Source organism: Streptomyces sp. NPDC004609, assembly GCF_042873655.1.
In the GTDB taxonomy this organism is placed as follows: Bacteria; Actinomycetota; Actinomycetes; order Streptomycetales; family Streptomycetaceae; genus Streptomyces.
On sequence record NZ_JBIALS010000004.1, the window covers coordinates 230,687 to 286,670 of the forward strand.

Here is a 55,984-nt window from a genome sequence, read left to right on the forward strand (position 1 = left end):
ACAAGCGGACAAGCGGAATGAGGAGCAGCAGGAATGACGGAGTTCACGATGCCGGCGACCCGCGGTAAGGCGGTGCTGGAGCAGTTGCGCCAGGAGATCATCAGCGGTGAGCTGGAGCCGGGCGCACCGGTCAGGGACGCGGAGATCGCCGGCCGCCTCGGGGTGAGCATCACCCCCGTACGGGAGGCGATCGCCCAGCTCGGTCTCGAACGCCTGGTCGATATCCAGCCCAACCGCAAGCGGACCGTCATCGTCCTGACCCGCAAGTCCGCGCTGGAACTGATGGATGTGGTGGAGCTGCTGAACTGCACGGGCTTCGCCTGGGGTGTCGGACACCTGGAGGACGGCGATCTGCTACGGCTGCGCGCCCGTCTGGGCGAGTTCGAAGCCGCCCTCGCGGCAGGCGACCTGGCGGCGGCGAGCCGGGCGGGCCTGGCCTTCGGGAACGTCGTCATCGGCGCCTGCGGCAACCGCGAACTCCTGCACCAGATCGACCTCGTCCTCGCCCGCACCCGCAGACTCTTCGCCCTCGTCACCGACCAGCCACCCGTATGGGACATCTGGCTCCAGGGCTGCCGCCAAGTCCTCACCCACCTCGAAAACCAGGAGAAGGACGCGGCCGTGAACCGCTACCGCGAGATATACACCGACTTGCGCGCCCGGGTCTCGGAGCTTCCCCTGCCAGGGAACCCGGCGGAATGATCAGACGGCGGGCTGCCGCCGTCCGTCGCAAGCCCTGCCCTGCCCTGCCCTGCCCTGCCCCGAAGAGAGATACACGTCATGTCCGCTTCTCCCCAGAACACCTCCCGTTCCCCCGAGGACCGCGAGTTCGAAGGCCGTACGGCCTTCGTCACCGGCGGTGCGTCCGGCATCGGCTACGCGGCCTGCCGGCTCCTGTCCGCACGGGGCGCCGCCGTGGCCGTCGCCGACCCCGACCAACAGGCCGCTGAGGCGCTCGCCGAGCAGCTGACGGCCGACGGCGGCACCGCCATCGGACTCGCCGTCGACGTCGCCGACCCCGAGTCCGTACGGGTGGCGGTCGACACCACCGTCCAGCGGCTGGGCGCCCTCCGTCTCGCCGTGAACAACGCCGGGACCTCCGGCACCGTCGCCCCCCTCGCCGACTACCCCCTCGCGGACTGGCGCCGCGTGATGTCCGTCAACCTCGACGGAATCTTCCACTCCCTGCGATACGAACTGCCCGCGATGAGCGAGGCCGGCGGCGGCGCGGTGGTCAACGTCGCCTCCGTCATGGGAACCGTCGCCACCCCCGGAGGCAGCGCCTACGTCGCCTCCAAGCACGGAGTGATCGGCCTGACGAAGACCGCGGCCCTCGAATACGCGGCCCACGGCATCCGCGTGAACGCCGTCGGGCCGGGCTTCATCGACACCCCGCTGCTGCACATGGTGAACGACGAACGGCGGGCGGCCCTGATCGACCTCCACCCGGTGGGACGCCTCGGCACCTCGGAGGAGGTCGCCGAGATCATCTGCTTCCTGCTCTCCGACCGAGCCTCGTTCATCCAGGGCAGCCACCACCTCGTCGACGGCGGCTACACCGCCCGCTGACACGGAACACCCGCACACGGCAGATCCAGGGGTGCCCGATCGCCCGGGACACCGTCCCGGGCGCCCCGGCGAGTGCCGGAACGCCGTGAGCTGTCCGGCGGCGGGTCAGGTGAGGCTCGCGGCCTGATCCCTGGTGCTCGGGGGCGCGTTCTCGCGGCGCGGGAGCAGCAGCGGCGTGGCCAGGAGGACCACTCCGGCGGCCGCGATCGCGGTGCGGGGGCCGGTGATGACGGCCAGCAGCCCCCACCCGGCGGTCAGGGCCGCGATGGCGGCGCTGACGCTGACCGACCACGCGGTCAGGGTGCGGGCGACCCGGTCGGGGCCGGTGTGGTGGAGCCGGTAGGTGGCCAGCACCGGGTTGAACAGGCCGCAGCAGGTCACCAGGCCGAGCTGGACGGTGATGACCAGTACCATCCCGGGGACGCCGGGCTGGACGAACGCCAGTCCGAGGGGCCAGCACGCGCGCAGTGTCCCGGCGGTGAGGAGCACCCTGTGCTGCCCGAACCGCGCCACGAGTCGGTGCGCGAGGCGTGAGCCGATGAGGCCACCGACGCAAGGGGCCGCGAACACGAGACCGTACTGCCAGGGTGCGAATCCGAGATCGCGCAGCAGGAGCAGGGCGAGCAGCGGCTCGGAGGCCATGATCAGGCCGTTGACCGCGATCGTGTTGAGGAACAGCGGGCGCAGCACGGGGTGGTCGAGGATGTGGCGCCATCCTTCGAGCAGATCGCGTGCGCGCAGCCGCCGCGGTGCACCGGTCCGCGCGGGGCGCGGTTCCGTCCCGCCGATGGCGCGGATGCCCAGCGCCGAGAGCAGGTAGCTGACCGCATCGGCGACCACGGTCGTCACCGGGCCGAACAGCCCGATCGCGGCCCCTCCGAGCGGTGGTCCGACCATGATCGCGGTCCATGTCGTGGACTCGAACCGGCCGTTCGCGACGAGCAGGTCCTCCGGCGGCACGAGCGTCTTCAGATACGCACCGCCGGCCGCCTTGAAGGCGATGTCGGCCGCGGCGACGACGACGGAGACGACGAGGAGCTGGGCGAAGCCGAGCCACCCGAGCGCGAAGGCGGCGGGGACGCTCACCAGCGCCGTGAACCGGGTCAGGTCCATCGCCACCATGACCGGCCGTTTACGGCGGAACTCCACCCACGGGCCGAGCGGCACCGCCACCAGGGCCCCCACTGCCCGCCCCGCGGCGGACAGCGCCGCCACCTGGGCCGGCCCGGAGTCCAGCACGAGGAGAGCGATCAGGGGAAACGCACCGAACCCGATCGAGGTGCCGTACGCGCTGACGGCATACGCGGCCCACAGCCGCCCGAAGCGCCGCCCCAGCGCCCGCCGAGCTGCCATACCTGACGCGCCTCTCGCCGATCCGGACGACCACACGCTGGCCAACGGCATTGAAGCGAGTGGCGGACTGCGAGATCAAACAACCGATCAGCCGTGAAAGCACAACCATTCGTTGTGCCGCCTCCCCTGGCCGGTGTGGATCTCGGTGCGCGGTCCACCCGCGCACCGAGCCACCCGCCCCGCGACCGCGCTACGCGCGAAACGTCCCCGCCCGCTCCCGCGCCCACTGCGTGAACCGCCTCGGAGCGCGGCCCGTCACACGCTCCACCGTGTCCGCGACCGTCCGCCCCACCTCCGGCGTGTCCCGGTACACGAGCAGCAGGAACTCGATCACGTCATCCGGCTGCCCCGCCGCGCGCCACTGCGCCACCGCCTCCTCCTCGGTCAGGGTGACGAGCCGGATCTCCCTCCCCCGCGCCGCCGCGAGCGCCTCCGTCTTGTCCTTGACGGTGAGGATTTCCGGGCCGGTGACCACGTACTCCTGTCCGCCGTGCCCCTCCTCCGTCATCGCGACCGCCGCCACCGCGCCGATGTCCGCCTCGTGGACCATCGCGCTGAGCCGGTCCGTGAAGGGCTCCCGCACCTCGTCGTGGTCGCGGACCCCCTCCGCCCACTCCAGCGCGTTGGACATGAACTCGACCGGCATGACCACGGTCCACGCGATGTCACCGGCCCGGACCGCGTCCTCCAGCGGGGTCGGCCCGCCGCCGTGCAGCACGGTGATCCGCCGTACACCGGCCTCCTCCGCCAGCTCCAGGATGCGGGGGCCCGTCTCCAGCGGGGTGAAGTACGGGCCGCCGAAGGTGATCAGATGGAGCCCGGTCACGCCCTCCAGGGCCGCGGCCAGCGACTCGGGCTCGGTGAGGTCGCCCCGTACGACCTCGACGCCCTCCGGGAGATCCGCCGTCGCGGGATCCCGGGTCAGCGCACGCACGGCGTGCCCCCGGTCGAGCAGTTCTCGGACCACCTGGCGGCCCACGGTTCCGGTTGCCCCGGTTACGAGATTCGTCATGGAGCCACCGTAGGAACACTTGCGGACAGCTACGGTCCTCAATCACCCGCGAACGGGTTCAACCGCCCCTGTGTCACCCCCACAGACCGACACCCTCGGCCGTCACCACACCATCACCACACCCGGCCCCCGCCGTCACCACGCCAGCTGCGCGATCTCCTCCGCCACCACCGCGCACGCGTCCGCCGCCGGATCGATCAGCGGGAAGTGCCCGACGCCCTCCAGGAGCGTGAACCCCACGGTCTCCCCCGCCTTCGCCGCCGCCTCGGCGTACGACTCGGCGACGGTGTACGGAACGGTGATGTCGTCCCGCCCCTGGACGAGGGCCGTGGCGATCCCGGTCGGCAGCAGCGCGGCGGGGTCGGTGTGCGCCCTGCGCTCCTCGAACTCCTCGTCGCCGCCCAGGAGCTGGCGTACCGCTCCACCGCACACGTCCAGTTCCACGGCGCGGGTGAAGTCCGCGATCGGCGCGAGCGCGACCACTCCCCGCAGCGACGGCGGCGCGGGCAGCCGCCACGGCGAGCCCGGGGGCAGTACGTGCCGGGCCGCGGCCCACAGCGCGAGCTGCCCGCCCGCGGAGTGCCCGGTCAGCACCGTGCGCCTGCTGTCCGCCCCGGGCAGCGCCTCCCTGGCGAGCCCGGGCAGCGCGTCCAGCGCGGCGGCCACGTCGTCGAACGTGTCCGGCCACCGCCCCGCGACCGGCTCCTGCGAACCGTCCCCGCCCTCCGCGCGCTGCTGCGGAATCCCCGGCCCGCGCCGGTATTCGACGTTGGCGACGGCGAGCCCGCGCCGGGCCAGGAAGTCGGCGAACGGCGTCACGTGCGCGCGGTCGTACGGCGCCCGCCACGCCCCGCCGTGCAGCAGAACGACGAGCGGCGCGTCCGCCCGCCCGTCGCGGGGCGCGTAGAAGCCGACGACCTGATCGGGATGATCGCCGTACGGAAGGGACACATCCGGTTCGACGGCGGGATGCGAGAACGCCGACTCGGTCTCGGCGGCGTCACGGGCCACGGGGTCCGGCATGCGGTTCCAGCCTTCCGAAGGAGTCGCGCAGTTGACCGCGGACCTCGGCAACCGGTGGACGGGCCCGCGGAAACGACCTGATCAGCGGGGACGGTACCAGTCCCCCCGCCGGTCGGGCCGCCCGTCGTATCAAGCCACCGGAACCTCGTCCAGCACCCGGGCCAGCTCGGCCGCCGCCCGCTCCGTGTCACCGAACCCCGTGTACAGGGGCGTGAAACCGAATCGCAGCACGTCCGGCCTGCGGAGATCCCCGACGACACCCCGTGCGACGAGCCGTTCCATCACGGCGGGCGCCTCGGCGCACCGCAGCGCGACCTGGCTGCCGCGCTCGCTGTGCGCGGCCGGTGTCAGCGGCCGGACCCGGCTCCCCGGCCCGCCCGCGTACGCCTCGACGCACTCCAGGAAGAAGTCGGTCAGGGCCAGGCTCTTCTTCCGTACCGACTCCATCGTGATCCCGTCCCAGACGTCCAGCGCCGCGTCCAGGGCCAGCATCGAGAGGATGTCGGGCGTCCCGACCCGCCCGCGCGTCGCGCCGTCCGCCGCCGTGAAGCCGGGGGCCATGGCGAACGGGTCCCGGTGGGAGGTCCAGCCGGGCAGCGGGGAGTCGAAGGCGGCCTGGTGGCGGTGGGCGATGTACAGATACGCCGGTGAACCGGGGCCGCCGTTCAGATACTTGTAGGTGCAGCCGACCGCGAGGTCCACCCCGTGTGTGTCCAGGCCGACCGGAAGCGCGCCCGCGCTGTGGCAGAGGTCCCAGACGGCGACGGCGCCCGCGCCGTGGATCGCGGCCGTCAGCCCGGGCAGATCGTGGAGCCGGCCGCTGCGGTAGTCGACGTGGTTGAGCAGCACGGCCGCGGTGCCGGGCCCCAGGGCGGAGCGCACCTCGTCGGGCCGCACCGGCACGATCCGCCGCCCGGTCATCCGCGCGGCGGACTCGGCCATATAGCCGTCGCTGGGGAAGGTCGCCGCGTCCACGATCACGTCCGTCCGGCCGGGATCCGCGAGCCGTACGGCCCCCACCACGGCCTTGAAGACATTGACGCTGGTGGAGTCGCCCACCACGATCTGCCCCGGCGCGGCCCCCACGAGGGGAGCGATCCGGTCGCCGATCCGCTCGGGCGCGGTCCACCATCCGCTCTCGTCCCAGGAGCGAATGCGCAGCTCACCCCACTGACGGGCGACCACATCGGCGACTCGTGCGGGCACATGCGCGGGCAGCGCGCCCAGCGAGTTGCCGTCCAGATAGACGACCTCGTCGAGGCTGAAGAGTGTGCGCGCGGGCGCCAGCTCATCGGTGGCGTCGAGCGCCGCGGCCCGCTCCCGCAAGGGCATCGCCGGATCCAGGGGCTTCGCCGGCGACGGCGGCCGCCGGTCGTCCGCCCGTTGCTCGTCCGGCCGTTGGCCGTCCTGCCGTTGTCCGTTCCGCGGCCGGTCGTCCTGCCGCCGGTCGTTCCGCGGCCTGGGCTGCTTCGCCTGCTGCGGCTGCTTCGGCTCAGACATGGCTGCGCGCCGTCCACAGCTCGGGGAACACGTTCTTGCGCGCCCGCTTCTCCAGCCAGGCCACCCCCGCCGAGCCGCCCGTGCCGGCCTTGGAGCCCATGGCCCGCCGGGTCGCCACGAGATGGTCGTTGCGCCAGCGCCACACCAGCTCGCCGACATCGGTCAGCGCCTCGCCGAGCCGCACCAGTTCGGTGTCCTGGTCCGGGTCGGCGTACACCTCGGCCCACACCGCCTCGACGGCGTCGCTCGGCTCGTACCGCTGCGAGAGATCGCGCTCCAGCACGGCCTCGGGCACGGCCTTGCCGCGCCGGGCGAGCAGCCTCAGCACCTCGTCGTACAGACTCGGTTCGTGCAGCGCCTTCTCCAGCTCGGTGTGCACCCTCGGGGCGCCCCGGTGCGGGACCAGCATGGACGCGGACTTCTCGCCGAGCAGGAACTCCATGCGCCGGTACATCGCCGACTGGAACCCGGATCCCTCACCCAGCGCGCTGCGGTACGAGTTGAACTGCGCGGGCGTCAGCTGTCCCAGCGGCCTCCAGGACGCGTTGAGCGCCTCCAGTTCCCGTACGGACCGCTTGAGCGCGTCTATCGCCACGGGTACGCGGTCCTCGCGCAGCGCGCGGGTCGCGGTCTCCCACTCGTGGACGACGACGGTGAACCACAACTCCATGACCTGCGTGGTGACCAGGAAGACCATCTCTCCCGGATCGTCCGAGAGGGGGTGCTGGAGATGGGTCAGGACGTCCGCCTGGACGTAGTCCTCATACGGCGTGGTGCCCGCGAAATCCAGATGCGGGGCAGCGTCATGTGACATCGCTGTCTCCTCGACGTCTTCGGGTAGCGGTCCGCCCCTTCCTGCTGGTGAGGGAACCCCGGTCCCCACGCGCACCCTAACTCAAGGTCCGCGCCCTCTCCAGGCTGTGTTTCCGAGGGGCGCGGACCTTTTTTCTCTTGTTTCGACCTGGTGTCCGCCCCGGTCGGTGCTCCAGGAGTCCGGAGGGCGGCCTCCCGGCGGCCGAGTCGGCGGCCGGCGGTCGGCGCCGGCCGTCTCGTCGGCCCTCGCGGCCGCCCGGTGGGCCCTGAGCCGTTCGGGTCGCCACCCGGCCGTTGCCGGTGACCCGCACCCCCGCGGGCGGCCGGCGGCCCGGTGACCCCGCACCTGCCGGGGTGCCCCCGGGGCCGTCGGCTCAGGAGGTCCCGGGGCCGTCAGCCCAGGGTGTCCGCAGCGGTCGGCGACGAGTCCCGCAGGAAGGACGAGCAGCGCTCGTACTCCTCCTGCTCACCGATCGCCTGCGCGGCCCGGGCGAGCGCGTGCAGCGCCCGCAGGAATCCCCGGTTCGGCTCGTGCTCGAAGGGCACGGGACCGTGGCCCTTCCAGCCGCTCCGCCGCAGCGCGTCCAGCCCCCGGTGGTAGCCGGTCCGGGCATACGCGTACGACTCCACGACCCGTCCGTTCTCGAACGCGTCGTCCGCGAGCCGTGCCCAGGCGAGCGAGGACGTCGGATACTTCGCGGCCACATCGGCGGGGTCGCCCCCGGAGGCGAGCAGCTCGCGCGGCTCGGGATCGTCGGGAAGGTGCGTCGGGGGCGGTCCCCCGAGGAGATTTTCATGGATGCCCATGGGTTCCAGTCTCCCTCACCCGGCCGGGCCGCTGCCATGCGGATCCGCACCGGAGCCACCGGCGCGGGCCATCGGCCGCAGCCGCCGCGAGCCGTACGGAACCGCGCGCCGTACGAACCGCGCGCCGGATGCCGCCGGAAGGGATAGTGAACGGTTGGCGGCGGTCGGGCGTCCAAGGACCATGACCGACAAGGGTGCACGGATACTTCTCGCTCTGGCGCTGGCCACAGCGGTACTGACGGGCTGCGACCAGGCCTCGCCCGAGACCCCCCGGGGTGCGGTGGCCACGCCCGCCGCGGGCGGCGGGACGAAGGACGGTCCGGCGTCGCCGGCCGCCCGGAAGATGCCCTTCGAGCTCTACACGCACTGCGGTATCGAGGGAGCGCAGATCGGTCCGACGTACTTCGTGGCGAAGACCCCGCTCTCCGACGGCTCCGGGAACCCGCCCGACGGATGGGGCAATCCCTTCCAGAAGGGCACCATGACGGTGCTCTCACCCACGGAGGCGGTCTTCACGGACGAGGCCGGGCACCGGGTGGAGTTCCATGTCCAGCCGGGCGTGAAGGGGCCGAAGGACATCTGCCGTTGACTCCCCCGGGGCGCGCCCCCGCTCGCTTGCTACTCGCTTGCTAGGTGTCCGCCGCCTGCGGGCTCGCCGACGCGGGTCCCGGGTGCTGCGCGGCCCGCCCGGGCTCCAGCGGCGGCGCGCCCACGCCGCAGTTGATCCTGCACTCGGGTTGCGCCGCCGCCGCTTCCTCCACGGCGGGCCTCCGTACCCACACCGCCGCCACGATCGCTCCGACGACGAGGATTCCCGCGCACATCGGCATCGCGCGCCGGAACGTGTCCCCGAACTCGGTGGCCGAGCGGTACGCCTCCGGGCCCATCCCCGCGAGCAGCGGCAGGGCGGCCACGGCGAGCAACCCGGCCGCGCGGGCGGCGGCGTTGTTGATGCCGCTGGCGATACCGGCGCGGGCGGTCTCGACGGAGGCCAGCACGGTCGCGGTGAGCGGCGCGACCAGGGTCACCATGCCCAGCCCCATGACCAGCAGCGCGGGCAGCACATCGACGAGATACGAGGTGTGCTGCCCGACCCTCAGCATCAGCAGCATCCCGGCGGCGCACAGGAGCGGGCCCACGGTCAGCGGGATACGCGGCCCGATGCGCTGGGCCAGCTCACCGGAGCGCGCGGAGAACAGGAGCATCAGCACGGTGGTCGGCAGCAGCGCCAGCCCTGCTTGGAGCGCGGAGTAGCCGGAGACGACCTGGAGCTGGAGCGCGACCAGGAAGAAGAACCCGCCGAACGCGGCGTACACACAGAGCGTGACCACATTGACCACGGTGAACAGCCGGGACCGGAAGACCGACAGCGGCAGCATGGGCTCGGGCCGGCGCCGCTCCAGCAGGACGAACGCCACCCCGACGACCACCCCGGCGATCCCCGCCCACCAGCGGGCGGCGATGAGCGCGTAGGTCACCAGGGTCAGCGCGCCGGCGCCGAGAACGGCGCCGAGGATGTCGAAACGCCCGGTGTGGGCCGCGGGGTTCCGGGACTCGGGTACATGGCGCAGGGCGATCGGGACACAGAGCGCGGCGAGCGGGACATTGATCAGGAACACCCAGCGCCAGCCCGGCCCGTCGACGAGCCAGCCGCCGACGAACGGCCCGATCGCGGCCCCGACCCCGCCGAACCCGGACCACAGGCCGACCGCGCGTGAGCGGTCGTCGGGGTGGAAACTGGCCTGGATGAGGGCCAGCGAGCCCGGGGTGAGGAGCGCGCCGCCGATGCCCTGGAGAGCGCGGGCGATGATCAGCGACAGACCGTCCGGGGCGAGTCCGCAGAACAGCGAGCCGATGGCGAACCAGATCACCCCGATGACGAAGACCTTCCGCCGCCCGTAGCGGTCACCGAGCGCCCCGCCGAGCAGGATCAGCCCGGCCAGCGTGAGCATGTAGGCGTTGACGGTCCACTGGAGAGTGGCGAGATCGGTGTTGAGGTCCTCCCCGATGTGCGGCAGGGCGACATTGACGACGGTCGAGTCCAGCAGGGCCATGCTGGATCCCAGGACGGTCGTCAGGACCACCCAGCGACCGGTGGTGGTGGAGAGCCGGATGTTCCCCGGGGCGGAGTCCATATCCCGGATCATCCCAGCGGGGCGCCCTGGGGGCGACCCCGCGAGCGGCGGAACCTCACGCCCGGAGCAGCTCCGACACGTCCAGGGTGATCTCGGGCGTGCCCTCGGGGCCGATGGAACCGGGCAGGGAGATCCGCTGACCGGGGGCGTAGACCTGGTGGCTGCCGTACTCGTCGCCGGCGGGGTCGGTGAGGACGTGGACCCGGTTGTGCTTGCGGTTGACGATCAGATAGACGGGGATCTTGGCTTCCGCGTAGGCGTTGACCTTGTGCCGAAGATCGTTGTTGTAGTTGCTGGCCCGGCGTTCCCTTGACGGAAACACCGGGCCCTCACGCGCGGAAAACAGAGGTGCTACTTCAGCTTCGTGCCCGTGGAGCGCAGGGCCGCGCAGGCCTCCGTGACGCGCTCGGCCATGCTGGCCTCGGCGAGCTTGCCCCAGGTGCGGGGGTCGTAGGTCTTCTTGTTGCCGACCTCGCCGTCGACCTTCAGGACGCCGTCGTAGTTCTGGAACATGTGCGCGGCGACGGGACGCGTGAAGGCGTACTGCGTGTCCGTGTCGAGGTTCATCTTCACGACGCCGTTCTCCAGCGCGGTGGCGATCTCCTCGGCCGTGGAGCCGGAGCCGCCGTGGAAGACGAAGTCGAACGGCGACTCCTTGCCGTACTTCTCGCCGACGCCCTGCTGGAGGTCCTTGAGCAGTTCGGGGCGGAGGACGACATTGCCGGGCTTGTAGACGCCGTGGACGTTGCCGAAGGACGCGGCCAGCAGATAGCGGCCCTTGTCGCCGAGGCCCAGCGCCTCGGCGGTGCGGAGGGCGTCGTCGACGGTGGTGTACAGCTCGTCGTTGATCTCGTGGGAGACGCCGTCCTCCTCACCGCCGGTCGGGGTGATCTCGACCTCAAGGATGATCTTGGCGGCGACGGCCTGCGCCAGCAGTTCCTGGCCGATGGCCAGGTTGTCGGCGAGGTTCTCGGCGGAGCCGTCCCACATATGGGACTGGAACAGCGGGTTCTGCCCGGCCGCGACGCGCTCGGCGGAGACCGCGAGCAGCGGACGGACATAGCCGTCCAGCTTGTCCTTGGGGCAGTGGTCCGTGTGCAGCGCGACGGTGATGTCGTACTTGGCGGCGACGATGTGCGCGAACTCGGCGAGGGCGACCGCGCCCGTGACCATGTCCTTCTTGTGCTGGCCGCCCAGGAACTCCGCACCACCGGTGGAGATCTGGATGATGCCGTCGCTCTCGGCCTCCGCGAAGCCGCGCAGGGCGGCGTGGAGCGTCTGGGAGGAGGTCACATTGATGGCCGGGTAGGCGAACTTGCCTGCCTTCGCCCGGTCGAGCATCTCGTTGTAGACCTCGGGGGTTGCGATGGGCATCTGTCCGCTCCTTGTGATGTGCGGTTTGGCGATATGAGCTGGCCCTGACCTTGGGGCGACGTCATCGTCGGGCCCTATCTTTCCAGACTCCCGACGGGACTACCCTGCCCGGTCTGCGGGCATACGCGGGGACCCCCGATCGAGGGTGCACCGCACCCCCGGGCGGCCGTTTCACGTGAAACGGGACCGAGGTCAGCCGAGTGCCAGTTCCTCCAGGGCGTACGCGTAGAGATACGGCACCCCGGCCATCCCGCTGATCTTGTCGCCCGCGCCCGTCGCCCGGTCCACGATCGTCGCCACCGCGACCACCTCGCCGCCGGCCTCACGCACCGCCTCGACGGCGGTCAGCGGGGAGCCCCCGGTGGTGGAGGTGTCCTCGACGACCAGACAGCGGCGGCCCTTGATGTCCGGGCCCTCGACCCGGCGCTGCATGCCATGGGCCTTGGCCGCCTTCCGTACGACGAAGGCGTCCACACGGCGTCCGCGTGCGGCGGACGCGTGCAGGATCGCGGTCGCCACCGGGTCCGCGCCCAGGGTGAGGCCGCCGACACAGTCGTAGTCGAGATCGGCGGTCAGCTCCGACATCACCTCGCCGACGAGCGGCGCGGCCTTACCGTCCAGCGTGATCCGCCGCAGGTCCACGTAGTAGTCGGCCTCCAGCCCGGAGGAGAGGGTCACCTTGCCGTGGACCACGGCCTTGTCCTTGATCTGCTGGAGCAGGTCAGCGCGTGCATCAGTCATGCCCCCGAGCTTAGGGCGCTTCTGATGGATCTTGCTGGGCTCGCGTGCCCTGGCACCGCGCTCCCCCTGGGCCTGGCGGCCCGGGAGGTACCCCCACGCCGCGTTGTCGTCGGTCGCCCATGGCCCCCTGTGCCCTGCGGGCACGGAGGTACCCCCACCGCAGTGGCTCCCTCCTCCGCCTTGCGATCCACGGCACCAGACCCCGCTCCCGGACCCAGCCCGACCCATCAGAAACGCCCTGGGACCTGCCCCGGGCCGCGCAGGGCCCCGCACCTCGTGCGGGCCGGGCGGGTGGGACCCGGGGACAGGGACTACCCGGCCCGTGGGTACGACCCCGGGCGGGTACGGCCAGGGGGTACGACCCCGGGCGGGTACGGCCAGGGGGTACGGCTCCGGGCGGGAGCGGGTCCGCTCGGGGCGCGATGGGCAGGGCGGGAGCCGGTGTCGAGGTCTACCGCCCGGTTCGGGGCGGTCCGGGTACCAGTCCGGGCCGGGCACGGGCGGTTCCCGGGCCGGCGCCGGTCCGGAAGCCGCGCCGCCGGCCGGGCCGGGGCCGCTCAGAGCCGGCGCCAGCTCCAGGTGGTGGAGATCTCCAGCGGGTCGATCGGGGTCACCAGCCTCGGCAGGGTGTTGAGGCCGTTCGGCGGGCCGGACTGCGGCTCCACACAGATCCAGTCGTCCTGCTCGTCGTAGATCACGACCCACTCGGCGCGGCTGGTGACGGTCAGTTCCAGCTGTTCGGGCCAGCTGAGCGTGACCGAGACACCGTCGGGCATGCCGAAACAGTCGTCCCAGGGGCCGGGCCTCGGATCGATACGGCGGCCGGTCGGCAGATGGTTCTCACCGCGCTCCTCCTGCCAGGCCGGGTCGAAGTCGATCCGCGCGTCCGCGTGGCCGAGGCTGCGCCGGAACCAGGGGTGCCAGCCCGCCTGTGCCGGGAAGGAGTTCTCATACGCCTCGACGGCCGTCGTGAGGGTCAGCGAGTCGGCCGAGAGCTGGAACAGCTGGGTGACCCGGCCGGGGTACGGCCACGGCTCGCCCAGCTCACAGGTGAAGACCGCCTCGTCCTTGCCCGCGCGGGCGGTGCGCCAGGGTGTGTCGCGGACCGTGCCGTGGATGGCGTGCGGCGGCGAGTTGAGCGGGAGTTGATGCACGTCGGCGCCATTGCGGAAGGCGCCGTTCTCCACCCGGCCGCACCAGGGCGCCATCGGGAACGATCCGTACGGCTCGCCCTGACGCAGCAGCTCGACGCCGCCGATCGTCAGGCTCGCCGCCCGGCAGCCGTTTCGCGGATCCACGGTCAACTCGACGTCTCCGGCCGCCAGCCGGACGTTCTCTTCGCTGCTGCTCACACCCCGACACTACTGGCCACGCCCCGGGGAGGTGCCGGAGGCCGGTGCCCTGACGTGCTACCTCCGGCGGCGCAGGGCCCGGCCGACGACCACGGCGGACGCCAGCGCGAGCGCGGCTGCGGGGGCGATCCAGCGCAGGGGCAGCCCCGCGGTGGCGTCGTCGGGTGCGGGGGTGGGCGCGTACCGGCCGCGCGGCGGCGCGTGGTCGACCTCCTCGGCGCTGCGGCCGATCATGGTGCGGCGGGCGTGAGCGGCCTCGGCGGGCGGCTCGTCGGGCAGACCGTCGGGAAGGTCGCCGAACTCGACCAGCTCATCGTCGTCCTCGTCCTCGTCGGTCCCGTCGTCGACGAACTCGTTGAGCCGCTGCTCCTCGTCGAGCTGCTCGAACGCGTCGAACTCGTCCTCGGCGTCGGCCCCGAGCGAGGGCGGCGGCACCGGGGCCTCGAACACGGAGGGCGTCCGGGGTGACGGGGGTTCCCCTTCCGCGCCGGATCCGGTCTCCAGGGCCCCGTCCTGCTTCCCCGGCTCCCCGTCCTGCTCCCCCGGCTCCTCGGGCTGCTCCCCCTTCTTCGGCACGGATCCACCGGGCTCCCCGGACTGCTCCGGCCTCCCGGAATCCGCGGGCGGCTCGGCATCCGCGTCCGCGAGCGGCGTCCCGTCGGCCTGGGTGTCCTCCGCCGCGACCGCCGCCAGCCGTTCCGCGAACCGGTCCAGAAGCCGGTGGGCAGCCTGTTCGGTCGAGGTGGCGGACAGCTCCGCGAGCCGCCCCTCCGCGCGGGCCGTGCCCGTGAAGCCCAAGGTCGTACCGCCCTCGGACCCGGTCGCGCTGATGGTGAGCGTCAGCTCCACCGAGCCCGTGCCCCGGGCCTCGGTGCCCCCGCCCTCGACGGTGAAGACACCGTCCCGCTCCACGATCCGCAGGGCGCCGCGGTAGGTGATGGTGTGGCTGCCGATACGGACCTTGAGCCGACCGGAGAGCGGGCCCGCGTCCGCGTCGTCGGCGTTCCGCTGGAGCCCCTGGACACAGCGGGCCACCCGTGCGGGGTCCCGCAGGGCCTCTCGAACGGTTTCTGCCGCAACCGGAACGAACACCTCATGGTCCATGGGACCCGAGCGTACTCAGAGCGACCCCCGACGTCTGCGTTTCGGTCCGTGTCAGCGCGCACCCGGGCCTCCGGACGGGTCACCGCACGGGCCGCCGCCCGCTCAACTCCCGTAGCGCGGATGGACCAGGGTCGACGGCGGCAGATCCGGCATCCTCGTGCGCTCCGCCCGCCACGCGTCGTCGGCGAGCCCGGCCCGCGTCAGCGACCGCAGCGGGGGCGCGCCGGGGTCGATACCGAGCCGGGGGGCCCTGCCCGGCGCCGCGAGCAGCAGTCCCGCGTCACCGATCCGGTACGGGCCGGTGCCGTATCCGGCCGCGCGCAGGGTCGCGTCCACCATCCAGTACGTACGCGGACGGGAGCCCATCTCCCCGGCGTGCACCACCAGCCGCCCGCCCGGGGCGAGGACCGCCGTGACCAGCCCGTAGAACTCCAGGGAGTAGAGCTTGGTGCTCGGGGTGAGGCCGGGATCGGGCAGATCCGCGATCACCACGTCGTACCGGCCGCGCCCCGGGCGGCCGTCCGCGTCCGTCCCCGGGGCGGCCGGCTCGCGCAGCCAGCCGAACGCGTCCGCCGTGACCACGTCCAACCGGGGATCGCGGTACGCCCGTCCGTTCAGCGCGGAGAGCGCGGGGTCCGTGCGGGCGAGGTGGACGACTCCGGGGTCCAGCTCGACGACGGTCACCTCGTCCACGTCCCGGTAGCGCAGGACCTCACGCGCCGCGAGCCCGTCGCCGCCGCCGAGGATGAGCACCCGGGTGCGCGGACCGGCCATCGCGGGGTGGACCAGGGCCTCGTGGTAGCGGTACTCGTCCCGGCCACTGACCCTCAGCCGCCCGTCGAGGAACAGGTCCAGCGGGCCCGAGCGGCCACCCGTGAGCACCACCTCCTGCACACCGGTCTGCACGGCGACCCGCACCCGGTCGCCGTAGACGGCCCGGCGCGCGGCCCGCTCGAAGTCGTCGGCCATCACCGTCGCGGTCGCCAGCAGCGCGAGGACCAGCACATTGGCGACCAGCAGCCAGCCCCGGGAGCGGGCGGTCAGATCACGGCGGAAGAGCCACAGCACCAGCGAACCGCCCGCGACGGCGTTGACCGCGCCCGTCAGCAGACCGCTGGTGAGCTGGCCCAGCCAGGGCAGCAGCAGAAAGGGGAACGCGAGCCCGCCGACGAGGGCGCCCACGTAGTCGGCGGCGAACAGATCGGCGACCGTGCCGTCGGCGTCCCGCCGGGAGATGCGCTGGATCAGGGACATCAGCAGCGGGATCTCCGCGCCGATCAGCACCCCGATGGCCAGGGAGAACGCGACCAGCACGGCGCGTGACTCCCCCACCCAGGCGAAGGACGCGTACAGCACCATCGCGGACGATCCGCCGACGAGCGCGAGGATCAGTTCCAGCAGACCGAAGCCGAACGCGGCCCGGCAGCGGAGCCGCTTGGCGAGCAGCGAGCCGATGCCCATCGCGAACACCATCAGCGACAGCACCACGGATGCCTGGGTGACGGAGTCGCCGATCAGAGAGGAGGCGAGAGCGACCAGCTCCAGCTCGTACACCAGTCCGCAGGCGGCACAGACGAACACGACCAGCAGCACGAGATACCGGCCCGCGGCGGGGCGCACCGGCAGACGCACCGCGCCGGGTGGCGGTGACAGCTGCTGCGACTGGTCGATCATGCGGTAACGCTACGTTACGTCTCTCGTACATCCTGTCACCCGCAAGTGTGCTCCTGGGGCACACGAGAGGGGCTGACGGCGGGGATGTGGCGCCCAGCGCGCGCGGGCGGATTACAGCAGCGCGGGCTCGGAACGGCGCGCCGGCCCGGCGCTCTGGGAGAGGGCTCCGACCCGGGTCCGGGTGACGACGAGCCGGCCTTCCTGCGGGTAGGCGTGCCAGGTGCGCCACAGCACCTGCCGGTCCAGTCGCTGAGCCATCATCGCGGTGAAGGCGTGCGGGGAGCCGGGAAACGTTCCGGCCAGGGAGTTCGGATGGTCGGTGACCAGGGCCAGCAGCTCCTGCGCCCGCCCGGCGAACGAACCCTCCGAGAGCGTCTCGACGCGGGCCGCGAACTCGTACTCCCAGGCGCCGAGCTGCTTGGCGACCCCCAGGGGCAGGGGCGTGCTGCTCCCGGGCATGCAGGCGACGGTCTCGGAGCAGCTGCCGAGCGCGTCCTCCAGCAGCACTTGGTGGGATGCGCCGAGCAGTCTGAGCTGGAGTTGCGCCCCGGAGAGTTCGAGGTCGAGCACGGCCAGGGCGGGCAGGGGCTCCCGGCCGAGCGCCCAGGCGAGGTCGTCGGCACGGGTGTCTGTGTAGGCGGTATGGAGGGTCGTGAGCATGGATCGGCTCCGCAAACACGCTTCGGCGGTGGATACGTGGACCTGGGGCGCCCCTGAGCGGCAGTGACAACTGATGAGGGGGACCGCCGGCTCGGGTCCAAGCTGGCCCGAGGGCTGGATGGTTCCAACAGGTTCCGTCAGCGAGGGAATCACGAAGTACGCGGGGCCCACAGCGTTTTTACCCAAGCTGGAGGGGTTTCCATCCCCTGGGGGACCCTGCGGTTCATCTGTTCACAGAAAGAGGCACCTGACGGGAGTTCCCTCCCGCCAGGTGCCTTCCCGGTGGCGGACCGGCTGCCCCGTGTCAGCCGCCTCCGCCGCTGCGGTATCGACTGTTTCCGCCGTACCGACTCATCGGTGACATAAAGGTCCATCGTTCGCGGTGCGGCCGGACGAGTGCCGTCCGGCCGCACCGGCGCCCCCCGATGGTGGCTCTCCGTAACTCCCCCGATGGTCCGGGCCTCCCCCGGGTTCGGGGGCTCCAGAGCCTCTTGTTCCGATCCGGACAGAACACCTAGCTGCCGCCGCCTCCGCAGCCACCGCCGCCGCCTCCACAACCGCCGCCGCCTCCGCAGCTGTGTCCGCCCGACGAGCTCCCGCCACCGGACGAGCCGCCTCCGCCGTCACCGCCCGACGAGCCGCCGTCACCGCCCGAGGAGCCGCCGTCGCTCCAGGGCCACCAGCCGTCGACACCGGTCACGACTCCGCCGTCCACGCCGTCGGAGGACTTCACGCCCTTGCGGCGCCTCCTGCGAGCGGCGATACGAGCCGCCGCCAGCCGGGCGGCCGCGTCGTCGGACCCGCCCGCGTACCGGCGGGTCCTGTTCGCCCAGACGAGTCCGGCCCCCAAGGCTCCCAGTAGCAGAACCAGGCCGATCAGCATTCCCAGGAAAGCCCCCATAGCTCTCACCGTCCTTGTCGATCCCCCGAACGAGTCCCCCCTCGCGCCCTTGCGGACGGGAACCCCTTCTCGCGTGTGAGGGGGATGCCCTCCCGCCTCCGGCGCCAAAGCCGACTTGAGCTAGTCCAGAGCTTCCGCGCAGGATGACGCCATGGCGACCATGGACGAACGCGCTGCCGACCCCGAGAGCCCCGGCGAACCCGCAGGCCACAGCGGCCCCACCGCAGTTCCCGAACCCCCGCCGTCACCCTCCGGCGGACCCACCGGACCCACCGGACCCACGGGCCCCACCGCCGGACCCGGCCGGCACACCGCACACACCGCCGGACCCACCGGACCCGCGGGACGACCCGACCGGCCCACCCGGACCGCCGGTCCCGCCTCGGCACGGCCCCTGCTCAACCGCCGGCTCGCGGAGTTCGGCACGACGATCTTCGCGGAGATGTCGGCGCTGGCCATGCGGACCGGCTCCATCAACCTCGGGCAGGGCTTCCCCGACACCGACGGCCCTGAGGAGATCCGCGAGGCCGCGGTCCGGGCGCTGCGCGACGGCCGGGGCAACCAGTACCCGCCGGGGCCGGGCGTCCCCGAGCTGCGTACCGCGATCGCCGACCACCAGCGGACCCGCTACGGCCTGGTCCACGACCCGGACACCGGTGTCCTCGTCACCGCGGGCGCCACCGAGGCCATCGCGGCGGCCCTGCTCGCCCTCGTCGAGCCGGGCGACGAGGTCATCGCGCTGGAGCCGTACTACGACTCGTACGCCGCCTGTGTCGCGATGGCGGGCGGGCGGCGCGTACCGGTCACCCTGCGCCCCCGTGACGGCGCCTACCACCTCGACCTGGACGAGCTGCGGGACGCCGTCACCGACCGCACCCGGCTGATCCTGCTGAACACCCCGCACAACCCCACCGGCACGGTCCTCACCCGGGAGGAGCTGGCCGCCGTCGCCGCGCTCGCCGTCGAACGCGATCTGCTCGTCGTCACGGACGAGGTCTACGAGCATCTGGTCTTCGACGGGGAGCACACCCCCATCGCCGCCTTCCCCGGGATGCGGGAGCGCACGGTCACCATCGGGAGCGCGGGAAAGACGTTCTCGTTCACCGGATGGAAGGTCGGCTGGGTCACCGCCGCACCCGAACTGGTGACGGCCGTCCGCTCCGCGAAGCAGTTCCTGACCTATGTGTCCGCGGGACCGTTCCAGTACGCGGTGGCCGAGGCGCTGCGGCTGCCGTCCGCGTACTTCGACGGTCTGCGCGACGATCTGCGGGCCAAGCGCGATCTGCTGAGCACGGGCCTCGCGGACGCCGGTTTCGCGGTCTACCGCCCGTCCGGCACCTACTTCGTCACCACCGACATCCGCCCCCTCGGCGAGAGCGACGGCTTCGCCTTCTGCCGCGCGCTGCCCGAGCGCTGCGGAGTCGTCGCCATCCCGAACGCGGTCTTCTACGACCACCGGGACGAGGGCGCGCCCTTCGTACGGTTCGCGTTCTGCAAGCGGGAGAGCGTGCTCCAGGAGGCGGTGGCCCGTCTCAAGGGCCTGGGGGCGCCCGCGCGGTGAGCCCCGCGCCTCCCCGGCGGGCACGGGGGCCGGCCGGGGGCCTGAGCCGGGCGGCGTCCGGGTGGTCCCGGGCGGGTCCGGGGGTCCGGGCGGGGGCCCGTAACCCGTCGGCGCCCGGACGGGCGGCAGGACACGGACGCCTTCACACGTCCGGGTGGGATTCCGGAGGCAACCGGCCCTGTCGGCTGTCTTGCGCTCGCGTGAGCCGCCCGGGCCGCTCATGTTGTGTCGGACGACACAACCGCGCGCCCGGAGGTGCCCCCTGTCCGCCGAGACCTTCGACGAAGCAGCGGTGGCGGGTACACCGCACCTCCCCCGCCTGCGCGCCGGACTCCTGCGGGCCGCCCCCGCGCTCGGGCTGTTCGCGGTGGCGCGCCTGACCGGGCTGCTGGTGATGTCCGGCTGGGCCTGGCACATCGGCCGCAGACCGCGCGCGATCCTCGGCAGGGCCTGGGACTCCGACTGGTACATGCTGATCGCCGAACACGGCTACGGCCGCACCCTGACCTGGCCCGACGGCGCGGTCCAGAGCGATCTGGCGTTCTTCCCGCTCTACCCCGGCCTGGTGCGGACCGTGTCGGCGGTGCTGCCGGTGACCAGCGGGACGGTCGGGCTGCTGATCTCCTGGACCGCGGCGGGCGCGGCGGCCCTCGGGATCTACGCGATCGGGGAACGGCTCTACGGGCGGCGCGCCGCGACGGTACTGGTGCTGCTGTGGGGGCTGCTGCCCCACTCGATCGTGCTGACCATGGCGTATACGGAACCGCTGCTCACCGCGTTCGCCGCCTGGTCGCTGTACGCGGTGCTGACCCGGCACTGGGTGTGGGCCGGGGCGCTCTCCGCGCTGGCGGGCCTGGCGCGCCCGAACGGGATCGCGGTGGCGGCGGCCGTGACGGGAGTCGCCTGCTGGGAGCTGCTCCGGCGCCACCGGCGGCGGGAGCGGCTGCTCGGGCTGCGGAACGTCCTCGGCCGGGCGGGCGGCGGAGGGGAGCCCGCGACCTGGCGGATCTGGCTCGGCGCCGCGCTGGCGCCGCTGGGCTGGTGCGCGTACGTGCTCTACGTCGGCTTCCGCAAGGGCGATCCGCTGGGCGGGTACTTCGCGGTCCAGCGCGGCTGGACGTCGACGTTCGACTTCGGGACCGGGGCACTGCGGGTGGTGCGGGACATCGTGCTGCGGCCGACGGTGCTCCCGCTGGTGATGGCGCTGCTGATCGTGGTGGTGTCGGTGGCGCTGTTCGCCGTACTGGTGCTGGAGCGGCCACCGGCGGCGCTGGTCGTCTACACCGGTGTCCTGGTACTGATCACGATCGGGGGCTCGGGCTTCTTCGAGTCGAAGCCGCGCTTTCTGCTGCCCGCGTTCCCGCTGCTGCTGCCGGTCGCGCTGGCGCTGACGAGAGCCCGGCCACCGGCGGCGGTCGCGGTGACCGTCGCGCTGGCCGGGCTCTCGTTCGCCTATGGGACGTATCTGCTGACGCTGTCCCCGGTCGCGCTGTAGTCCATCGCGCGGCGGTACGCGGACCCGCCCGTCCGCGCGGACCCGCCCGCGCACACGGATTCGGCCGAAGGGCGCGGGCACGCCCGGAGTACGGGGACCCGCCCGGAGGACACGGACCTCCGGGACGGCGTGCGCCGTCTGGAGCGAGCGTTCCATCCAGTGCGGCTCAGGCGTCGGCGGAGGGCGTGTCGCCGCCCTCGTCCCCGTCCTGCGCCGGCTTGATGCCGAGGTGCTCGGCGAACCACTTGTCGAACTCGATCGACGCGCTGACCCAGCCGACGGTCGACTGGACGAAGTGGTCCAGGCTGACGCCCGTACCGATCAGCATCTGCGCCTCGCCGATGAGGCGGATGGTGGCGCCGCCCTCCTCGTCCTCGTGGAGGTGCGTGTACACCTTGGGCCACAGGGTGCGGCGGTTCCAGTCGTCGATCGCCTCCAGGATCTGGTTGCGGTCGTCGACGGGCAGCGGCCGGTCGTAGAAGGTCCGGACGGAGAAGACCTGCTGCTCCGCCTCACCGCGGAACATGAAGTACGTGCGGAATTCCTCCCACGGGGCGGCGAGGTCGCCCTCGTCGTCAATGACGTACTTCAGCTCCATCTGCTCCAGGAGCTGCTTGACGAGGTCCTGATCGGGAACGACGGGGCCCGCCGGTCCTTCGGCCTGAGGCTGGGGCTGGCCCCCGAAATTCGGAATCGAGGACGGATCGATGGTCACCGTGGATTTCCCTTCGTACGGTTGCCGCCATCCTCCCCCATCCCGGGGCGGGAGTGGCAACCCCCACCCCATGAGCCGTCCTGTTTGCCACCAGGGATGGGTAAATCCCGGGGTCACCGCCGGCGGCCCCGGGATCCGCGCGTCCGCAGGCGGGGCCACCGCGCGTACCCGGCGGGTCCGGGGCCGGCCGCGACACCGCCGCCCGCCCCGGGCCCTGCCCCGGCCAACCGCCCTCGGAGGGGCCGTTCAGAGGGTCTTCCCGGAGACCGGCACCGGGCCCACGATCAGGCCGTCCTCGAAACGGTCCACCCGCACGGTGTCACCGTCCGTGACCTCACCGGCGAGGATCTCCTTGGCGAGCCGGTCGCCAATCGCCGTCTGGATCAGCCGCCGCAGCGGCCGTGCGCCGTACGCGGGGTCGTTGCCCTCGTCCGCGAGCCACTCCAGCGCCGCGGGCGTGACGTCCAGCGCCAGCCGGCGGTCGGCCAGCCGCCGCGCGAGCCGGTCGATCTGGAGCTTCGCGATGTGCTCCAGCTCGCCCTTGGTGAGCGCGGAGAACACCACCAGATCGTCGAGCCGGTTCAGGAACTCCGGCTTGAAAGAGGCCCGTACGACCTCCAGGACCTGCTGCTTCTTCTCCTCCGCGCCGGTCAGCGGCTCCACCAGGAACTGGCTGCCCAGATTGGAGGTGAGGATCAGGATCGTGTTGCGGAAGTCGACCGTCCGGCCCTGGCCGTCGGTGAGCCGGCCGTCGTCGAGGACCTGGAGCAGGATGTCGAAGACCTCCGGGTGCGCCTTCTCCACCTCGTCGAGCAGGACCACGCTGTACGGACGGCGGCGCACGGCCTCGGTGAGCTGGCCGCCCTCCTCGTACCCGATGTAGCCGGGAGGGGCGCCGACCAGCCGGGCGACGCTGTGCTTCTCGCTGTACTCCGACATGTCGATCCGGACCATCGCCCGCTCGTCGTCGAAGAGGAAGTCCGCGAGGGCCTTCGCCAGCTCGGTCTTGCCGACACCGGTCGGGCCGAGGAAGAGGAAGGAGCCGGTGGGCCGGTCGGGGTCCGCGATCCCGGCGCGTGAGCGCCGCACCGCGTCGGACACCGCCCGGACCGCCTCGGTCTGGCCGATGAGCCGGCGGCCCAGCTCCTCCTCCATCCGCAGCAGTTTCTGGGTCTCGCCCTCCAGCAGCCGCCCGGCGGGGATCCCGGTCCAGGAGCCGACCACGTCCGCGATGTCGTCGGGGCCGACCTCCTCCTTGACCATGGTGTCGGTACGGGCCTCCGCCTCGGCCTCCGACGCCTCGGCCAGCTCCCGCTCCAGTGCCGGGATCTCCCCGTACAGCAGCTTGGAGGCGGAGTCGAAGTCGCCGTCGCGCTGGGCGCGTTCGGCCTGACCGCGCAGCTCGTCCAGCTTCTCCTTCAGCTCACCGACGCGGTTGAGGCCCTCCTTCTCCTTCTCCCAGCGGGCGGTGAGACCGCGCAGCTCCTCCTCCCGGTCGGCGAGGTCGCGGCGCAGCTTCTCCAGGCGCTGCCTGGACGCGGGGTCGGACTCGTTCTTGAGCGCCAGCTCCTCCATGCGCAGCCGGTCGACGGCGCGCTGCAGCTCGTCGATCTCGACCGGGGAGGAGTCGATCTCCATCCGGAGCCGGGAGGCGGCCTCGTCCACGAGGTCGATGGCCTTGTCGGGCAGGAACCGCGAGGTGATGTAGCGGTCGGAGAGGGTGGCCGCCGCCACCAGCGCCGAGTCGGCGATCTGCACCTTGTGGTGGGCCTCGTAGCGGCCCTTGAGCCCGCGCAGGATGGCGATGGTGTCCTCGACGGTCGGCTCGGCGACCAGCACCTGCTGGAAGCGCCGCTCCAGCGCCGGGTCCTTCTCGATCCGCTCGCGGTACTCGTCGAGCGTGGTCGCGCCGACCATCCGCAGCTCGCCGCGGGCCAGCATCGGCTTGAGCATGTTGCCCGCGTCCATGGCGGAGTCGCCGCCGGCGCCCGCGCCGACGACCGTGTGCAGCTCGTCGATGAAGGTGATGATCTGGCCGTCGCTCGCCTTGATCTCGGAGAGGACGGTCTTCAGCCGCTCCTCGAACTCACCCCGGTACTTCGCGCCCGCGACCATCGCGCCCAGGTCGAGGGCGACGAGCCGCTTGTTCTTCAGCGACTCGGGGACGTCGCCCTTCACGATCCGCTGGGCGAGGCCCTCCACGACGGCGGTCTTGCCGACGCCGGGCTCGCCGATGAGGACGGGGTTGTTCTTGGTGCGCCGGGAGAGCACCTGAACCACCCGGCGGATCTCCTGGTCACGGCCGATGACCGGGTCGAGCTTGCCCTCGCGGGCCGCGGCGGTGAAGTCCGTGCCGAACTTCTCCAGCGCCTTGTACTGTCCCTCGGGGTCGGGTGTGGTCACCCGGCGTCCTCCCCTGATCGTCTCGAAGGCTTCGAGCAGCTTCTTCGCCGTCGCGCCCTGTTCGCCCAGCACCTCCGCGGCCTGTCCGCCCTTGTCGGCGAGGCCGATCAACAGATGCTCGGTGGAGAGGTAGTCGTCTCCCAGCTCCTTGGCGTACCGTGCGGCGTCCGCGATGACGGCGAGGAACTCGCGGTTCGGCTGCGGCGGCGCGACGGTGGAGCCGGTGACGCTGGGCTGCGCGGCCAGAACCCGCTCCGCCCCGGCCCGTACGACGGCCTGGTCGGCCTCGACGGCGGCCAGGAGGTCGACGATGTTCGCGTTGTCCTGCCCCGTCAGCAGCGCCATCAGCAGATGCGGGGGAGTCAGATCGGGATGCCCCGCGGACACCGCCCGGCTGGTGGCGGCGTTGATGGCGTCCCGGCTCTTGTTGGTCAGCTCGGCGTCCACGTGCGGTCTCTCCTCCTGGCTCTCGACACGGGTTGACTGCTCTCGAACATGACTGCCCTCGAACGTCCCAAATGCTGACTCAGTCAACCTGCACAAAGTTGAGTCTATTCCACTCAACTGTATCCGCGCCACCGCCTCCGTCCCTACTCTGGGGCCATGGCCCCAGCAGACGTACACAGCCTCGGCCCCGACTACCTCGCGTTCTGGCGCGAATACCATCTGTGCACCCTCACCACACTGCGGCAGGACGGCAGCCCGCATGTCGTTCCGGTGGGTGTGACCCTCGACCCCGGGGAGGGCATCGCGCGGATCATCACCAACAAGGGCAGCCGGAAGGTGGCCAACATCCTGGGGTCGGCGCGGGAGGGCGGCGCGCGGGTGGCGGTGTGCCAGGTGGACCGCGGACGCTGGGCGACGCTGGAGGGCTCCGCGCGGGTGCGGACCGAGCCGGACGTGGTCGAGGACGCGGTACGCCGCTACGCGGAGCGCTACGGGCGGACGCCGGGGCCCAACCCGGACCGGGTGGTCATCGAGATCACGGTGAGCCGGGCGCTCGGCCGGGCCTGAGGGCCCGCCGGCCACGGCCTGCGGGCGCAGCACAGCGGCGCCATCGCGTTTCAGGTCCGCGATGGCGCCGCTGTGTGGGGGAAGTGCCGGAGCGACTTGGTACGACGGGGGAATCGCTCAGGCACTGCGGGGGGTGGCGGTGGTGGTGTCGGGCTCGGCCATCTGATGGTCGCGCTGGTCCAGGTTGACAAAAATCATGCCGTACCGGATGGCACAGCCGACGGGCTGCGGTGCACCGCGCGGCCGTCGCAGGCACCGGTATGCGCGGACGTCCTCGTCCTCCTCGCGGGCCACGACGATGGGCTCTCCGAACAGGGTCACCATCAACGAGTCGCCACGGTGGGGAATCGCCGTGACGAGGTCGATGAAGTGCCACCCCGAGCGGTAGGCCGTGGCCATCTCACGCCGGAAGACCCGGTCGTCCGGTGGAACGGTCATGCTTCCGAACCTTCGGGAGAGAGCTCCCAGGAGGGCTCACCGGACAGCACTCGAGCCGGCGCGCCGCCTTCCCGGGAGGTGACCGCGGGAGCGGACTCCCACGAGGGCTCACCCTGGGTCACCGCCACCGTCGGGACGGAGTCGCCTTCCCCGGAGAGCTCACCGCCGGCAGCCACCGCGCCGAACGCGGCCGCCGCCATGGCAAGGGCACATAGAGCACGTACCGTCCTAGACATGGGTGATCTCCACCTCATTTGATCATTCGTCCTCCCCCGCGAATAAGACGATGTCTCACTCCGAACGCTTGCACCAGCGACCGCAGGCATCATGTTCCTGTATTGCAGGAACATGAGGGGGTACATATGACGTCTATTGAGGGCGAACACGGACACCCTCACGCAGACGGCAAGCTGTGCGAGGCGGGAAAAAGTCTTTACATCACCGCTCTGCGCACCGGGCGTATCGCCCGGTCAGAAGCGGAATCCACACCGTGTCTCTTCGACCTCGCCCTGCTCGACCCGGATCCCTACGACGGTCAGTGGTTGCGACCCGTCCCGCCGACGACCGCTCTGTCACAGTTGATTCACCCCATCGAGCGGGAGATCCAGGAGCGCAGACGGCGGGCGGTCGCCCTCGCCGACGCTCTTGAGCCATTCATGGCCTTCACCGCTCAGAATTCCACCGTCCCGCAGGGGATAACCGTCCTTGAGGGCCTCAACCGCATCAACGCGACACTCGATCAGGTCACCGCCGGGTGCACGCAGGAGCTTCTCACCGTCCAGCCCGGCAGCGGGCGCCAGCCGCACTCCCTGGAGAAGGCGCTGCGGCGAGTGGAACCCCTGATCGAACGGGGTGTGCGCATGCGCACGCTCTATCAGCACACCGCCCGGCACCACCCCGCCACGCTCTCCTACATGGAGAAGGTGGCGCCCTCCGGAGTGGAGGTGCGCACCCTGGAGGAGATCATCGACAGGCTGATCATCGTCGACCGGCAGGTGGCCTTCATCCCGGCGAGCACCGACCGGCTCTTCGCGCTGGAGCTGCGGCACAAGGGGATCGTCGAGTATCTCGTCGGCGTCTTCGAGCAGTTCTGGCTGCACGGACTGCCGTGGGAGCAGCCGATCTCGTACGGACCCGACCTGGACGGCGTCACGGGTGTGCAGCGCTCCATCGCCAAGCTGCTGGTGGAGGGGCACGTGGACGAGGCGATCGCCCGCCGGCTCGGGATGAACGTCCGGACCTGCCGGGCCCATATCGCCAAGCTCGGGTCGTCGCTCGGCAGCGGCAGCCGGACCCAACTGGGTTATCTCATCGCCCAGTCGGGCATTCTGGAGCCCGATTCCTGAAGCCGCGGCCCCTCAGGAGCCCCCACCCGGGACGGGGGCCCTTGCGGGGCGGGCGGTTTCCGGTCGAACAGCGGGAGGCGCCCCCGCGCCCGGCTCCGCGCCGCAGGTCCGGGGCCGCAGAAGCTCGTCTGGCGGCACGGGGGCGGCGGGTACTCCCACGGGCCGCACAGGCGTACGACAGCCTCACAGGGGCAACACAGGCCCCACCAAGGGCCTTTGAGGCCCGGCCCGCTCCATCCGCTCGGCGGGGAAGGGCCGTTGAGGGCCCCATCGCCCGTACGGCACCCGGCGGAAGGGGCCCTTCGAAGCGCTACTCGCTCCGCTTGGGGCGCCACACCACCAGCGCGCTCGCCTGCTGCACGTCCTGGTACGGCACCAGATCGCGCCGGTACGAGGCGTGCACCTGGGCCTCGCGCTGCCGCATCGCCGCCGCCGCGGCCTCGACCGCGGCCGACAGCTCGGCGACCCGGGACTGCAGCGCGGCGACCTGGTTCTCCAGCTCGATGATGCGCTTGATCCCGGCGAGGTTGATGCCCTCGTCCTGCGACAACTGCTGGACGGTGCGCAGCAGTTCGATGTCGCGGGCCGAGTAGCGCCGACCCCGGCCCGCGGTGCGGTCCGGGGAGACCAGGCCCAGCCTGTCGTACTGCCGCAGGGTCTGCGGATGCAGCCCCGAGAGCTGGGCGGCCACCGAGATGACGTACACCGGCGACTCATCGGTCAGCTGATAGGGGTTGCGGCGCCTTCCGTCCATGGGGTTCTCATGCTCCCTTCGCGGCCTGGAACAGCTCGGCCCTCGGGTCCTCGTCCGCGGTGGCTTCGCGGTACGCCTCCAGCGCTTCCTTCGCCTTGTCGCTCAGATCCTCGGGAACCGCGACCTCGACGGTGACCAGCAGGTCACCCCGGGTCCCGTCCTTGCGGACGGCCCCCTTGCCGCGGGCGCGCATCGTCCGTCCGTTGGGGGTGCCGGCGGGCAGCTTCAGCGTCACCGGGGGGCCGCCGAGCGTGGGCACCTTCACCTCGCCGCCGAGCACCGCCTCGGTGTACGAGACGGGCACGGTGACCGTGAGATTGTCGCCCCGGCGGCCGAACACGGGGTGCGTGCCGACATGGACGACCACGTACAGATCGCCGGCGGGACCGCCGCGCTCACCGGGGGCGCCCTTGCCGCGCAGCCGGATCCGCTGGCCGTCGGAGACGCCCGCGGGGACCCTGACCTGCATGGTGCGCGAGGAGCGGGCACGCCCGCTGCCCTTGCAGACATCGCAGGGGTCCTGCGCGATCAGCCCCCGGCCCTTGCAGTCGACGCACGGGTCGGTCAGCGAGAAGGAGCCGCTGCCGCCGCGCGAGACCTGTCCGGTGCCGACACAGGTCGGGCACACCCGGGGCGTGCCGTTCTTGTCGCCGGTGCCGGAACACGCCTTGCACGGCGCCGAGCTGGACATCCTCAGCGGGACCGTGGCCCCGTCGACCGCCTCGGTGAAGCTGAGCGTGACCTCCGACTCGATGTCCTGGCCGCGGCGCGGCTGGACCCGGGTGCCCGTCGCCGTACCGCGGTTGAACAGGCCGCCGAAGACATCGCCCAGGCCGCCGCCGAAGCCGCCGGCTCCCTGCTGGCCCCCGGCCGGGGCGCCCCCGAAGAGGTCGCCCAGGTCGAAGTTGAAGGAACCGCCGGCCGCGCCGGGACCCGGCCGGAAGCCGCCGTTGCCGAAGAGGGCGCGGGCCTCGTCGTACTCCTTGCGCCGCTTGGGGTCACCGAGGATGTCATTGGCCTCGGAGACCTCCTTGAACCGCTCCTCGGCCTTGGCGTCACCCTTGTTGGCGTCCGGATGGAACTCGCGGGCGAGCTTCCGGTACGCCTTCTTGATCTCCGCCTCGGTGGCGTCCTTGGGGACGCCGAGGACCTTGTAGTAGTCCTTCTCGACGAAGTCCTTCGTGCTCATCGACGTCCCTCCTTCCGGACTGTCCTCCGGACGCTCACTGCCTCAGCCGCGTCAGCCCTCGTCCGGGCCACCGCTCTCCTCGCCGTCAGCCGCCGTCCCCTGGGTGTCCTTGGCGTCTTTGCCGTCCTTGGACTCCTTGCCGGAGGCGGGGGCCGCGCCCGGCTGGGGCTCGGCCACCGCCACCCGCGCGGGACGGATGGTGCGCTCGCCGATGCGATACCCCGGCTGGAGCACCGCGACGCACGTGGTCTCGGTGACATCCGGCGCGTAGCTGTGCATCAGCGCTTCGTGGATCGTCGGGTCGAAGGGCTCGCCCTCCTTGCCGAACTGCTGGAGGCCCATCTTCGCCACCGCCGTCTCCAGCGATTCGGCGACCGACTTGAAACCGCCCACCAGCTCCCCGTGGTCACGGGCGCGGCCGATGTCGTCGAGCACGGGCAGCAGCTCGGTCAGCAGGGTCGCCGTGGCGATCTCCTTGACCGTGATCCTGTCGCGCTCCACACGGCGGCGGTAGTTCTGGTACTCGGCCTGAAGTCGCTGGAGGTCGCCGGTGCGCTCACCGAGCGCCGTACGGACCTGGTCCAGCTCGGCCGTCAGACCGGTGATCTTGGCTGCGTCCCCTGCCGGGGCCGCCTTGTCCTCCTTGCCGGAGGACGCGGCGGTCTCGGCGGCGTCGTCAGGTGTGGCGCCGGAAGGAACGTCGGACTTCTCGTCAAAGCCCGGAGTCTCCTCCGTCACGCCGCACCACCCTTGGCGTCCTTCTCGTCGTCGACGATCTCGGCGTCCACGACATCGTCCTCGGCCTTCGCCTGGCCGGCGCCGGCGCCCGCGTCACCCTGGGCGTCGCCCGCGGGCTGCTGCGCCTGGGCGTCGGCGTACATCGCCTGGCCGAGCTTCTGGGAGACGGCCGCGACCTTCTCGGTGGCGGTGCGGATGTCGGCGATGTCCTCGCCCTTGAGCTTCTCCTTCAGCTCGCCGACCGCGGCCTCCACCTCGGTCTTCACCTCGCCCGGGACCTTGTCCTCGTTGTCCTTGAGGAACTTCTCGGTCTGGTAGACGAGCTGCTCGCCCTGGTTGCGGGTCTCGGCGGCCTCGCGGCGGCGGTGGTCCTCGTCCGCGTACTGCTCGGCCTCCTGGCGCATGCGGTCGACCTCGTCCTTCGGCAGCGAGGAGCCGCCGGTGACGGTCATCTTCTGCTCCTTGCCCGTGCCGAGGTCCTTCGCGGTCACGTGCATGATGCCGTTGGCGTCGATGTCGAAGGAGACCTCGATCTGCGGGACACCGCGCGGCGCCGGCGGCAGACCGGTCAGCTCGAACATCCCGAGCTTCTTGTTGTACGCCGCGATCTCGCGCTCGCCCTGGTAGACCTGGATCTGCACGGACGGCTGGTTGTCCTCGGCCGTCGTGAAGATCTCGGAGCGCTTCGTCGGAATCGTGGTGTTCCGCTCGATGAGCTTGGTCATGATGCCGCCCTTGGTCTCGATACCGAGGGACAGCGGGGTCACGTCGAGGAGCAGGACGTCCTTGACCTCGCCCTTGAGGACACCGGCCTGGAGCGAGGCGCCGATGGCGACGACCTCGTCCGGGTTCACACCCTTGTTGGCCTCCTTGCCGCCGGTCAGCTCCTTGACGAGCTCGGCGACGGCGGGCATACGGGTCGAGCCGCCGACGAGAACGACGTGGTCGATCTCGGAGAGCGCGATGTTCGCGTCCTTGATGACGTTGTGGAACGGGGTCTTGCAGCGCTCCAGCAGATCGGCCGTCAGCTGCTGGAACTGGGCGCGCGTGAGCTTCTCGTCCAGGTGCAGCGGGCCCTCGGCGGACGCCGTGATGTACGGGAGGTTGATCGTCGTCTCGGTGGAGGACGACAGCTCGATCTTCGCCTTCTCCGCGGCCTCGCGCAGACGCTGGAGAGCCATCTTGTCCTTGCCGAGGTCCACTCCGTGGCCGTTGGCGAACTGCTTCACCAGGTAGTCGACGACACGCTGGTCCCAGTCGTCACCACCGAGGTGGTTGTCACCGTTGGTGGCCTTGACCTCGACGACACCGTCACCGATCTCCAGGAGGGACACGTCGAAGGTGCCGCCACCGAGGTCGAAGACGAGGATGGTCTGGTCGTCCTTGTCCAGGCCGTACGCCAGGGCGGCGGCGGTCGGCTCGTTGACGATGCGCAGGACGTTCAGACCCGCGATCTCACCGGCCTCCTTGGTGGCCTGGCGCTCGGAGTCGTTGAAGTACGCCGGGACGGTGATCACCGCGTCGGTGACCTTCTCGCCGAGGTAGGACTCCGCGTCCCGCTTCAGCTTCTGCAGGATGAACGCGCTCATCTGCTGCGGGTTGAAGTTCTTCCCGTCGAGCTCGATCTTCCAGTCGGTGCCCATGTGGCGCTTGACCGACCGGATGGTCCTGTCGACGTTGGTGACCGCCTGGCGCTTGGCCACCTCGCCGACCAGCACCTCACCGTTCTTCGCGAAGGCGACGACGGACGGCGTGGTCCTGGCACCCTCGGCGTTGGTGATGACGGTGGGCTCGCCGCCCTCCAGAACGCTGACGACGGAGTTAGTCGTGCCCAGGTCGATGCCGACCGCACGTGCCATGTCAATTCCTCCAGCTGACTACTTGAGTGGATCTGGCTCAAGGATGCACGACCACCCGCTCGGAGTCAAAGGACCTGAGTCGACCACACTCAACTTTTATCCAGCACTTATCCGCACCCTCGATCCGGACCTCGGCATTCCGGCCTGGTCCGGGCCGGTCCGACCCGCCTGCGCCCAGCCCGCGCCCGGGGTCCTGCAAGCACCGCGCGGACGCTCCTCGTGCACCACGCGCGCGTGGCGCACGAGCCCCACCGGCACACATCTGCGAGAGTCAGGCACCGCAAGTACTTCCAAATGCCTCAGAACACTACAGAGGCAGTAAAACCGGAACGGCACCCACGGCGCGTACGGGCCGCGCAGGTGCAGGTGCACGAGGGACGGGCGGCGAGCGATGGGGCGCGTGAACGAGGGAGCCGCGGCGGACCCGGGTCGCGCGCCGGACCACCCGCGCGCGACGGCGACGGGCCGTGGCCGCCTGCCGGACCGGGGCTGCCCACCGGACCGCACCCGGGACCGCACTCGCGCCACGGACCGCGCACGCGTCCCCCTGTCCGCCAAGCGAGCCGTCGATCTCCTGGCCTCCGTCACCCTTCTGCTCCTGCTCGCCGTACCGCTGCTCGCCCTCGCCGCCACGGTCGCCGCGACCTCGCGGGGCCCCGTCCTCGTCCGCCGGGAGCGGGCGGGTCTGGACGGCCGCCCGTTCCCGATGCTGACGTTCCGGACGGCTCCCGCCACCCGGGTCGGCCGCCTGCTGCACCGCCACTACCTGGACCATCTGCCCCAGCTGCTCAATGTCGTACGCGGCGAGATGTCCCTGGTGGGCCCCCGGCCGCTGACACCGGAGCGGACCGCCGCACTCACGGGCGCGGACCGGGTCCGGACGGCCGTACGCCCGGGAGTCACCGGCCTGTGGCAGATCGGCGGGCGCACCGGGCTGCCGTGGGAGGAGATGGCCGTCCTGGACGCCCACTACGTGCGCGAGCACTGGCTGGGAATGGACCTGGCGATCCTGGCCCGGACCCTGCCCGCGACCGCCCGCGGCCGGGGCCCGCGGCGCGCTCCCCGGCTGAGGCAAGCCTGAGCGACACAGATCACCGGCCGGGTAACTACAGTGCGGAGACAGAAGTGGGTAGTCTCAGCACGGACTGATTAAGTTACCGCTTAGTAGAGCAATAGTGACGCAGCACACGATGCTTGATCGTCCTGGCTGTGCTGGATTTGTCCCTCCTGTCGCTCACCCCCTCGCAGGCCCGAGGAGCCCGAAATGCAACTCGCCGCGATCATCGTGTCGCTGGTCCTGACGGTGGTCGGCGTTGCGCTCATCGCCCGAGCCGTCGCGCAGATCTACCGGTTCGTGAGGCTCGGCCAGCCCGTGCCTGCGGGCAGCCGCACCGATGCCCCCAAGCAGCGCACGATCACCCTGGTCAAGGAGTTCCTCGGCCACACCCGGATGAACCGGTGGGGCATCGTGGGCTTCGCCCACTGGTTCGTCGCGATCGGCTTCCTCACGCTGCCGCCGACCCTGCTCCAGGCGTACGGCCAGCTCTTCAAGGCCGACTGGGTGCTGCCGGTCATCGGCGGCTGGGTGCCGTTCGAGATGTACATCGAGTTCATCGGCCTGATGACCGTGGCGGGCATCCTCGTCCTGATGGCGATCCGGCTGCTCAGCCTCCCCTCCCGGGCCGGCCGCAAGTCCCGCTTCGCGGGCTCCAAGGCATGGCAGGCGTACTTCGTCGAGTACGTCATCCTCACCATCGGTCTCGCGATCCTCGCCCTGCGCGGGCTGGAGGGCGCGATCCACCACATCGACGGCTACGAGGCCTCGTACTTCGTCTCGTACCCGCTGGTCCTGCTCTTCGACGGGCTGAGCGTCCCCACGCTCCAGACGCTGATCTACTTCACCGCGATGGTCAAGATCGGCGTCTCCCTGATCTGGGTGATCACGGTCTCGCTCAACACCAACATGGGTGTCGCCTGGCACCGCTTCCTCGGCTTCCCGAACATCTGGTTCAAGCGGAACGCGGACGGCGAGGTGGCGCTCGGAGCGCTGCGACCGATGACGACCGGCGGCAAGGAGATCGACTTCGAGGACCCGGGCGAGGACGACGTCTACGGCGTCTCCCAGGTCGAGCACTTCTCCTGGAAGGGCATCCTCGACTTCTCCACCTGCACCGAGTGCGGCCGCTGCCAGTCGCAGTGCCCCGCCTGGAACACCGGAAAGCCCCTCTCCCCCAAGCTCCTGATCATGTCCCTGCGCGACCACGCGCACGCCAAGGCCCCCTACCTCCTGGCCGGCGGCGGCAAGACCATGGAGGGCGAGGAGAAGGCGTCCGCCGAGCAGCTCGCCGGCGTCCCCGCCGCCGCGCTGGCCGAGGCCGAGCGCCCGCTGATCGGCACGCTGGAGGAGAACGGCGTCATCGACCCGGACGTGCTGTGGTCCTGCACCACCTGCGGCGCCTGTGTCGAGCAGTGCCCGGTCGACATCGAGCACATCGACCACATCGTCGACATGCGCCGCTACCAGGTGATGATCGAGTCCGCGTTCCCGTCCGAGGCGGGCACGATGCTCAAGAACCTGGAGAAGAAGGGCAACCCCTGGGGCCTGGCGAAGAAGCAGCGCCTGGAGTGGACCAAGGAGGTCGATTTCGAGGTCCCGGTCGTCGGCCAGGACATCGAGGACCTCACCGAGGTCGACTATCTGTACTGGGTCGGCTGCGCGGGCGCCCTGGAGGACCGCGCCAAGAAGACGACGAAGGCCTTCGCCGAGCTCCTCCACATCGCGGGCGTGAAGTTCGCGATCATGGGCGGCGAGGAGAAGTGCACGGGTGACTCACCCCGCCGTCTCGGCAACGAGCCGCTGTTCCAGCAGCTCGGCCAGGAGAACGTCATGATGCTGAACATGGCGTTCGGCGAGTCCTTCGACGACGAGGGCGAGGTGGACGAGTCGACGAAGAAGCCGAAGTCGGCGAAGAAGATCGTCTCGACCTGCCCGCACTGCTTCAACACCATCGCGAACGAGTACCCGCAGCTCGGTGGCGAGTACGAGGTCATCCACCACACGCAGCTGCTCCAGCACCTCATCGACGAGGGCCGCCTGCTCCCGGTGACCCCGGTCGACGGCCTGATCACCTACCACGACCCCTGCTACCTCGGCCGCCACAACAAGGTCTACACGCCCCCGCGCGAGATCATGTCCGCCGTCCCCGGCCTGCGCCAGCAGGAGATGCACCGCCACAAGGAACGCGGCTTCTGCTGCGGCGCCGGCGGCGCGCGCATGTGGATGGAGGAGCGGATCGGCAAGCGCATCAACAACGAGCGCGTCGACGAGGCCCTGTCCCTCAACCCCGACATCGTCTCCACGGCGTGCCCGTTCTGCCTGGTCATGCTCACCGACTCGATCAACGGCAAGAAGAACGAGGGCCGGGCGAAGGAGAGCCTCCAGGTCGTGGACGTGGCACAGCTGCTCCTCGACTCGGTGAAGACACCCCCGGCCGACCCGACCGAGTCGCAGTCTCCGGAGGACGCGCCGGAGCCGGAGCCGGTGACGTAGGGCGACGTTCACGCGTTCGGTCCCGTACCGGCGTACCGCCTCCTCCCTTCTGCGGAGACGGACGGGCCCGCTCATCCACCCGAGCGGGCCCGTCCGCTTTTCCCGGGGTGCGGTGTTCCGGGTCCCGGGCGCGGGCCTGGGACCCGGGTGCGGGCCTGGGACCCGGGTGCGGGCCCGTGCTCCGGCCCCGGGCGCGGCGCCGGACGGAGACCCGCGCTCCGGAACACCGGGCACGGCGCGGGAGTCCGGACCCTCGGGACAACCCCCCGGGGACCCCCTAGGGGATGTCACAGGTCGGCCGCAAAGGGCCACCCCGCGCTGTCCGGCCGCACCGCCGCACAGCGGGACCGGGTACGTTCGCATACGTGGCTGGATTCAGGATCGGACGCGGCCGGGACAACCGCACGCAGCAGCAGCAACCGCAGGCACCGCCGCCTCACGGGCAGCAGCCGTGGCCTCCCCAGGCGGGCGGCGGCCACCAGGGCGGGCACCCCGGCGGGGGCCATCCCAGCGGACAGCAGCCCCAGGACCCGTACGGAGAGCCGCAGTACTACGGCGACCCCTACCAGCAGCAGCACCAGGGCGCCCCCTACCAGGACCCGTACGCCAACAACCCGGGCCACACCCAGGTGTTCAGCACCAACGACCCCTACGGCCAGGGCGCGACCTACCAGGCGGGCAACGCCCCCGCCGCCCCCGCGGGCCCGCGGCTGCACTGGAAGCAGCTGCTGAGCGGCATCGTCCTGCGCCCGGGCCAGACCTTCCTCCGGATGCGGGACTACCCGGTGTGGGGCCCGGCGCTGGCCGTCACCTTCCTCTACGGCCTGCTGGCGATCTTCGGCCTGGACAAGCCGCGTGAGGAGACGATCAACGCGACGCTGTCCACGGCGATCCCGTTCGTCCTGACGACGGCGGTGGCGTTCGTGGTCGGCGGCATGATCCTGGGCGCGGTCACCCACACCCTGGCCCGCCAGTTCGGCGGCACGGGCGCCTGGCAGCCGACCGTCGGCCTCTCCATGCTGATCATGGCCATCACGGACGCCCCGCGCCTCGTCTTCGCCCTCTTCCTCGGCGGCGAGAACTCCCTGGTCCAGCTGATCGGCTGGGCGACCTGGCTGGGCGCGGCCGCCCTGTTCACGACGATGGTGAGCAAGTCGCACGACCTGCCGTGGCCGAAGGCACTGGGTGCGTCCGCGATCCAGCTGATCGCGCTGCTGTCGATCATCAAGCTCGGCACGATCTGACCCGGCCGGGGCTCCCCCGGTCGGCGTCCCGTCCGGCGGAGCCGCGCCGGGCGGAGGTCAGGCGTCGAGGACCTGTCCCTGACGGCGTACGACGGGCGGCTCCACGGACCAGGGGAAATTGATCCAGTCGTCGGTGCGCTTCCACACGTACTCGCACTTCACCAGCGAGTGCGACTTCTCGTAGATGACCGCGGAGCGCACCTCGGCGACATGGTCGAGGCAGAAGTCGTGCACCAGCTTGAGCGTCTTGCCGGTGTCGGCGACATCATCGGCGATGAGGACCCTCTTGTTCGAGAAGTCCACGACGTTGGGCACCGGCGCCAGCATGACGGGCATCTCCAGCGTCTGCCCGACCCCGGTGTAGAACTCGACGTTGACCAGATGAAGGTTCTTGCAGTCCAGGGCGTACGCCAGCCCGCCGGCCACGAAGACCCCGCCGCGCGCGATGGACAGCACGATGTCCGGCCGGTACCCGTCGTCCGCGACGCTCTGCGCCAGCTCCCGGATCGCGGTCCCGAACCGCTCGTACGTCAGGTTCTCCCGAACACCGCCCACAGCCGTCACACCTGCGTCCGGTGGAAGTTCTGGAACGACCGCGAGGCCGTCGGCCCCCGCTGCCCCTGGTAGCGCGACCCGTACCGCTCGCTCCCGTACGGGAACTGCGCGGGCGAACTCAGCCTGAACATGCACAGCTGGCCGATCTTCATGCCCGGCCACAGCTTGATCGGCAGGGTCGCGAGATTCGACAGCTCCAGCGTGACATGCCCCGAGAACCCCGGGTCGATGAACCCGGCGGTCGAGTGCGTGACCAGCCCGAGCCGCCCGAGCGAGCTCTTCCCCTCCAGCCGGGACGCCAGATCGTCGGGCAGCGAGATGACCTCGTACGTCGACGCCAGCACGAACTCGCCGGGGTGCAGGATGAACGCCTCGTCCCCCTCCGGCTCGACCGTACGCGTCAGATCGGCCTGCTCCACGGCGGGGTCGATATGCGGATAGCGGTGGTTCTCGAACACCCGAAAGTAGCGGTCGAGCCGCACATCGATACTCGAGGGCTGCACCATGGATTCGTCGTACGGGTCGATGCGCACCCGTCCGGCGTCGATCTCGGCCCGGATGTCCTTGTCTGAGAGAAGCACCCCCCGAGGATACGCAGAGCGCACGGAGCCACCCCACTCGGACGGCCCGTGCGCCCCCACGGCACGCTACCGACCGGCGCGCGCCCTGCCCGCGTGTGTCACTTGGCGGCCTCCACCGGAACGACATTGCGCAGCCGCGCACAGCGCGGACACCTGATGAGCCTCCCGGGCCCGATCCGCCGGGCCCCGAGCTGCTGCATCGGCAGCGAAGCAGTGGTGAAAACGTGCCCCTCGGCACAGCGGACGACGGTGCGCTCCATCAAATCCATCGGGTCCCTTCCCCAACAAATGCGGACGAACGCCCACATTAAGGTATGAACCCGCCCCACCGTCGAACGGCACTCCGCCCGCCACGCTACGCCTCAACTCCCCACCCCCGCACCCTCATCCGCTCCCTTCCCCCCGCCGGATCCCGCACCGGATCTCCACGGGATCTCCCACCCGGCCGCAGCCCTCTCAACCGCTCCCACGCCCCCTCTCGCACCCCCGGCCGACCCACCCGGACAACACTCAGGCCCCTCGGAGTCACACTCCGGGGGCCTGCGATGGGGTAGAGTGAGCGGCGCTGCGGCCGTCGATCGTCGGCCCGCTACGCGGGTGTAGTTTAATGGTAGAACATGAGCTTCCCAAGCTCAGAGCGCGAGTTCGATTCTCGTCACCCGCTCCATAGACAAAGGCCCTGGTCAGCGACCGGGGCCTTCATTGTTGTCTAGACCATTTCAGGCATCGCGCACCAGATCTGCACCAGAAGGCCGGTCACGGCCCTTCTGACGGGCCGCCCGCACAAGCTGATCGAGCCCGCTCGCGACTTCCTGCTGACGGTCGAGATCCGAGTGTTGATAGATCAGCGCCGCCCGCTCGGACGACTGTCCGGCCCGCACCATCGTGTCCTTGAGGGTGGCTCCGGAACGGGTCGCCAGGGTGTGCCCGGTGTGACGAAGGTCGTAGAAGCGGAAGCCAGCAGGAAGGCCGACGGTTCCGCGCGCCTTCCGCCACTTCCGCCCGAAGGTGGACCGCCGGAACGGCTTGCCCCGCTCGCCGACGAACAGCAGCCCGTCCGGCCCTTTCTCCGCGTACCAAGCCAGATGCCGTTGGAGATCAACACTCAGGAAGGCCGGCAGAACCACGACCCGCTTACCCGCGTCGGACTTGGTCGGCCCCTCAGCACGGCGACCGGTCGTCAACTCGGGCGCGGCCATGCGTACGCGGACGGTCATCGCATCAAGGTCGACGTCGTTGCGCCGCAGCTCTGCCAGTTCCTCCGGCCGCATCGGTCCGTATGCCCCGAGGAAGACCATCAGCCGCCAGCGAGGCCCGAGAGCATCGGCGAGCGCGTCGACCTGGTCCACGGTGGCGATCTGCCGTTCCGCGGACGACTCCTTGCCCGCACCTCTGATACGACACGGATTCCGCCGGATCAGTTCGTCATCTGCGGCCGTCTCCATGATGGCTTTGAGCAGCCGGTACGACTTGGCCACGGTCGTCTCTCCGGTCGCCTTGCGCCGCTCCGCACGCCAGGTGCGGACACGAGGAGCCGTGATCTCGTCGAGGTCCAGGCCGCCGAAGGTGGGCAGGATGTGCAGTCGCAGAAGCCGCCGGTACAACTCTTCGGTGGTCGCCGACAGACCCCGCTCATCGACCCAGCCCAGTGCATAGCCCTCGAAGTTGACCGCTCCGGCGTTCGGATCCCGCCAGTCGCCGCGTGTCAGGTCCGCTTCGATCTGGGAGAGCCAGACCTCGGCAGCCGACTTGGTCTCGAAGGTCTCCAGCGCCCGGTGTTCCTGCCCGCCCTTGTCGAGGTAGCTCGCCGTCCACCTGCCCGAGCGGTACTGACGCACGGCGCCGAAACGACGGCGGGTTCCCTTCTTGTTGCCCATCAGGCAGCCCTCCCGTAGCGCCTCGATCGGCGACGGATGAGGGGCTGGACCGTGTTGCCCTCGATAAAGCCCGCCAGGGCCGATTCGGGGATGCGGACATGCCGCCCGACCTTGACGAAGGTGATCCGGCGCTCGGCGACCAGGCGGCGCGGGAAGCGCTCGGTGGTACCGAGGCGTTCGGCGACCTGGGCCACGCTGAGAAGTCGCTCTGTCATCGGGTTGGCTCTCCTTCCGTGCCGGGGGCGGGTTCGAGGGATGCGGTCAGCCATTCCTCTGTGTCGGTGAGGCCGGTTCCGGCGAAGAACCAGTGGGCGAGGACGTATGTCGTCTCCTCGGGCCGGTCGTTGCCGTCGAGTGCTTGGGCGCGGCGCCATTCGGTGCGGGCGTCGCGGAGGGCGCCGAGGGTGGTGGAGTAGCGGCGGGATTTGGTGGAGAAGTGGCCGCGGAAGCCGAGCATGTGGGCCCAGGCGCGCAGGCGGAGGTGTTCGAGGTCCTTGCGGGCGCCGAGGGTCCAGGCGGTGTTGATGAGTCGGCGGGCGTGGTCGGTGAGGTCGAGGTGGGCGAGTTCGGCGGCGAACTTCAGCGGCCGGTCGAGAGTGCCGGTCGCGGCTTCGGCGCCCTTGGTCGCGTACTTGGCGATGTACGCGGCAACCGCCCGGTCGGTCAGCTCCGTTCCGCCGTCGAAGTCCGTCGACCGGATCACCCGTACGTCGAGCTGTCGGCCGAAGGCGAAGACATGTGCCCGCCCGTCGACGACTGGGCCGTCCACTCGCGCCAGGGCAGCGGCGGCGCGGATCGCGTCGGTGAGGAGTTCGGGCGTCGCCCATGCCGGGGGCGGGGAGTCACTACCGTCGGGGCCGTCGAGGCGGATCACCGCGTGGAAGTGCACGGCCCCGCGCCGCTGGTATTCGGCGACTTTGGCGAAAGAGACGCGGGCGTGGTGGCGGAAGTCACGCTGAGTGAGTCCGGCACGCCTGGCGATCTCCCGGCGAAGGTAGATGGAGAACCGCCGCCAGAGTGCTCCCGCGTGCGCGTTCCAGAGCACGGCGGCTTCGTAGTCGTACGTCTCCGGGTCGAGGGGTGTGCCGAGGGCCGGGTCATCGGGTGTGTGGGCGGTTCCGCAGCGGCAGGCCGGGCGGCCGGAGGGGCGGTTGTGGACCGGGCCGAAGCCCGGAGCCGTGAAGGTCGCGAACACCCGGGGGTGCGTGGCCACGGTCTCGGGGGTGCCTTTGCCGCCCCGCAGACCGGCGGTGATCAGGTGGTACGTGTCGCGGCGGTAGGTCTCGGCGCAGGACGTACAGCGGGTGGTCCGGCGGTTGTTGCAGCGGATGAGCAGGCTTCCGGCCGGAAGGTCCCCGGAGTCGAGGTGGTGGAGGACGCGGCCGATCTCTCCGGTCCGGGTGTCGAGTTCGTGTTCGGTGCGGTGACCGTCGAGGCGGATCGGGTTGGCGCAGCCGCCGAGGCCGCGCAGCTGTCGTACGAGGGCGGGCAGTGTTCCGAGGGCGGCGAGCGTGCCCAGTTCGGCGAGTGGGACGGGTGTGCGTCCGGTAGTAATGGAGCTGTCCTTTCGGCTTCGGTCGTGAGGTCGGCGCCTGCCGGGGCGGCGGATGCTTGGCGGTATCGAGGCCGCCCCGGCAGGCGGGTCAGCGCTTGTGCGCTCCGGTGAGCAAGGAGCGCAGGACCAGGGCCGCGATGGAGACGGCAACGGCTGTCAGGGCGACGGTGGCCAGCAGCGCGGTGAGCACGACACCGAGCACGGCCACGGCGGCGGCAGCGCCGACCCAGGGTGCGATCTGCCGGCCGGGCGCGACCGGCGCAGGCGCGTGGTGCTGGCAGGCGCACGCCGTCACGGCCGGGTGAATCGGGGCCGCGATGTGAACGGCAGTGGGGACGGGCGGCGCGTCGGGCAGTTTCGGGCGGAGCAACATGGCTGGTCCTCCTTTTACTTGGTGGAGCCGTTGACGATGTCGACGCCAGACTTGCTGCCCGACTCGATCGCGGGGGCGAGGAAGGTGTGGGAGAGCCAGAAGCCGAAGAGGGCGATCACGACGGCGACCCACAGGCGGATGCCGAGGAACTTGATCGCGGCCCAGGCGATGACGCCCAGGACGGCGACGAGCGGAAGACTCACGGTCACGGCTGTCTCCTCAGCGGACGGCGCAGCGGTGGGTACGGGCTGCCAGTTCGGCGGCGGCTCGGCTGTCGTATTCGGCCGAGAAGCCGCAGCGGGGAGCCGTGCAGGCCGCGGTGTGCTTCTCGCGGCCACGGGTGTCGTACGAGGTCCCGACTTGTACGGGTCCGATGTGGACGACTCGGCGGAAGCGGCGGTTCGAGGTGGTCACGGGCGGGGTTTCCCTTCTTGGATGAAGTCGTTGGTGTGGTCGATGAGCCAGCGGCGGATCTCGGCGCCTTCCTGTTCGTCGGCGTTGAGGATCACCGGTTCGGCGATGAGCAGGGCTTCGCTGAAGTGGTTCTGCCGGGTGAGTTCGGCCGCGCGCTGGAGTGCGCGGAGGGTGGACGGTCGCAAGGGCTGTTCCTTGTGGACGAGGTCAGTTGGCGAGTCGGGAGGCGATGGCTTCGGCGAGCGGAGCCGGTACGCCGAGGCGGGCGCGAAGGGTGGCCGTATCGATGGGCGCCCCGGTACGGGCGTGGTGTTCGGTGGCGATCTTGCGGGCGTGGTCGACGAGGGCGGCGGGAACGGGCGGGTAAGGCTGTACGGGTTCCGGTGCGGGTGTCGGCTCGACGGCAGGCGGTTCGGGCAGCGGTTCCGGCTGTGGCTCGGGTTCCGTCGCAGGTTCCGCACGGTCGGTTCCGTGGGCGAGGAGCGTGCCGCCGAGGAAGGCAACCGCGGGCCAGCCCGCCACGAGGATGCGGAGCCAGGCCGGGACGTCGTCGAGGTCGAGGAGCCCGGCGGTGGCGACGTTCGCCCCGAGGCTCGCGGCGAGTGCGACAAAGAACCAGCACCAGCCGGACGCCTTGGCCCCGCCGGAGCGGATGCGCCGCCAGGCAGCGACCATGAGCAGGTCGACGCTGACGGGATACGCCCATGCCTTCCAGCCGGACTGTCCGGCGGCGACCGCCAGGTCGTGCAGGTGCGCGAAGGACAGGGCGGCGGCGATCACCGCTTGGATCAGTACCGCGTCGATCCGGAAGGGCAGCAGGCGCACGCTTCTCACCGCTTCTTGTCGGCAGCGGCGCGCGCGAGGCGTGCGACGTCCTCCGCCTCTTCGTCACCCGGCATGGCCGCGGCGATCCGTTCCAGCAGCTCCGCCTTACGGGCCGCCAGCTCCCCGAGTTCCGCACGTGTGGTGCGAGGGGCCCTGACATCCGCCAGGAAGGCGGCGATCTCATCAGCGGAGGGGCGTTCGGACACTTCTGATCACGTCCTTGGTCCGGTTTCGGGCATGGGAGGGGTAGGGACGTGGTGCGAGGCGGTCGCGCCGGCCGTTGAGAGAGTTGGTCAGCCGGTGGCCGGACGAGCGTTGATCACGGCGGTGGAAGCCGTTTCCGGCGGTGTCGGGACGACCGGGCGGAAGGGCTCCAGCGCCGGTACGTCCGGGGTGAGGTGTGCCGTATCGCGGCAGGTCGCGGCAGCGGCGGCGAGGGAGAGGGACGGCGTACGGATGCGGGACCAGCCGCCCGAGGAGTCGCCGACGACGGCGAGGCCGGGCAGTTCGGGGGCGATGGCCGAGGCGGCGAAGACCGCTTCCGGTGCGATGTCCCCGAGCGCCATCTTGGCCGAGGCTTCGTCGTTCACCCGGTGGCAGACCCGCCCGGTGAGCTGAGCCCGGAGCATCGTGGCCCCCTTGCCCAGCTCCGCCCCGAAGCGCTGCCCGCACACCTCCAGATAGATGCCGGCCGCGCGCCCGAGCTGAGCGAGCCGGATCAACTGGGTGACCATCTCGTCCCGCCGCTCCTCTTCCTTGCGGGTGGCGACGAGGAACAGTTCCGCCACCTCGTCGACGACGAGCACGATCGGCACCGGCCGTATCTCGTCCGGCAGGCCCCACACGTCCGAGGTGATCTGCTCGGTGCCGTCCTGGTGGGACTTGATCAGGTCGTACCGGTCCTTCATTTCCTTCACGAGTACGGGCAGCAGCTCAGCGGCCTGGTCCGGGTCGGTCGCCAGCGCGGACAGCCGGGCGGCGAACGGCGCCAGCTCGACCCCGCGCTTGCAGTCGATCCCGACCAGGGCGACCGGCCCCGCCGCCAGCCCCACCAGCAGATTCCGCAGGAACATCGACTTCCCCGACAGCGTTGCCCCGAGTACCAGTTGGTGAGGTATGGCCCGGTAGTCGCGTACGAACGCGGTCCCGTCCTCCCGTAACGCCACCGGTACCGCCAGGAGTCCGCCACCGGTCGGCTTCGGCATCCGGACCTTCCGCAGCACGTCGTAGCCGACGAGCCGCAGTTCGACGACGCCGGGCTTGATGTCCCGGACGTGCACGGCATGGACGCCCCAGGCGTGCCGCAGCCGCTCGCAGGAAGCGGCCACGTCGGCCGGGTCCTGGCCGGGCGCGAGGCGGAGCCGTACCCGCAGGCCCGTCGAGGTCGGCCGCAGCAGCCCACGGCGAGGCGGTACGGGACGGACCTCCCGCCGCGTGGTCACCCGCACGGCCAGAGCCCGCAGCCGGGACGGCCGAACCGTCAGCCCGCAGGCGTCCATGACCGAGCCGTACGTGACCAGCAGCCGGACCACCGAGAACGGCAGCCCGACCGCCAACCAGAACGCCGCCGGATGCGCGGTGCGGGCGTAGGCCCCGAGGGCGACCAGCGCCCCGCAGAGCCCGGCCCACAGCAGCAGGTCCGCCACGGCTATCAGCCTTCCCGCACGGCGAAGACACCGGGAACCAGGGCGGTCGCCCGGTAGGCGATGCCGTGCCGGGCCTGCCCGTTGAAGACGGACTCCCACGGCCGGGCGACGAGCCCAGGCAGCGACACCGGGGACCCGACGACCAGCCCGTCAGTGACTCCGCTCTCCGGGATCGTCACCGCCATGAGCGCCGACTCCCCTTCGTCGATGTAGACGACGCCCACGGTCATCAGGCTTTCGCCGGTCTGGGCGTCCTTGGCGATCTCACCGGTCTGCCGGTCCTTCACCTTGGGCGAGGGAGCCTCGGTCAGCAGGACCGTCGCCGAAGACGTGTCCACTCGGATCACACGCACAGCTGTCTCCTTGGAGGTTGTGTCACCCGCCAGGCACTTCCCGACAGGTTGACTTAGCAAGTTCGAAGCTAGAGTTGCCAAGTTGACTTGTCAAGTGGAGTTTTGGAGCAATGCCGATCGCAACTACGGTTTTTCGCAGGTCAGTTGAGGCGGTAGACGTCTTCGAGTTCATGCCGGTCGGCCGGCAGGACGATGTCGACGACCTGCAACGCCTGCCCCGAAACGTCGGCAGCGACCACGAGCACGCTGAGCACGGGGGCACTCTCGGGCATACCGAGCAGCCGGGCTTCGTCCCCGGTGGCGAGCCGCGCGGAGACGCGTTCCGTGACGTGGTCGAACCGCACCTTCCTGCGGGCTTCCAGCAGCGTGCGCGCGCTCTGGCCGAGCGGCGAGGACGCGGTCAGGTCGGTACCGTCACTCAGGCCGGCGGGGAAGTACGAGGACACCAGCTCGACGACTTCCCCCTCTTCCTCCACAAGCACCCGCCGCACGAGGACTTCGGCCCGCTTCGGTACACCCAGAGCCGAGGCGACCCGGGAAGGTACGGGCACCGGCCCGACATGCACCAGACGCCCCGGCGTACGGGACTCGTCCCGCTCCAGCACGGCCCGGCCACGACGGTCCCGCTGCTCGACCACTTCCGGGCGGCCCCGCACGATGGTCCCGAAACCCTGGCGCGACTCCAGCCAGCCGTCCCGCTTCAGCAGCTCCAGAGCGCGTACGACGGTCGGCCGGGACATCCCGAACGCCTGGACGAGCTGATTCTCACTGGGGACGCGCGAGCCGGGCGGATAGGTGCCGTCCTCGATCCGGCCCTGAATCGTCTGCGCCAAGCGCACGTACTTCGGTGGCTCCACCTCGTACGCCATCGCTGCCACCGTCCCGATCTGACCAGTCAACTGGTCAACCAGCCTATCCATCAGCCGTGAGAGATGGATACCACCCATGCGTGAAAGCGGGGCCGCGCTACTCCGGCCACGCCTTGTGGACGACGAAGGACACCATCGTGCCGCCGTACGGACTCGGCGCAACGGACCAGCTGTCCGACAGCTCGTCGACCAGTCGCAGCCCGCGCCCGTGAACATCCTGATCGGACGGGCAGGACATGCGGACAGCGGCAGGGGCACCGGGGTTGTGGACGTTGACACGGAGGGAACCGCCGTCGCGCCACCAGTCGAGGCGTACGCGCCACTCCTCCTCGGCCCGGCCGTACATCACGGCGTTGGTGACCAGTTCGGAGATCATCAGAAGACAGTCGTCCATCGAGCACGCCAGGCCGGACGGGTCGACGAACTTACGGAACCAGCGCCGGGCCCGGGGCACCGACTCCGGCATGGGATAGAGCGTCATGGCCCCGAGCTGTACGCCGTCCGCAGCGTGCGGGCCCTCGCGGTTGTCCTGCATACGTACTACTCCTCCCCCAGGCCGGTGCCGTCGCAGTCGACGCAACGCCGCCTGGCAGTCGTGCGAACTCGCTCGTTCGCGGCGGCGGATGCCAGGGCCGCACGGGAGCTGACGAGCTTCCACCCGCGCCCTCGGCAGGCAGCACAGGGAGGCCGCTTGCCGCTCCCTAACCGTCGACCGACCACACCGCGCCCCCTCTGGATCGAAGTGGCATTAGCCACTTACTGGATAGTGGCATTGGCCACTTCGATCCGCAAGCGGTTCGGGTGACCGAGCGAAGGCAACTCAGGTGAGCGGGTAGCCCTGTTCGAAGGCCCAGCGGTTCGGCGGGTAGGTGGCTTCCGCGAACTCCAGCGGCTGGTCCTGAAGGTCGTACACCACGTGATGGACGATCAGCACCGGTGATGCCGGGCCCAGGTCGAGGTCCGCGGCTTCGTCGGCCGTCGCCGCACGGGCGCACATGCGGTCCTCGGCGTAACTCCCCTGCCTGCCCGTCATGTTCTCGACGTACAGCAGGGTGCCTTCCCTGATGCGTTCCGGGTCCAGCAGCTTCGGCGCACGGTGGCCGACGTCCGGCCCGAACCACGAGGTCGAGATGGTGATCGGACCGCTCTCGTTCTTGGTCACCCGGCGCCGGTGGACCGCCCGGCGGTCCTTGACCAGGCCAAGCGCTTCGGCGACATGGTCCGGCGCATCCATCCAGCCGGCCGACGTGATGACGGCATACTCACCAGGCGTGTAGATCTTCCCGGTCTGCCGCGCCCGCCCGTACAGCTCCCGCGCACGACGGTTCACCTCCAGGCCCCGGACATATGTCCCCGACCCCTGGCGCTTCTCGACGAATCCCTGCTGCTTCAGAGCCTCCAGGGAGCGGGCGGCGGTAGGGCGGGAGACGCCCCAGGAGGCGACGATCTGCCGCTCCGACGGAACCTCGTCACCAGGCCGCAGATCACCGCGGAGAATCTGATCACGGATGAAGTGAGCGATCTGCAAGTACTTCGGCTGTGCTTCCTCGATCTGCGGCACCGCAACCTCCCCACAAGTGGCTAAGACCTCTGGCCACTATAGGGCGGGTGGCGAAGACCTCACGGGTACTCTGTCCGGGTGACGCGGTTGATCGTGGCAGCGGGCGGAGGGGGCGACGCAGTCGCCGCCGCGATGCTCGACGCCGCCCTGTACGGCACTTACGAACCGGCCGTCATCCTCACCTACGCATGGGACCGCCTCCTGGTCGACCCGGTACCCGGCCCCCGCAGCCCGGACGACTTCACCGGACTCCGCACCCTGACCCCTCACGTCCAGGTGGTCACGGCCGACACCGAGCCCGTACCCCCGGCAGGCTCCACGCTCCCCCGCCTGGCACGGGAACTCCCCCAGACGATCACCCTGATCGATCCCCGCCACGGCGCCCAGGGCATCGCCGCTCAGCTCACCTCGTTGGTCGAGCACCTTGAGCCCGAGTCCATCGACCTGCTCGACGTAGGCGGAGACATCCTCGCCAAGGGCGGCGAGCCTACACTTCGCAGCCCGCTCGCCGACGCGCTCACGTTGGCCGCCTGCTGCCAGCTCGACTTCCCTGTACGGCTCCTGATCGCAGGCCCCGGTCTGGACGGCGAGATTGGCGCGGGGACGCTCCGTCGACTGCTAGGCCGGAACATCGTCACCCTGGCGCCCGAACACGTGGACCCTGTTGACGGGATCCTTCAGTGGCACCCCTCAGAGGCGACGGCGATGCTCGCAGCCACGGCCCGAGGCATCCGCGGCCTGTGCGAAGTCCGAGACGCTGGCCTCCCCGTCCCCCTCACCGACGAGGGCCCCACGGTCCACGAAGTCGACCTTGACAACGCGTTCACCCGCAACCGCCTCGCCCGCGCCACCGCATCCACCACCACCCTCGCCGAAGCAGAACAACTCAGCCGGGAAATCTGCGGCTTCTCCGAAATCGACTACGAACGCAACAAGGCAACCTGGCTCGGCACCCAGCAGGCACAGGAACTCGACCCCAAGGCAACTCTCGACCAGGTCACCGAGTTCGAGCACCAGGCACGATCCCGAAGGATCAGCCACACCACCTTCCGCCGCCTGGCCGAAGCTCTCAACCTCCACGGCGCCCAGCGCGAAACCCTCAAGGCCCTGTTGCTCGACAGCCACCCGGAGCAATACGCAGCCCCGCTCTGGCACATCCCACCAACAGCCTGAGTAACAACTTTCTCTACGGTTTCAAGGCGCCGCGCAAGCGCGTCGCACGCGGCCCGGCCGGGCCGGGCCCGCCGTTCCTGTCTCCGCCCCACTCCGGCCCCGGCCCGGCCGGCCCGCGCGACAAGCTGCAGGCCCAGGAGGGTTAACCCCTCTGTCGCTGGGGGTCGGCTCCACGGCTTTAGGCAGCCACCATGGGGCGAGCCTCGAAGACCGGGGGCCCACTCGGACCAACAGCGGGCAGGTCCACAGACCGCCCGAGCCGCGGAAGCTTACGGGCCCCCGATCTCTCGCCCCATGGCAGCTCCCGCCCAAAGCCGCTCCGTCGACCTGCTTGTGACGGATGGTGTTCCGGGACACACCGTGTGTGCTCATGAGGTCGGTCTCTGAAGGCAACGTGTCGCTTCCAGTCTCCGTTTGAATCTCCTTTCGCAACGTCTCGGCAATGACCAGATACGCACCTCGCGGACTGGCCTGCGGCACGCGCCTTCCCCTTCCAGGACCTCGCGGACGTCCGGACGCGTCACACAATCAAGTCTTCCACGTCTCGCGACCATGCACCCCGAATTCAGATCTCCGCTCTCCCGTCTCTCGGGCCACAGGTGTCAGACGCCTGCCTCACGCTGCAACCTTATTCGGTCCATTGCGAATCTAATGAACGTAATGAATAGCAGCTTGTTTCCAAAGGAAGGCACAAACACTCCAGCCAAGATCCAAAAAGTTCCCCACCATCCAGGATCTCCGTCAGAATCCACCACAGGAAGCCAGAGAAAGTTGGCGGTGATCAGCCACAGCCACTTCCCCGTTTCGAGGGGAATCCTGCCCGCCCTGAACTCAAAAAATACAGTTAGAGCCATTACGAGCAAGAACACGTATAGGTTGGATACCCACAGCACAGGACTCATGTCTGAGGAACCCTCAACAAAGCGAATCTGATACGGCCACGCCACCAGCATGAGTATAATCAGGATCTGAATTGGCAGCGATCTGATCAGGTTCCTGCGAATACCCTTGAGGCGTTCCTCATGGCGAAGGGCCAAGTTCGCTAGGCCCTCATACAAGGGATTGGGCGCAGTTAAGGGATCTAGCCCCCGCCTAGCCCGAACCGCTTCCGTCAGCGCTTCTTCTTCAGTGTTCGCACGGATACGCATCCTCTCTTCACCAGCGTAATTAGCTACTTCCGCGTAGAAGTCATCGATTGTCCCGGAGTTAAGCAGAGAGGCTCTTGCCACTTGGACCCATCCGGGGCTTTTATCTACGACCCTTAACTGTTCAGTGAGATTAACCCAGAACAATTCCCTCTTCTTCATGTCATAAACGACACCAAGAATCGGGATGCGACTCTGCCGCCAATCCTCGAAGTGGTCCTCAACAGGAATGGCATACCCATGGGCCCGCTTGTACTTCTTTCCACTCTTCACCTGAATGGCGATCCAGTAAGGTGTTCTCTTACCAGCGCGGGTGAAGTTTACGATCATGTCCTCGCCGTGATCGTTGCCGCCATCGATCTCCTGAACGATGTGGTCATGCTCCTCAAGGAGTGAACGCAGGGCGTTGACGCCCGCCCTCTCAATCTTTCGACTGGCGCGAACAGTTGACACCCAGACCCCCTGAAATCAGTCTTCGTCAGACTAGCGGCATCCGCTGACAACCAGGGCCAATCGCAACCGCCCAGCCGCACACTGACTTGGCCGGTTCCATGTCCTGCGTTGTCCTGATCTTTGTCCAGTGCACAGATGGCCGCCCCCGTTCACCGCCGCACACGCACCCCCTCCGGCCTGTCCCTTGAACCTCTACGAAACGCCCTCGGACGGCCCGCGCGGACAGTTGGAAAGCGTGCAACTGGCTCGGCAACGTGGTGGGGCCGGTTTCGCATCTCGCTCCCCGGACCGGCAGGTCGCCGGTGCAGACGTATCACGAAAATGTTGCGCTTCCAACCAATCCGCCTGGAATGCGCCTGAGGTGTCCTACCGTGACCGTCACGCACAGCAATCAGGGGGGACCGTGAGCACACCACCAGCACCGCAGCGACCACCGCGCCCCGATGAAGTGCTTGCGTTTCACAACGGGGACACGCTGGAGAGCATCCCCGTCATCCGCGACGAAGCAGCCTCCCGACCGGCGCAGTTCCCTTGGAAGGCGACGATGACCGGGGGCGCGGTTGCAGCCGTTCTTGGCGTCTGCCTGGCCGTGGTTCTGCACCAACAGACAGGATCGGGTCGCGCTCCCGACGGAAAGGCGCGTCCCCAGGCACCACGCGGCGCCGCAGAGGCCGAACACGGGAACACTAGAACCTCTCCGACAACCCCAAAGCCGACCTCTTCCCCTTTGAGTACCCCGCCGACCGGCTCTGCAGGCGCATCGCCATCGTGCATCCCGGTGACCTACAAGACGCCTGAAGGCCCAGCTGCCTGCAAGTCGACAGCCGATGTCTGTGTTCCTGGCGCACCTTGGCATGTAGAGGGCATCGAGGGACTGTGTGGCGGCCCCGTGCCTCTCCAGGCCATCCACATCATCTCTCAGCCAGCCACCGGAGGAGATCCCGGAGCCACCTACTGTCTCGCATGGACGGGCAGCAGCGATGGCGCAGGGAAAGACGCCACCCTTCTTATGAACGCGGCGGGCTACCAGTGCGGTGCCTACCTGGTCGGCTCGGACGGACAGGTGATTCAGGCGGACGGCACCTCTGTCTTCTCGGACAGGCCCCAGTACTGCGAGGGGTCCTATCCAGGCACGAGGATGACCTATCCCGGTGTCCTGGACTTTCCGAACGAGGGCGGTGCGCAACCGCCCATGTACGTCTGCGTTGCCGAGAACGCAGGCGCATGAGCGGAAGCAGCACATGACTCTTGGTGACACATCTCTGTAAAGCTACGGCCCTGAAAGCGGTGCGGTCTTGGAGAGCGCACCACGGCCGCACCACAAGCGCACCAGATCAGGCGGAGAACAGCGGGAAACCACGGTGAATGGCGACGAGCCCGGCAGGCGACACGTCGACTGTTCGCCCAGGTCAGCGCCCAATTGGCCAGCGAAGAAGCTCTGATTCCCAAGCTCAGAGCGCGAGTTCGATTATCGTCACCCGCTCCAGACAGAAAGCCCCGGGGTCGGCGGCCTGGGTGCCTTGCGCCACTTCCGCCCGAAGGTGGACCTCCGGAACGGCGTCCCCCGCTCCCCCACGAACAGCAGCCCGTCCGGCCCCTTCTCCGCATAATCAGCGAGCCAATCCGGCACGGGGTCCGGCGGATCAGCTCATCGTCGACAGCCGTCTCCATGATGGCCTTGAGCAGCCCGTACGCCTTGCGACCGTCGCGCACCGCGGTAACCGCGCCGACACGGCTCAACAATCCCGACGTGAACGAACGGAGAGAGCGAGGCTTCTTCACCTGGAGCGCTCGGGAGTACGGAGTCACCGTTGTCATGTCTGCTGCGCCCAGCCCGGGCACGGCGTAGCACCAGGTAGCACATGGGGCTATCGTGGAGCCATGGCAGCCCAGCACGAGATCACTCAGCGCGATCTCCGCAATCGGTCGAAAGAGATCATGGACGCTGTTCAGGGAGGGCAGTCCTTCACCGTCACCCGGGACGGCCACCAGATCGGTGAGCTGATCCCCCTCCGGCGACGTCGGCGGTTCGTCCCTCGCGGCGAGTTCGCGGCGATGTCCCGCACTGCGCCCGACATCTCCCTCGATGCCTTCCGAGCCGATCAGAGCGCCACCGCCGAGCAGGAGCCGGACGATCCCTATGGTCGCTGAACACCAGCAGGGCCTGCTTGACACCAACATCATGATTCTGCGCAGGTGGGTAGACCCGGAAGAACTGCCCGCAGAGGTCGCGATCAGCGCCATCACCCTCGCGGAGCTCTCGGCCGGTCCCCACGAGGTGCGGCGGAACGAGGAGCAGGACGACTACGACGAGTACGCCGAACGCGCGGCCCGACTGGATGTCCTGCAACGTGCCGAGAACGAGTTCGATCCCCTTCCGTTCGACGCTGAGGCGGCCCGTATCTACGGCAGGGTGTGCGCGGCCGTGATCGGAGCCGGCCGCAAGCCCCGGCGCCGAGTGGCCGACCTGATGATCGCGGCGATCGCCGTCGCGGCGGACCTACCTCTTTTCACAACAAACCCCGACGACTTCACAGGGCTGGAGGGCCTGCTCACCGTCGTCCCCGTTAATCGACCGGCTGTGCTCCACGACCGATGAACGACATCAGGCCAGCGGCAGGGCGCAACGAAAGCAGACATCCCTCGCGCCAGAAGGGCAGGGCAGACAGCGACGGGTCGCCCGGCGCGGCCGTCATCAACCTTGAGGGTTCGCAGAGCCTCGCGGTTGCCGACCGTGCCAGTACATGCCATTCATAGCGGCGAGCAACGGTCCCCACCGATGCGTCCCATCCTCGGCCCACAGCACAACTGTGCGACGTTTCAGCTGGTCAAAGACACGCTTGACGGCCGGACGCCATTGATTCCCAAGCTCAGAGCGCGAGTTCGTTTCTCGTCACCCGCTCTTGATCGAAGCCCCAGGTCAGAGACCTGGGGCTTCGCCCTTGTCTTGATCTCTCAAGGGTCGGCCTGCCCTCCGTGTTCACCTTCCCCGGAAGGATCCGGCGGAGGCGCGCGATGTGGTGGCGGACGTGGCGCGCGAGGCGGTTCCGGAGTCAGCCGGCCGGTGCCGGATCGGCGGGCTGGGGGCGGCGGGGGTGGCGGCGGTCGAAGGGGCCCAGGTGGGTGACGACGCTGCCGTAGAAACGGTCGATGGCGGCGTCGACGCTCCGGATAAAGCCCGATTCCGTGGCGCCCCGGGTGCCTCCCATGCCTTTGAAGAGCGAGAGGCGAAACCCGGTTATCGGGGCCCCGTCCCGGGGAAGCAGATCACCCGGCTCGGGGCGTAGCCGCTCCAGCGTGCCCCGTGGGCCGTTGCCGGTCTCCACCAACGTCTCCACATGGAGGTCCGCCGGCGCCTCGGCCAGTGATCGGATCAGGCGCTTGGCCGAGGTGAGCGGGTAACCCCCTTCAGGTACCGGGATGTCGACGGACGTACGCAGCTTCGAGGTCCGCAGGTCGGCCGCGATCGTGAAGACTCCCGTTGTTCCGTCGATGCGCAGTTCCGAGGACAGGCGGCCTTCCGCGCACAGTCGGTCGGCGAGCGCGGCCCTCCTTGAGCCCGGGTCGGTGCCGCGACTGACCCGCTGTACGGGCAGAGCCTTCTGGCCCAGTTCCCCGCCCAGCCGAAGACAGATCTGACGGATGAGCTGCTCCCAGCTCGCCACCACCTGGAGGGCGCGCGGGTCCCCTTGGGAGAGGGTCTCCGCCTCGATGCCGTTGCGAACCGGGACCCACGCCGGGCCCATGTTCTGAAAGCCGTGGCAGCCGGAGTTCTCGTGCTGGAGGTAGTGGAGCAGTTCGTGCAGCAGCCAGGCGTGCGCGGCGTTGCCGACACCCTCGTGGCGGATCAGCATCTGCGCCTGGTGCGCCACCTCCGCCCATGACAGGTGCCACAGCGTGACCTTGTGCTTACGCCGGCCGTCGATCTTGACGTCGACCAGCGGACTGCCTTCCAGAGCCACGTCATTCGACAGAGTGATCACGGCCTCGTAACCGCGACGGGCCGCGATGTCCATGTAGTCCTGGACCTGTTCGGCCTTGAGTGCGTTGCCGTTGGTCTTCGTCTCGACGAGAGCCGTCCACAGCTTCCCGGCTCGCTCGACCCGGATCACCCCGTCCGGGCGCCTGGGGCTGTCGCCATGGGGCAACGAGACCTCGGTGAAGGTCTGCATGCGGCCGGCAGGGGCACCGAACGCCGCTGTGAGGCGGCGCCCGAACTCCGGCACCTGCGCCATCACCGAGAGCAGCACGGACGTGGCCCGTAGCTCCCGCTCCTTGTCGTTCCGGAGAGTCGGTACGGGAAAGAGCCGGGCGGGTTTCCACGAGTCGTTCTCGGCGAGGGACTTCTTGGTCACCTTGGGCAGCGTGACCTTCTTCTTAACCGTCCGGGTACCTCGTGCGCGTGGTGTTTGGGTCTTCTGCGGCACCGACTCCGCGCCGGCGCTCTGGTGGGGACGAGACGTCGGGTCCTCGGTGACAGCAGGCGACTGCGCTGATGTCACCACCTTCGGGGCCTCCGTCTCGGTGACGCCCTTCGAGCCAGTGTCGTCAGCGGCCTCTTCCTCACCCTCGTCGTCGTCGTCGATTTCGATGCCGAAGTCGGTGGCGAGACCTGCCAGCCCGCTCTCGTACCCCTGCCCGACGGCCCGGAACTTCCACTCCTCGCCTCGCCGGTAGAGCTCGCCGAAGACAAAAGCGGTCTCCACGCTCGCGTCGTCCATGGAGAAGCCGAGCAGAACCTCACTCGCACGGTCAGCGAGCGTCAGGCGGATGTCGTGGAGATCGCCGAAGCGGGCGCCGTCGTCGCGGCTGGCGGCCACCACGATGCGGGAGACGTCCAGCGGTACCGCGGTCAGGTCGAGGCTGATGCGGTCCTCACTACCGCTGTCCGTCGGTGTCTTGCCCAGGAGTTGGACGCTGCCGTCTGCTGCGGCCGGGTGGTTGTAGAAATAGAAGTCCGAATCGCTGCGGACCTTGCCGCTGTCGCCCAGGAGAAGAACCGACACGTCCGCGTCGCCGTCCCCCTCCGCGCTGCTCCAGCTCAGACTCACGATGACGCCACCGCTGTCCTCGCTCAGGGCCGCCAAAGCGACGTTGGCTCCTTTGGACATCTCTCGCATGTGGCCCCCCGGACACACGGGCCGCAGCGGGCACTCCCCGGGCAGCCACAGCCATTTCGTTCCGTCATGCGGCACCTACTCAGTGCGCATGCATGAAACTAGCGCAGCCGAGCCGTCACAAGGAGCTGGATTCGGTGAAAGGCCGACTGTGCGCTTGCCCAGGTGTCACGTGCCCGCTACCTGACCGTTGTTCCTCACCGGAGACGAAGCCCCCAGGGTCGCCGTGGAGTCCGTTCCGGTCGGTGATCGGGTGGATCTTCGAAGATCTTCGGTGCCCCCGGCACCTCCAAGGACGCGGACGTGGCATGAGTGAGCGCATCGAGACCGTCGTCCTGGACTCGGGAGGCAAAGGCCGCTGCAGAGTTCCTCAAGGGAGCCGGACGGCACGGCCACATGTACGCCATCGACGCCACCGTGGCCGAAGTGGCGCTTCGCCAGCCGATACCTGTCGCCCTGCCGACGTCCGACACCGACGGCATGACAACACTCTGCGGAAATCATGTCCGGATCATCTCCCTCTGATTCGTCGGCCTCTCTCGGCAGAGGTGCGCCTCGACGCCTCCTCGTCGACATGGGTCGGGTCGGGAAGCTGTTCCAAGCGGAGGCGTCCACGCCGGCGCGGGTGATGGGCCCGAGGTGCTCGGCCGGCGCGCGTCTCCGCGACTTCCCGGGGCGTGATGCTCCCGCTCACGTACCGCGGGTGCCCGGTCACGACCGTCGCCGAGGCCCTGCGCGTGTCGACGCCGTACCGCGCGAGGACGGTCTGGCGGTTCTCGTCCATGACCCGGAGGTAGTTCTGCGCCTGGGAGACTGCGTGATGTGCTGGGGCGCCCAGCATGAGGTGGCCGCTGCGCCGGATGACCAGGTTCTCGACGTTGGCGCGCTTGAGTTCCACCACGTGCAGGGATCCGTCTCCCCGCAACAGCGGAATGTCGAGAATGGTGTCCGGGGTGTACTGACGGCGTGCCAGCTCGGCCACGTAGGCGCCACCGGAGATCCATTCCTGGTTCTTCAGGCAGGCGTGGAGGGCGTTCTCGGAGCTGTCGGGGTCGTCCACCGCGGCGCGCAGCGCGGCGAGGCCGGCTCGCCTGGCCTGCAGTTCGAGCAGTTGGGCCAGCAGTCCCGCGTCGGCGTCCGCCAGGACTTCGCTCATCATCCGG

General features: G+C 70.0%; 55 protein-coding genes, 1 tRNA gene and 2 pseudogenes (2 of these 58 cut by a window edge). 16 read left to right on the plus strand and 42 right to left on the minus strand.

Features of this window, described 5'->3' with window-relative positions:
- From ACFYT4_RS05730 to ACFYT4_RS05740, 3 genes are all read left to right on the plus strand, one after another.
- Positions 1-37 carry the 3' end of a flavin-containing monooxygenase gene (locus ACFYT4_RS05730; RefSeq protein ID WP_389265587.1) on the plus strand. It extends 1,688 nt beyond the left edge of the window, so 37 of the gene's 1,725 nt are visible here — the last part of the coding sequence; its start codon lies off the left edge, out of view; the stop codon is at positions 35-37.
- On the plus strand, positions 34-702 hold the full coding sequence (locus ACFYT4_RS05735) for a GntR family transcriptional regulator (protein ID WP_389265589.1): 669 nt from the start codon (positions 34-36) through the stop codon (positions 700-702). The genes ACFYT4_RS05730 and ACFYT4_RS05735 overlap by 4 nt, the downstream gene beginning before the upstream one ends.
- A 78-nt stretch (positions 703-780) precedes the next feature.
- Complete coding sequence (locus ACFYT4_RS05740) at positions 781-1,569, plus strand: SDR family NAD(P)-dependent oxidoreductase (RefSeq protein WP_389265591.1); 789 nt, start codon at positions 781-783, stop codon at positions 1,567-1,569.
- 105 nt (positions 1,570-1,674) lie between these two features.
- Here ACFYT4_RS05740 and ACFYT4_RS05745 read toward each other — a convergent pair whose 3' ends face one another.
- The 6 genes from ACFYT4_RS05745 to ACFYT4_RS05770 form a co-directional block, all read right to left on the minus strand.
- Positions 1,675-2,922 carry an MFS transporter gene (locus ACFYT4_RS05745; RefSeq protein ID WP_389265593.1) on the minus strand — a complete coding sequence of 416 codons (1,248 nt, stop codon included), beginning with the start codon at positions 2,920-2,922 and terminating at the stop codon, positions 1,675-1,677.
- Positions 2,923-3,112: 190 nt separating this feature from the next.
- Positions 3,113-3,934, minus strand: coding sequence for an NAD(P)H-binding protein (locus ACFYT4_RS05750; RefSeq protein ID WP_389265596.1), 822 nt, complete (start codon positions 3,932-3,934; stop codon positions 3,113-3,115).
- Positions 3,935-4,069: 135 nt separating this feature from the next.
- Positions 4,070-4,957, minus strand: a complete 888-nt coding sequence (locus ACFYT4_RS05755) for an alpha/beta hydrolase family protein (protein ID WP_389265598.1) — start codon at positions 4,955-4,957, stop codon at positions 4,070-4,072.
- A 129-nt stretch (positions 4,958-5,086) separates the two neighbouring features.
- Entirely contained in the window at positions 5,087-6,289 is a 1,203-nt protein-coding gene (kynU, locus tag ACFYT4_RS05760; protein ID WP_389265782.1) for a kynureninase, read from the minus strand.
- Between the two features lie 160 nt (positions 6,290-6,449).
- Entirely contained in the window at positions 6,450-7,271 is an 822-nt protein-coding gene (locus ACFYT4_RS05765) for a tryptophan 2,3-dioxygenase family protein (protein WP_389265600.1), read from the minus strand.
- Positions 7,272-7,663: 392 nt separating this feature from the next.
- Positions 7,664-8,077 carry a DUF3151 domain-containing protein gene (locus ACFYT4_RS05770; RefSeq protein WP_389265603.1) on the minus strand — a complete coding sequence of 138 codons (414 nt, stop codon included), beginning with the start codon at positions 8,075-8,077 and terminating at the stop codon, positions 7,664-7,666.
- Positions 8,078-8,258: 181 nt separating this feature from the next.
- On the opposite strand from ACFYT4_RS05770, the gene ACFYT4_RS05775 reads away from it, so the two are divergent.
- The gene (locus ACFYT4_RS05775; RefSeq protein WP_389265605.1) at positions 8,259-8,666 is read left to right on the plus strand and encodes a hypothetical protein; all 408 of its coding nucleotides are present in this window, start codon (positions 8,259-8,261) and stop codon (positions 8,664-8,666) included.
- Positions 8,667-8,706: 40 nt separating this feature from the next.
- Here the strand turns inward: ACFYT4_RS05775 and ACFYT4_RS05780 are convergent, their stop codons facing one another.
- The 9 genes and pseudogenes from ACFYT4_RS05780 to ACFYT4_RS05820 form a co-directional block, all read right to left on the minus strand.
- Positions 8,707-10,212 (minus strand): MFS transporter, encoded by a 1,506-nt coding sequence (locus ACFYT4_RS05780; RefSeq protein ID WP_389265607.1) that lies wholly within the window; start codon positions 10,210-10,212, stop codon positions 8,707-8,709.
- Between the two features lie 55 nt (positions 10,213-10,267).
- Positions 10,268-10,519, minus strand: a pseudogene (locus ACFYT4_RS05785) (Uma2 family endonuclease); the annotation flags it as partial.
- A gap of 44 nt (positions 10,520-10,563) precedes the next feature.
- A complete protein-coding gene (gene fbaA, locus ACFYT4_RS05790) occupies positions 10,564-11,586 on the minus strand; it encodes a class II fructose-bisphosphate aldolase (RefSeq protein ID WP_389265609.1) in 1,023 nt (340 codons plus the stop codon).
- A gap of 192 nt (positions 11,587-11,778) precedes the next feature.
- Positions 11,779-12,327 (minus strand): orotate phosphoribosyltransferase, encoded by a 549-nt coding sequence (pyrE, locus tag ACFYT4_RS05795; RefSeq protein WP_389265611.1) that lies wholly within the window; start codon positions 12,325-12,327, stop codon positions 11,779-11,781.
- Between the two features lie 557 nt (positions 12,328-12,884).
- A complete protein-coding gene (locus ACFYT4_RS05800; protein WP_389265613.1) occupies positions 12,885-13,679 on the minus strand; it encodes an aldose 1-epimerase in 795 nt (264 codons plus the stop codon).
- A gap of 57 nt (positions 13,680-13,736) precedes the next feature.
- The gene (locus tag ACFYT4_RS05805; RefSeq protein ID WP_389265615.1) at positions 13,737-14,783 is read right to left on the minus strand and encodes an SRPBCC domain-containing protein; all 1,047 of its coding nucleotides are present in this window, start codon (positions 14,781-14,783) and stop codon (positions 13,737-13,739) included.
- A 102-nt stretch (positions 14,784-14,885) separates the two neighbouring features.
- A complete protein-coding gene (locus ACFYT4_RS05810) occupies positions 14,886-16,457 on the minus strand; it encodes a polyamine aminopropyltransferase (protein WP_389265617.1) in 1,572 nt (523 codons plus the stop codon).
- A 111-nt stretch (positions 16,458-16,568) separates the two neighbouring features.
- Positions 16,569-17,117, minus strand: a complete 549-nt coding sequence (locus ACFYT4_RS05815; protein ID WP_389265619.1) for a DUF2617 family protein — start codon at positions 17,115-17,117, stop codon at positions 16,569-16,571.
- Positions 17,118-17,631: 514 nt separating this feature from the next.
- Entirely contained in the window at positions 17,632-18,018 is a 387-nt protein-coding gene (locus ACFYT4_RS05820; protein WP_389265620.1) for a hypothetical protein, read from the minus strand.
- A gap of 151 nt (positions 18,019-18,169) precedes the next feature.
- Between ACFYT4_RS05820 and ACFYT4_RS05825 the strand changes: the two genes are divergently transcribed.
- Positions 18,170-19,579: a pyridoxal phosphate-dependent aminotransferase gene (locus ACFYT4_RS05825; protein ID WP_389265622.1), complete on the plus strand. Its 1,410-nt coding sequence runs from the start codon at positions 18,170-18,172 to the stop codon at positions 19,577-19,579.
- A gap of 220 nt (positions 19,580-19,799) precedes the next feature.
- A complete protein-coding gene (locus ACFYT4_RS05830) occupies positions 19,800-21,074 on the plus strand; it encodes a hypothetical protein (RefSeq protein WP_389265624.1) in 1,275 nt (424 codons plus the stop codon).
- A gap of 166 nt (positions 21,075-21,240) precedes the next feature.
- Here the strand turns inward: ACFYT4_RS05830 and ACFYT4_RS05835 are convergent, their stop codons facing one another.
- The gene (locus ACFYT4_RS05835; protein WP_389265626.1) at positions 21,241-21,789 is read right to left on the minus strand and encodes a YbjN domain-containing protein; all 549 of its coding nucleotides are present in this window, start codon (positions 21,787-21,789) and stop codon (positions 21,241-21,243) included.
- Positions 21,790-22,035: 246 nt separating this feature from the next.
- Positions 22,036-24,639, minus strand: a complete 2,604-nt coding sequence (gene clpB, locus ACFYT4_RS05840; protein ID WP_389265628.1) for an ATP-dependent chaperone ClpB — start codon at positions 24,637-24,639, stop codon at positions 22,036-22,038.
- Positions 24,640-24,795: 156 nt separating this feature from the next.
- On the opposite strand from clpB, the gene ACFYT4_RS05845 reads away from it, so the two are divergent.
- Positions 24,796-25,206: a pyridoxamine 5'-phosphate oxidase family protein gene (locus ACFYT4_RS05845; protein ID WP_389265630.1), complete on the plus strand. Its 411-nt coding sequence runs from the start codon at positions 24,796-24,798 to the stop codon at positions 25,204-25,206.
- A gap of 117 nt (positions 25,207-25,323) precedes the next feature.
- Here ACFYT4_RS05845 and ACFYT4_RS05850 read toward each other — a convergent pair whose 3' ends face one another.
- On the minus strand, positions 25,324-25,644 hold the full coding sequence (locus tag ACFYT4_RS05850; protein WP_389265632.1) for a (2Fe-2S)-binding protein: 321 nt from the start codon (positions 25,642-25,644) through the stop codon (positions 25,324-25,326).
- 362 nt (positions 25,645-26,006) lie between these two features.
- Here ACFYT4_RS05850 and ACFYT4_RS05855 point away from each other — a divergent pair, with 362 nt between their 5' ends.
- On the plus strand, positions 26,007-26,990 hold the full coding sequence (locus tag ACFYT4_RS05855) for a helix-turn-helix transcriptional regulator (protein WP_389265634.1): 984 nt from the start codon (positions 26,007-26,009) through the stop codon (positions 26,988-26,990).
- A 310-nt stretch (positions 26,991-27,300) separates the two neighbouring features.
- Here ACFYT4_RS05855 and ACFYT4_RS05860 read toward each other — a convergent pair whose 3' ends face one another.
- Genes ACFYT4_RS05860 through dnaK form a run of 4 tightly spaced genes read right to left on the minus strand, consistent with a single transcriptional unit; the run spans position 27,301 to position 31,530 of the window.
- Positions 27,301-27,744: a heat shock protein transcriptional repressor HspR gene (locus ACFYT4_RS05860; protein WP_389265636.1), complete on the minus strand. Its 444-nt coding sequence runs from the start codon at positions 27,742-27,744 to the stop codon at positions 27,301-27,303.
- 7 nt (positions 27,745-27,751) lie between these two features.
- Entirely contained in the window at positions 27,752-28,933 is a 1,182-nt protein-coding gene (gene dnaJ, locus ACFYT4_RS05865; RefSeq protein ID WP_389265638.1) for a molecular chaperone DnaJ, read from the minus strand.
- A 51-nt stretch (positions 28,934-28,984) separates the two neighbouring features.
- The gene (grpE, locus tag ACFYT4_RS05870; protein WP_389265640.1) at positions 28,985-29,671 is read right to left on the minus strand and encodes a nucleotide exchange factor GrpE; all 687 of its coding nucleotides are present in this window, start codon (positions 29,669-29,671) and stop codon (positions 28,985-28,987) included.
- Positions 29,668-31,530: a molecular chaperone DnaK gene (gene dnaK / locus ACFYT4_RS05875; protein ID WP_389265642.1), complete on the minus strand. Its 1,863-nt coding sequence runs from the start codon at positions 31,528-31,530 to the stop codon at positions 29,668-29,670. The genes grpE and dnaK overlap by 4 nt, the downstream gene beginning before the upstream one ends.
- 391 nt (positions 31,531-31,921) lie before the next feature.
- Between dnaK and ACFYT4_RS05880 the strand changes: the two genes are divergently transcribed.
- From ACFYT4_RS05880 to ACFYT4_RS05890, 3 genes are all read left to right on the plus strand, one after another.
- The gene (locus ACFYT4_RS05880) at positions 31,922-32,611 is read left to right on the plus strand and encodes a sugar transferase (protein WP_389265644.1); all 690 of its coding nucleotides are present in this window, start codon (positions 31,922-31,924) and stop codon (positions 32,609-32,611) included.
- A 183-nt stretch (positions 32,612-32,794) separates the two neighbouring features.
- Positions 32,795-35,080: a (Fe-S)-binding protein gene (locus ACFYT4_RS05885; protein ID WP_389265646.1), complete on the plus strand. Its 2,286-nt coding sequence runs from the start codon at positions 32,795-32,797 to the stop codon at positions 35,078-35,080.
- A gap of 365 nt (positions 35,081-35,445) precedes the next feature.
- Positions 35,446-36,324 (plus strand): Yip1 family protein, encoded by an 879-nt coding sequence (locus ACFYT4_RS05890; protein ID WP_389265648.1) that lies wholly within the window; start codon positions 35,446-35,448, stop codon positions 36,322-36,324.
- 57 nt (positions 36,325-36,381) lie between these two features.
- Here ACFYT4_RS05890 and ACFYT4_RS05895 read toward each other — a convergent pair whose 3' ends face one another.
- The 3 genes from ACFYT4_RS05895 to ACFYT4_RS05905 form a co-directional block, all read right to left on the minus strand.
- The gene (locus ACFYT4_RS05895) at positions 36,382-36,879 is read right to left on the minus strand and encodes a phosphoribosyltransferase (RefSeq protein ID WP_389265650.1); all 498 of its coding nucleotides are present in this window, start codon (positions 36,877-36,879) and stop codon (positions 36,382-36,384) included.
- 5 nt (positions 36,880-36,884) lie between these two features.
- Positions 36,885-37,460: a dCTP deaminase gene (dcd, locus tag ACFYT4_RS05900; protein ID WP_389265652.1), complete on the minus strand. Its 576-nt coding sequence runs from the start codon at positions 37,458-37,460 to the stop codon at positions 36,885-36,887.
- 98 nt (positions 37,461-37,558) lie between these two features.
- Positions 37,559-37,729, minus strand: coding sequence for a hypothetical protein (locus ACFYT4_RS05905; RefSeq protein WP_389265654.1), 171 nt, complete (start codon positions 37,727-37,729; stop codon positions 37,559-37,561).
- Between the two features lie 324 nt (positions 37,730-38,053).
- Here ACFYT4_RS05905 and ACFYT4_RS05910 point away from each other — a divergent pair.
- Positions 38,054-38,127: transfer RNA gene (locus ACFYT4_RS05910), tRNA-Gly, on the plus strand.
- Between the two features lie 52 nt (positions 38,128-38,179).
- On the opposite strand, the gene ACFYT4_RS05915 is transcribed toward ACFYT4_RS05910, so the two are convergent.
- The 14 genes from ACFYT4_RS05915 to ACFYT4_RS05980 form a co-directional block, all read right to left on the minus strand.
- A complete protein-coding gene (locus ACFYT4_RS05915; RefSeq protein ID WP_389265656.1) occupies positions 38,180-39,337 on the minus strand; it encodes a tyrosine-type recombinase/integrase in 1,158 nt (385 codons plus the stop codon).
- The gene (locus ACFYT4_RS05920; RefSeq protein WP_389265658.1) at positions 39,337-39,552 is read right to left on the minus strand and encodes an excisionase family DNA-binding protein; all 216 of its coding nucleotides are present in this window, start codon (positions 39,550-39,552) and stop codon (positions 39,337-39,339) included. The genes ACFYT4_RS05915 and ACFYT4_RS05920 overlap by 1 nt, the downstream gene beginning before the upstream one ends.
- Positions 39,549-40,829 carry a replication initiator gene (locus ACFYT4_RS05925; RefSeq protein ID WP_389265784.1) on the minus strand — a complete coding sequence of 427 codons (1,281 nt, stop codon included), beginning with the start codon at positions 40,827-40,829 and terminating at the stop codon, positions 39,549-39,551. Before ACFYT4_RS05925 ends, ACFYT4_RS05920 begins: the two co-directional genes overlap by 4 nt.
- Before the next feature lie 151 nt (positions 40,830-40,980).
- Positions 40,981-41,265 carry a SpdD protein gene (locus ACFYT4_RS05930; RefSeq protein ID WP_389265660.1) on the minus strand — a complete coding sequence of 95 codons (285 nt, stop codon included), beginning with the start codon at positions 41,263-41,265 and terminating at the stop codon, positions 40,981-40,983.
- Between the two features lie 14 nt (positions 41,266-41,279).
- A complete protein-coding gene (locus tag ACFYT4_RS05935; RefSeq protein ID WP_389265662.1) occupies positions 41,280-41,474 on the minus strand; it encodes a hypothetical protein in 195 nt (64 codons plus the stop codon).
- Positions 41,475-41,484: 10 nt separating this feature from the next.
- On the minus strand, positions 41,485-41,679 hold the full coding sequence (locus tag ACFYT4_RS05940; protein WP_389265664.1) for a mobile element transfer protein: 195 nt from the start codon (positions 41,677-41,679) through the stop codon (positions 41,485-41,487).
- Entirely contained in the window at positions 41,676-41,864 is a 189-nt protein-coding gene (locus tag ACFYT4_RS05945) for a hypothetical protein (protein ID WP_389265666.1), read from the minus strand. Before ACFYT4_RS05945 ends, ACFYT4_RS05940 begins: the two co-directional genes overlap by 4 nt.
- A gap of 22 nt (positions 41,865-41,886) precedes the next feature.
- Entirely contained in the window at positions 41,887-42,504 is a 618-nt protein-coding gene (locus ACFYT4_RS05950; protein WP_389265786.1) for a DUF2637 domain-containing protein, read from the minus strand.
- A 5-nt stretch (positions 42,505-42,509) separates the two neighbouring features.
- Entirely contained in the window at positions 42,510-42,710 is a 201-nt protein-coding gene (locus ACFYT4_RS05955) for a hypothetical protein (RefSeq protein ID WP_389265668.1), read from the minus strand.
- A gap of 87 nt (positions 42,711-42,797) precedes the next feature.
- Positions 42,798-44,150 carry an FtsK/SpoIIIE domain-containing protein gene (locus ACFYT4_RS05960; protein WP_389265670.1) on the minus strand — a complete coding sequence of 451 codons (1,353 nt, stop codon included), beginning with the start codon at positions 44,148-44,150 and terminating at the stop codon, positions 42,798-42,800.
- A 5-nt stretch (positions 44,151-44,155) separates the two neighbouring features.
- Positions 44,156-44,503 carry a hypothetical protein gene (locus ACFYT4_RS05965; RefSeq protein ID WP_389265672.1) on the minus strand — a complete coding sequence of 116 codons (348 nt, stop codon included), beginning with the start codon at positions 44,501-44,503 and terminating at the stop codon, positions 44,156-44,158.
- 140 nt (positions 44,504-44,643) lie between these two features.
- On the minus strand, positions 44,644-45,372 hold the full coding sequence (locus ACFYT4_RS05970) for a GntR family transcriptional regulator (protein ID WP_389265788.1): 729 nt from the start codon (positions 45,370-45,372) through the stop codon (positions 44,644-44,646).
- A gap of 97 nt (positions 45,373-45,469) precedes the next feature.
- The gene (locus ACFYT4_RS05975) at positions 45,470-45,907 is read right to left on the minus strand and encodes an ATP-binding protein (RefSeq protein ID WP_389265674.1); all 438 of its coding nucleotides are present in this window, start codon (positions 45,905-45,907) and stop codon (positions 45,470-45,472) included.
- Positions 45,908-46,192: 285 nt separating this feature from the next.
- Entirely contained in the window at positions 46,193-46,933 is a 741-nt protein-coding gene (locus ACFYT4_RS05980; RefSeq protein ID WP_389265676.1) for a GntR family transcriptional regulator, read from the minus strand.
- A 78-nt stretch (positions 46,934-47,011) separates the two neighbouring features.
- Between ACFYT4_RS05980 and ACFYT4_RS05985 the strand changes: the two genes are divergently transcribed.
- Positions 47,012-48,106, plus strand: a complete 1,095-nt coding sequence (locus tag ACFYT4_RS05985; protein WP_389265678.1) for a DUF1152 domain-containing protein — start codon at positions 47,012-47,014, stop codon at positions 48,104-48,106.
- 602 nt (positions 48,107-48,708) lie between these two features.
- On the opposite strand, the gene ACFYT4_RS05990 is transcribed toward ACFYT4_RS05985, so the two are convergent.
- Entirely contained in the window at positions 48,709-49,704 is a 996-nt protein-coding gene (locus ACFYT4_RS05990) for a DUF4365 domain-containing protein (RefSeq protein ID WP_389265680.1), read from the minus strand.
- A 1,881-nt stretch (positions 49,705-51,585) separates the two neighbouring features.
- Between ACFYT4_RS05990 and ACFYT4_RS05995 the strand changes: the two genes are divergently transcribed.
- Together ACFYT4_RS05995 and ACFYT4_RS06000 are read left to right on the plus strand one after the other, a co-directional pair.
- On the plus strand, positions 51,586-51,855 hold the full coding sequence (locus ACFYT4_RS05995) for a type II toxin-antitoxin system Phd/YefM family antitoxin (protein ID WP_389265682.1): 270 nt from the start codon (positions 51,586-51,588) through the stop codon (positions 51,853-51,855).
- A complete protein-coding gene (locus ACFYT4_RS06000) occupies positions 51,845-52,303 on the plus strand; it encodes a type II toxin-antitoxin system VapC family toxin (protein ID WP_389265684.1) in 459 nt (152 codons plus the stop codon). Before ACFYT4_RS05995 ends, ACFYT4_RS06000 begins: the two co-directional genes overlap by 11 nt.
- 454 nt (positions 52,304-52,757) lie before the next feature.
- Here ACFYT4_RS06000 and ACFYT4_RS06005 read toward each other — a convergent pair whose 3' ends face one another.
- Positions 52,758-54,824, minus strand: a complete 2,067-nt coding sequence (locus ACFYT4_RS06005) for a TerD family protein (protein ID WP_389265686.1) — start codon at positions 54,822-54,824, stop codon at positions 52,758-52,760.
- A 345-nt stretch (positions 54,825-55,169) separates the two neighbouring features.
- Here ACFYT4_RS06005 and ACFYT4_RS06010 point away from each other — a divergent pair.
- Positions 55,170-55,346, plus strand: a pseudogene (locus ACFYT4_RS06010) (DNA-binding protein); the annotation flags it as partial.
- On the opposite strand, the gene ACFYT4_RS06015 reads toward ACFYT4_RS06010, so the two are convergent.
- A protein-coding gene (locus ACFYT4_RS06015; protein WP_389265688.1) for a Shedu anti-phage system protein SduA domain-containing protein crosses the window boundary here: on the minus strand, positions 55,333-55,984 show its 3' portion. It continues 569 nt past the right edge of the window; 652 of the gene's 1,221 nt are visible here — the last part of the coding sequence; its start codon lies off the right edge, out of view; it ends in the stop codon at positions 55,333-55,335. The pseudogene ACFYT4_RS06010 and the gene ACFYT4_RS06015 overlap by 14 nt on opposite strands.

Coding starts and splice junctions, on each gene's coding strand:
- ACFYT4_RS05735 (WP_389265589.1), top strand. CDS start 34: ATGACGGAGTTCACGATGCCGGCGACCCGCGGTAAGGCGGTGCTGGAG.
- ACFYT4_RS05740 (WP_389265591.1), top strand. CDS start 781: ATGTCCGCTTCTCCCCAGAACACCTCCCGTTCCCCCGAGGACCGCGAG.
- ACFYT4_RS05745 (WP_389265593.1), bottom strand. CDS start 2,922: ATGGCAGCTCGGCGGGCGCTGGGGCGGCGCTTCGGGCGGCTGTGGGCC.
- ACFYT4_RS05750 (WP_389265596.1), bottom strand. CDS start 3,934: ATGACGAATCTCGTAACCGGGGCAACCGGAACCGTGGGCCGCCAGGTG.
- ACFYT4_RS05755 (WP_389265598.1), bottom strand. CDS start 4,957: ATGCCGGACCCCGTGGCCCGTGACGCCGCCGAGACCGAGTCGGCGTTC.
- kynU (WP_389265782.1), bottom strand. CDS start 6,289: ATGCCCTTGCGGGAGCGGGCCGCGGCGCTCGACGCCACCGATGAGCTG.
- ACFYT4_RS05765 (WP_389265600.1), bottom strand. CDS start 7,271: ATGTCACATGACGCTGCCCCGCATCTGGATTTCGCGGGCACCACGCCG.
- ACFYT4_RS05770 (WP_389265603.1), bottom strand. CDS start 8,077: ATGGGCATCCATGAAAATCTCCTCGGGGGACCGCCCCCGACGCACCTT.
- ACFYT4_RS05775 (WP_389265605.1), top strand. CDS start 8,259: ATGACCGACAAGGGTGCACGGATACTTCTCGCTCTGGCGCTGGCCACA.
- ACFYT4_RS05780 (WP_389265607.1), bottom strand. CDS start 10,212: ATGGACTCCGCCCCGGGGAACATCCGGCTCTCCACCACCACCGGTCGC.
- fbaA (WP_389265609.1), bottom strand. CDS start 11,586: ATGCCCATCGCAACCCCCGAGGTCTACAACGAGATGCTCGACCGGGCG.
- pyrE (WP_389265611.1), bottom strand. CDS start 12,327: ATGACTGATGCACGCGCTGACCTGCTCCAGCAGATCAAGGACAAGGCC.
- ACFYT4_RS05805 (WP_389265615.1), bottom strand. CDS start 14,783: ATGGACCATGAGGTGTTCGTTCCGGTTGCGGCAGAAACCGTTCGAGAG.
- ACFYT4_RS05810 (WP_389265617.1), bottom strand. CDS start 16,457: ATGATCGACCAGTCGCAGCAGCTGTCACCGCCACCCGGCGCGGTGCGT.
- ACFYT4_RS05815 (WP_389265619.1), bottom strand. CDS start 17,117: ATGCTCACGACCCTCCATACCGCCTACACAGACACCCGTGCCGACGAC.
- ACFYT4_RS05820 (WP_389265620.1), bottom strand. CDS start 18,018: ATGGGGGCTTTCCTGGGAATGCTGATCGGCCTGGTTCTGCTACTGGGA.
- ACFYT4_RS05825 (WP_389265622.1), top strand. CDS start 18,170: ATGGCGACCATGGACGAACGCGCTGCCGACCCCGAGAGCCCCGGCGAA.
- ACFYT4_RS05830 (WP_389265624.1), top strand. CDS start 19,800: ATGTTGTGTCGGACGACACAACCGCGCGCCCGGAGGTGCCCCCTGTCC.
- ACFYT4_RS05845 (WP_389265630.1), top strand. CDS start 24,796: ATGGCCCCAGCAGACGTACACAGCCTCGGCCCCGACTACCTCGCGTTC.
- ACFYT4_RS05850 (WP_389265632.1), bottom strand. CDS start 25,644: ATGACCGTTCCACCGGACGACCGGGTCTTCCGGCGTGAGATGGCCACG.
- ACFYT4_RS05855 (WP_389265634.1), top strand. CDS start 26,007: ATGACGTCTATTGAGGGCGAACACGGACACCCTCACGCAGACGGCAAG.
- ACFYT4_RS05860 (WP_389265636.1), bottom strand. CDS start 27,744: ATGGACGGAAGGCGCCGCAACCCCTATCAGCTGACCGATGAGTCGCCG.
- dnaJ (WP_389265638.1), bottom strand. CDS start 28,933: ATGAGCACGAAGGACTTCGTCGAGAAGGACTACTACAAGGTCCTCGGC.
- dnaK (WP_389265642.1), bottom strand. CDS start 31,530: ATGGCACGTGCGGTCGGCATCGACCTGGGCACGACTAACTCCGTCGTC.
- ACFYT4_RS05880 (WP_389265644.1), top strand. CDS start 31,922: ATGGGGCGCGTGAACGAGGGAGCCGCGGCGGACCCGGGTCGCGCGCCG.
- ACFYT4_RS05885 (WP_389265646.1), top strand. CDS start 32,795: ATGCAACTCGCCGCGATCATCGTGTCGCTGGTCCTGACGGTGGTCGGC.
- ACFYT4_RS05905 (WP_389265654.1), bottom strand. CDS start 37,729: ATGGATTTGATGGAGCGCACCGTCGTCCGCTGTGCCGAGGGGCACGTT.
- ACFYT4_RS05915 (WP_389265656.1), bottom strand. CDS start 39,337: ATGGGCAACAAGAAGGGAACCCGCCGTCGTTTCGGCGCCGTGCGTCAG.
- ACFYT4_RS05920 (WP_389265658.1), bottom strand. CDS start 39,552: ATGACAGAGCGACTTCTCAGCGTGGCCCAGGTCGCCGAACGCCTCGGT.
- ACFYT4_RS05930 (WP_389265660.1), bottom strand. CDS start 41,265: ATGTTGCTCCGCCCGAAACTGCCCGACGCGCCGCCCGTCCCCACTGCC.
- ACFYT4_RS05970 (WP_389265788.1), bottom strand. CDS start 45,372: ATGGCGTACGAGGTGGAGCCACCGAAGTACGTGCGCTTGGCGCAGACG.
- ACFYT4_RS05975 (WP_389265674.1), bottom strand. CDS start 45,907: ATGCAGGACAACCGCGAGGGCCCGCACGCTGCGGACGGCGTACAGCTC.
- ACFYT4_RS05995 (WP_389265682.1), top strand. CDS start 51,586: ATGGCAGCCCAGCACGAGATCACTCAGCGCGATCTCCGCAATCGGTCG.
- ACFYT4_RS06000 (WP_389265684.1), top strand. CDS start 51,845: ATGGTCGCTGAACACCAGCAGGGCCTGCTTGACACCAACATCATGATT.
- ACFYT4_RS06005 (WP_389265686.1), bottom strand. CDS start 54,824: ATGCGAGAGATGTCCAAAGGAGCCAACGTCGCTTTGGCGGCCCTGAGC.